Source organism: Prolixibacteraceae bacterium (assembly GCA_019720755.1).
Lineage (GTDB): Bacteria > Bacteroidota > Bacteroidia > Bacteroidales > Prolixibacteraceae > Halosquirtibacter > Halosquirtibacter laminarini.
Window position 1 is genome coordinate 634,386 of record CP081303.1, and the last position, 57,671, is coordinate 692,056.

General features: G+C 36.3%; 47 protein-coding genes (1 of these 47 only partly in view). 28 read left to right on the top strand and 19 right to left on the bottom strand.

Features of this window, described 5'->3' with window-relative positions; all coding sequences use genetic code 11:
* Positions 1-337: 337 nt before the first annotated feature.
* From K4L44_02590 to malQ, 7 genes are all read left to right on the top strand, one after another.
* Positions 338-937: a sigma-70 family RNA polymerase sigma factor gene (locus K4L44_02590; GenBank protein ID QZE14766.1), complete on the top strand. Its 600-nt coding sequence runs from the start codon at positions 338-340 to the stop codon at positions 935-937.
* Positions 938-1,075: 138 nt separating this feature from the next.
* Entirely contained in the window at positions 1,076-2,068 is a 993-nt protein-coding gene (locus tag K4L44_02595; GenBank protein ID QZE14767.1) for a FecR domain-containing protein, read from the top strand.
* Positions 2,069-2,139: 71 nt separating this feature from the next.
* Positions 2,140-5,523: a SusC/RagA family TonB-linked outer membrane protein gene (locus K4L44_02600; protein QZE14768.1), complete on the top strand. Its 3,384-nt coding sequence runs from the start codon at positions 2,140-2,142 to the stop codon at positions 5,521-5,523.
* 19 nt (positions 5,524-5,542) lie between these two features.
* Positions 5,543-7,207 (top strand): SusD/RagB family nutrient-binding outer membrane lipoprotein, encoded by a 1,665-nt coding sequence (locus K4L44_02605; GenBank protein QZE14769.1) that lies wholly within the window; start codon positions 5,543-5,545, stop codon positions 7,205-7,207.
* A 255-nt stretch (positions 7,208-7,462) separates the two neighbouring features.
* Positions 7,463-11,806 carry a discoidin domain-containing protein gene (locus tag K4L44_02610; protein ID QZE14770.1) on the top strand — a complete coding sequence of 1,448 codons (4,344 nt, stop codon included), beginning with the start codon at positions 7,463-7,465 and terminating at the stop codon, positions 11,804-11,806.
* A 761-nt stretch (positions 11,807-12,567) separates the two neighbouring features.
* A complete protein-coding gene (locus K4L44_02615) occupies positions 12,568-13,746 on the top strand; it encodes an MFS transporter (GenBank protein ID QZE14771.1) in 1,179 nt (392 codons plus the stop codon).
* A gap of 52 nt (positions 13,747-13,798) precedes the next feature.
* Entirely contained in the window at positions 13,799-15,292 is a 1,494-nt protein-coding gene (malQ, locus tag K4L44_02620; protein ID QZE14772.1) for a 4-alpha-glucanotransferase, read from the top strand.
* Positions 15,293-15,563: 271 nt separating this feature from the next.
* On the opposite strand, the gene K4L44_02625 is transcribed toward malQ, so the two are convergent.
* A complete protein-coding gene (locus K4L44_02625) occupies positions 15,564-16,394 on the bottom strand; it encodes an alpha/beta fold hydrolase (GenBank protein ID QZE14773.1) in 831 nt (276 codons plus the stop codon).
* A 58-nt stretch (positions 16,395-16,452) separates the two neighbouring features.
* On the bottom strand, positions 16,453-17,169 hold the full coding sequence (locus K4L44_02630; GenBank protein ID QZE14774.1) for a pyridoxine 5'-phosphate synthase: 717 nt from the start codon (positions 17,167-17,169) through the stop codon (positions 16,453-16,455).
* A gap of 103 nt (positions 17,170-17,272) precedes the next feature.
* On the opposite strand from K4L44_02630, the gene K4L44_02635 reads away from it, so the two are divergent.
* The 8 genes from K4L44_02635 (at position 17,273) to murI (ending at position 25,227) form a co-directional block, all read left to right on the top strand.
* Positions 17,273-17,941 (top strand): CBS domain-containing protein, encoded by a 669-nt coding sequence (locus K4L44_02635; GenBank protein QZE14775.1) that lies wholly within the window; start codon positions 17,273-17,275, stop codon positions 17,939-17,941.
* A gap of 15 nt (positions 17,942-17,956) precedes the next feature.
* Positions 17,957-18,850: an NAD kinase gene (locus K4L44_02640; GenBank protein QZE14776.1), complete on the top strand. Its 894-nt coding sequence runs from the start codon at positions 17,957-17,959 to the stop codon at positions 18,848-18,850.
* A gap of 165 nt (positions 18,851-19,015) precedes the next feature.
* The gene (locus tag K4L44_02645) at positions 19,016-19,780 is read left to right on the top strand and encodes a hypothetical protein (GenBank protein ID QZE14777.1); all 765 of its coding nucleotides are present in this window, start codon (positions 19,016-19,018) and stop codon (positions 19,778-19,780) included.
* Positions 19,781-19,786: 6 nt separating this feature from the next.
* Positions 19,787-20,530 carry an isoprenyl transferase gene (locus K4L44_02650; protein ID QZE14778.1) on the top strand — a complete coding sequence of 248 codons (744 nt, stop codon included), beginning with the start codon at positions 19,787-19,789 and terminating at the stop codon, positions 20,528-20,530.
* A gap of 3 nt (positions 20,531-20,533) precedes the next feature.
* Complete coding sequence (gene bamA, locus K4L44_02655; protein ID QZE14779.1) at positions 20,534-23,119, top strand: outer membrane protein assembly factor BamA; 2,586 nt, start codon at positions 20,534-20,536, stop codon at positions 23,117-23,119.
* 133 nt (positions 23,120-23,252) lie between these two features.
* Positions 23,253-23,768: an OmpH family outer membrane protein gene (locus tag K4L44_02660; protein ID QZE14780.1), complete on the top strand. Its 516-nt coding sequence runs from the start codon at positions 23,253-23,255 to the stop codon at positions 23,766-23,768.
* Positions 23,769-23,807: 39 nt separating this feature from the next.
* Positions 23,808-24,317, top strand: a complete 510-nt coding sequence (locus K4L44_02665; protein ID QZE14781.1) for an OmpH family outer membrane protein — start codon at positions 23,808-23,810, stop codon at positions 24,315-24,317.
* Positions 24,318-24,402: 85 nt separating this feature from the next.
* Entirely contained in the window at positions 24,403-25,227 is an 825-nt protein-coding gene (gene murI / locus K4L44_02670; GenBank protein ID QZE14782.1) for a glutamate racemase, read from the top strand.
* On the opposite strand, the gene K4L44_02675 is transcribed toward murI, so the two are convergent.
* Positions 25,224-27,284 carry a tetratricopeptide repeat protein gene (locus K4L44_02675; GenBank protein QZE14783.1) on the bottom strand — a complete coding sequence of 687 codons (2,061 nt, stop codon included), beginning with the start codon at positions 27,282-27,284 and terminating at the stop codon, positions 25,224-25,226. The two genes, murI and K4L44_02675, sit on opposite strands and share 4 nt — an antisense overlap.
* Positions 27,285-27,488: 204 nt before the next feature.
* Between K4L44_02675 and K4L44_02680 the strand changes: the two genes are divergently transcribed.
* The gene (locus K4L44_02680; GenBank protein ID QZE14784.1) at positions 27,489-28,265 is read left to right on the top strand and encodes a hypothetical protein; all 777 of its coding nucleotides are present in this window, start codon (positions 27,489-27,491) and stop codon (positions 28,263-28,265) included.
* Positions 28,266-28,318: 53 nt separating this feature from the next.
* Here K4L44_02680 and K4L44_02685 read toward each other — a convergent pair whose 3' ends face one another.
* The 3 genes from K4L44_02685 to K4L44_02695 all read right to left on the bottom strand — a co-directional run bounded on the left by K4L44_02685 (position 28,319) and on the right by K4L44_02695 (position 30,064).
* Entirely contained in the window at positions 28,319-28,960 is a 642-nt protein-coding gene (locus K4L44_02685) for a hypothetical protein (protein ID QZE14785.1), read from the bottom strand.
* A gap of 73 nt (positions 28,961-29,033) precedes the next feature.
* The gene (locus tag K4L44_02690; protein QZE14786.1) at positions 29,034-29,390 is read right to left on the bottom strand and encodes a hypothetical protein; all 357 of its coding nucleotides are present in this window, start codon (positions 29,388-29,390) and stop codon (positions 29,034-29,036) included.
* 11 nt (positions 29,391-29,401) lie between these two features.
* Positions 29,402-30,064 carry a Crp/Fnr family transcriptional regulator gene (locus K4L44_02695; GenBank protein ID QZE14787.1) on the bottom strand — a complete coding sequence of 221 codons (663 nt, stop codon included), beginning with the start codon at positions 30,062-30,064 and terminating at the stop codon, positions 29,402-29,404.
* A 467-nt stretch (positions 30,065-30,531) separates the two neighbouring features.
* On the opposite strand from K4L44_02695, the gene K4L44_02700 reads away from it, so the two are divergent.
* From K4L44_02700 to K4L44_02710, 3 genes are all read left to right on the top strand, one after another.
* Positions 30,532-31,473 carry a 4Fe-4S binding protein gene (locus tag K4L44_02700; GenBank protein ID QZE15940.1) on the top strand — a complete coding sequence of 314 codons (942 nt, stop codon included), beginning with the start codon at positions 30,532-30,534 and terminating at the stop codon, positions 31,471-31,473.
* Positions 31,474-31,601: 128 nt separating this feature from the next.
* Positions 31,602-33,248 carry a hydroxylamine reductase gene (gene hcp / locus K4L44_02705; GenBank protein ID QZE14788.1) on the top strand — a complete coding sequence of 549 codons (1,647 nt, stop codon included), beginning with the start codon at positions 31,602-31,604 and terminating at the stop codon, positions 33,246-33,248.
* A 69-nt stretch (positions 33,249-33,317) separates the two neighbouring features.
* Positions 33,318-33,632, top strand: coding sequence for a nitrous oxide-stimulated promoter family protein (locus K4L44_02710; protein ID QZE14789.1), 315 nt, complete (start codon positions 33,318-33,320; stop codon positions 33,630-33,632).
* Positions 33,633-33,656: 24 nt separating this feature from the next.
* On the opposite strand, the gene K4L44_02715 is transcribed toward K4L44_02710, so the two are convergent.
* A complete protein-coding gene (locus tag K4L44_02715) occupies positions 33,657-33,989 on the bottom strand; it encodes a hypothetical protein (protein QZE14790.1) in 333 nt (110 codons plus the stop codon).
* Between the two features lie 274 nt (positions 33,990-34,263).
* Here K4L44_02715 and K4L44_02720 point away from each other — a divergent pair, with 274 nt between their 5' ends.
* Positions 34,264-34,509 carry a hypothetical protein gene (locus tag K4L44_02720; GenBank protein ID QZE14791.1) on the top strand — a complete coding sequence of 82 codons (246 nt, stop codon included), beginning with the start codon at positions 34,264-34,266 and terminating at the stop codon, positions 34,507-34,509.
* 71 nt (positions 34,510-34,580) lie between these two features.
* On the opposite strand, the gene thrC is transcribed toward K4L44_02720, so the two are convergent.
* The 5 genes from thrC to bcp form a co-directional block, all read right to left on the bottom strand.
* Complete coding sequence (gene thrC, locus K4L44_02725; protein ID QZE14792.1) at positions 34,581-35,882, bottom strand: threonine synthase; 1,302 nt, start codon at positions 35,880-35,882, stop codon at positions 34,581-34,583.
* 12 nt (positions 35,883-35,894) lie between these two features.
* Positions 35,895-37,100: a cofactor-independent phosphoglycerate mutase gene (locus tag K4L44_02730; GenBank protein ID QZE14793.1), complete on the bottom strand. Its 1,206-nt coding sequence runs from the start codon at positions 37,098-37,100 to the stop codon at positions 35,895-35,897.
* Between the two features lie 61 nt (positions 37,101-37,161).
* The gene (thrA, locus tag K4L44_02735) at positions 37,162-39,582 is read right to left on the bottom strand and encodes a bifunctional aspartate kinase/homoserine dehydrogenase I (GenBank protein QZE14794.1); all 2,421 of its coding nucleotides are present in this window, start codon (positions 39,580-39,582) and stop codon (positions 37,162-37,164) included.
* A 99-nt stretch (positions 39,583-39,681) separates the two neighbouring features.
* Positions 39,682-40,707, bottom strand: coding sequence for a recombinase RecA (gene recA / locus K4L44_02740; GenBank protein ID QZE14795.1), 1,026 nt, complete (start codon positions 40,705-40,707; stop codon positions 39,682-39,684).
* Positions 40,708-40,754: 47 nt separating this feature from the next.
* Positions 40,755-41,228 (bottom strand): thioredoxin-dependent thiol peroxidase, encoded by a 474-nt coding sequence (gene bcp, locus K4L44_02745; protein QZE14796.1) that lies wholly within the window; start codon positions 41,226-41,228, stop codon positions 40,755-40,757.
* 536 nt (positions 41,229-41,764) lie between these two features.
* On the opposite strand from bcp, the gene K4L44_02750 reads away from it, so the two are divergent.
* The 3 genes from K4L44_02750 (at position 41,765) to floA (ending at position 45,247) form a co-directional block, all read left to right on the top strand.
* Positions 41,765-43,684, top strand: coding sequence for a hypothetical protein (locus tag K4L44_02750; GenBank protein QZE14797.1), 1,920 nt, complete (start codon positions 41,765-41,767; stop codon positions 43,682-43,684).
* 61 nt (positions 43,685-43,745) lie between these two features.
* Positions 43,746-44,213: an NfeD family protein gene (locus tag K4L44_02755; GenBank protein ID QZE14798.1), complete on the top strand. Its 468-nt coding sequence runs from the start codon at positions 43,746-43,748 to the stop codon at positions 44,211-44,213.
* Positions 44,214-44,254: 41 nt separating this feature from the next.
* A complete protein-coding gene (gene floA, locus K4L44_02760; protein QZE14799.1) occupies positions 44,255-45,247 on the top strand; it encodes a flotillin-like protein FloA in 993 nt (330 codons plus the stop codon).
* 61 nt (positions 45,248-45,308) lie between these two features.
* Here the strand turns inward: floA and K4L44_02765 are convergent, their stop codons facing one another.
* The 6 genes from K4L44_02765 to pheT form a co-directional block, all read right to left on the bottom strand.
* Positions 45,309-46,724, bottom strand: coding sequence for an alkyl/aryl-sulfatase (locus K4L44_02765; protein ID QZE14800.1), 1,416 nt, complete (start codon positions 46,722-46,724; stop codon positions 45,309-45,311).
* Positions 46,725-46,760: 36 nt separating this feature from the next.
* Positions 46,761-47,069 (bottom strand): 4Fe-4S binding protein, encoded by a 309-nt coding sequence (locus K4L44_02770; protein ID QZE14801.1) that lies wholly within the window; start codon positions 47,067-47,069, stop codon positions 46,761-46,763.
* Positions 47,070-47,265: 196 nt separating this feature from the next.
* The gene (locus tag K4L44_02775) at positions 47,266-48,117 is read right to left on the bottom strand and encodes an AraC family transcriptional regulator (protein QZE14802.1); all 852 of its coding nucleotides are present in this window, start codon (positions 48,115-48,117) and stop codon (positions 47,266-47,268) included.
* Between the two features lie 123 nt (positions 48,118-48,240).
* On the bottom strand, positions 48,241-48,930 hold the full coding sequence (locus tag K4L44_02780) for a helix-turn-helix domain-containing protein (protein ID QZE14803.1): 690 nt from the start codon (positions 48,928-48,930) through the stop codon (positions 48,241-48,243).
* Between the two features lie 5 nt (positions 48,931-48,935).
* Positions 48,936-49,841, bottom strand: coding sequence for a DMT family transporter (locus K4L44_02785; GenBank protein ID QZE14804.1), 906 nt, complete (start codon positions 49,839-49,841; stop codon positions 48,936-48,938).
* 108 nt (positions 49,842-49,949) lie between these two features.
* Entirely contained in the window at positions 49,950-52,406 is a 2,457-nt protein-coding gene (pheT, locus tag K4L44_02790; GenBank protein QZE14805.1) for a phenylalanine--tRNA ligase subunit beta, read from the bottom strand.
* 408 nt (positions 52,407-52,814) lie between these two features.
* Between pheT and K4L44_02795 the strand changes: the two genes are divergently transcribed.
* The 5 genes from K4L44_02795 to K4L44_02815 all read left to right on the top strand — a co-directional run bounded on the left by K4L44_02795 (position 52,815) and on the right by K4L44_02815 (position 57,117).
* On the top strand, positions 52,815-53,294 hold the full coding sequence (locus tag K4L44_02795) for a glutathione peroxidase (protein QZE14806.1): 480 nt from the start codon (positions 52,815-52,817) through the stop codon (positions 53,292-53,294).
* 8 nt (positions 53,295-53,302) lie between these two features.
* Positions 53,303-53,734 carry a MarR family transcriptional regulator gene (locus tag K4L44_02800; protein QZE14807.1) on the top strand — a complete coding sequence of 144 codons (432 nt, stop codon included), beginning with the start codon at positions 53,303-53,305 and terminating at the stop codon, positions 53,732-53,734.
* A 446-nt stretch (positions 53,735-54,180) separates the two neighbouring features.
* Positions 54,181-54,771, top strand: coding sequence for a Crp/Fnr family transcriptional regulator (locus K4L44_02805; protein QZE14808.1), 591 nt, complete (start codon positions 54,181-54,183; stop codon positions 54,769-54,771).
* Between the two features lie 87 nt (positions 54,772-54,858).
* Positions 54,859-55,962, top strand: coding sequence for an acyltransferase family protein (locus tag K4L44_02810; protein QZE14809.1), 1,104 nt, complete (start codon positions 54,859-54,861; stop codon positions 55,960-55,962).
* An 18-nt stretch (positions 55,963-55,980) separates the two neighbouring features.
* The gene (locus tag K4L44_02815; GenBank protein ID QZE14810.1) at positions 55,981-57,117 is read left to right on the top strand and encodes a DUF418 domain-containing protein; all 1,137 of its coding nucleotides are present in this window, start codon (positions 55,981-55,983) and stop codon (positions 57,115-57,117) included.
* 55 nt (positions 57,118-57,172) lie between these two features.
* Here K4L44_02815 and miaA read toward each other — a convergent pair whose 3' ends face one another.
* Positions 57,173-57,671, bottom strand: the 3' portion of a protein-coding gene (miaA, locus tag K4L44_02820; protein QZE14811.1) for a tRNA (adenosine(37)-N6)-dimethylallyltransferase MiaA. Its footprint extends 413 nt past the window's final position; 499 of the gene's 912 nt are visible here — the last part of the coding sequence; the start codon falls outside the window, past its right edge; the stop codon is at positions 57,173-57,175.

The following is a 57,671-nucleotide window of genomic DNA, read 5'->3' on the forward strand; positions in this document are numbered from 1 at the left end:
ATAACTCATCGAAATAATAACAAATTAGATCGTATATTTTTATTAAATTGAAGTTCTTATCCTTGATTATCATATTTTAAAGTCGCTTTGAAAACAACTATAAGATACTGATTTTCAAGGATAAAAACAATATAAATGTCTATTATATAGGTAATTAAACCACTTGGTTAGATATGAAATCCAACTCTTGATTCGCATTTATAATATCTGTTTATAAACACGTTGTTGTAGATTCAAACGTGGATTCAAGCGACAAATGCAATTATTTTATTTGATATTTTTCATCTGAAAACTAAATTAATTATAATTTAACACTTTTGTTAGATTATAGTTAGTTATGGTAGACGATAAAAAAAATTGGAATTCTCTCTGTAGTGGTTCAATGAATGGCTTGGAGGTACTGTTTAAGAGGTACTATGATGATCTTTTTAATTATGGATTAAAGATTAGCATGGACTCCAACTTAGTAGATGATGTGATCCAAGATCTGTTTGTCTACTTATGGGAAAAGCATGAATCCTTATCCAATGTGGAGAAAGTGAAGAGTTATCTCTTCATTGCTTTTAAGCGTCGATTAATAAAATCGCTTGCAATGAGTCAATGTATTTGTGATGAAGAAGTCGTGGAAAAGTATGGCTTTTCATTGTCAATGGAGGATATGCTTATGGATGAAGAGCATGATAATGAGAAAATGATGCACATTAAAAAGGCTCTTTTAACATTAGGAGATAAACAAAAAGAGGCTATATTTTTAAAGTTTCATGTAGGCTTATCTATTGCAGAAATGGCAGATCAATTGGATATGAATTCTCAAAGTGTTAAAAATTTACTTCATCGTGCTTACAAGAAGATGCGGCATGTTGTCTCTAAAGATCTTATACTCTTTTTTATTAATCTTATTTACTTCGGGAAGACCAAAAGCAAAACACCTACATAAAAAATGTAGGTGTTTTTTTTGAAAGTGAGTACCAATTTGAAGAAATGGACTCTTATAGTTGAATGAGCAATTTCAAATTCTCAAATATAGAAATTAAATATGACCAAAATACATTCTGAATTATATAATAAGTTGTTGATGGATAGGAGATTTGTCTCCTATGTAAAGGGGGATGGACCTTATCAAGATTATTGGAATCAGTGGAAAAAAGAGAGTGACGATCCAGATAAGGATTTTCAAGATGCATTAGATGTGGTAAAAGTATTGCAGTTTAAAAAAGAAAAAACAAACCCTTTTGTTTTGAATGCCAAATGGCAAACTTTAAAACAGTCAATAGAAAAAATAGATCACAAAAAGATACATCGTCAATTAAAATGGATGAAATATGCTTCGGTGGCACTTTTGCTTATTTCTGTCAGCTCCATCCTACTCAATTTTGTATTGGATTATCGATATGACCAAATAAGTTCTATTGCGACACAACAGGTTGCTTTGACAACTTCTACTGGAGCACCTTCAAAAGTGATACTCTCTGATGGGACTGAAGTATGGATCAATTCGAGCTCAAAATTAACCTATCCATCTGTTTTTGCTGGAGATGTACGTGAGGTTCAGCTTGAGGGAGAAGCTTTTTTCCATGTGACAAAAAATAAAGTCCCTTTCATTGTGCATGCACCACGTTGTGAAGTGAAAGTTTACGGTACACGATTTAATGTGGATGCTTACCCAGGTCAAGACAACTCTATTGTTGCCTTAAAAGAGGGAAGTGTATCCGTTTTAGATGGAAAAAACAAGGAACATTTTCTAAAGCCAGGTATGGTTGCTGAAATATCTAACACAAAAGAGATCCTGGTTAAAGAAAAAGTGGAGTTTCATAGATATGATGATTGGAAGAGTGGAATACTAACCTTTAAAAATAGATCTCTTAAGGAAATTAGCGATCGATTAGGACGGAAGTTTGGTGTTCATTTTCATTTCGTTGACCCGTCTATTGCATCCTATAAATATGATTTAAGTGTTTCAACGGAGTCATTAAAAGAGATTTTTAAACTTCTCGAATACACCGCACCTATCTCTTTTGAAGTCGACCCAATGCATGAAAAACAGATTAATATAAGAGTAAAAAAGTAAACTAACTATCCTACACCATCCTCTTGTGTTTGGTGTAGAATCAATGATTAAAATTAACTAAATTTCAGAATATGAGTAAATTATGTCTTTCTTGTCGCGGCTTTAATATGCTAGGCAAAGGAGTATGGAGACACATGGTAATGTTTCTATCGATTATCATGTTGTTGACGGCTAGCCCAGTGATGGCAGCTACATACGATTTAGAATCTGATATCATAATTCAGATGAAGCAGACTTCTCTCTCCTCGGTTCTTTCTAAAATTGAGGAGTTAACGCCATACACTTTTGTTTACAACAAGGATCTTGTGGATCCGAAGATGGGTATTTCGGTTAATGTGAAAGAGAATAATATCATTAACTTATTAGATAAGGTATTTAAAGGAACTGAAATAGAGTATCGTATTTCAGGCAAACAGGTTGCTTTGAAAAAAAGTGATAAGAAGCAAAAAGACAAAGAGGTTACTGTCTCTGCGAAAGTTGTTGATGTTTCGGGTTTACCATTACCTGGTGTAAATATTGTTGTAAAAGGCACTACTATCGGTGCTATTAGTTCCATGGATGGTATCTTTACTTTAAAATGTAGCTCTTTGGCAACTTTGAGTGTTACTTTTATTGGTTATGAAAAGAAAGAGTTTGATCTTTCGAGCCCTCTTCCTAAAACAATTTTACTAAACGAAGAACAACATAATATTGATGAAGTAATCGTTACTGCGCTTGGTATTAAACGTGAAAAGAAAGTGCTAGGATACTCTGTTCAAGAGATTTCTGGGGATGCTTTGAATGAGACTTCTAATTCAAATGTTACTTCAGCACTTCAAGGGAAAGTTGCAGGTGTTCAAATATCTCAATCTAGTACTGGTTTGGGAGGTTCTTCTAAGATTACTATTCGTGGAAATAGCTCTATTGGTAGAAACAATGAGCCATTATGGATTGTTGATGGGGTTCCTTTTAACAACAATTCGGACTCAGGTGCATCATTATATGGTGGTTATGATAGAGGTGGTGCTTCTGCTGATATTAACCCAGAAGATATTGCTTCAATTTCTGTTTTGAAAGGACCAAATGCTGCTGCACTGTATGGTTCTAGAGCTGGTAACGGTGTTATCTTGGTAACAACGAAAAAAGGGGTTAAAAAACAGGGTTTAGGCGTTGTCTATAATGGTAGCTTTACTTGGTCTGAAATGACTAATCAGATGGAAATTCAAAGTCGTTATGGACAAGGTAGCAATGGGGTATATGATAGCAAATCTAGATATAGTTGGGGTGCTCCTCTTGACGGACAAGAAGTAACTGCTTGGAATGGAGAGAAGAGATCATACTCCGCATTGAGTAATCCAGTAAAAGATTACTTCTCTAATGGCTTTGCTCAAAACCACAATGTTTCATTAGGAAAACAGACTGAAGAAGGACATTATAGAGCAAGCTTTGGTTATGTAAAAAAAGAAGGAATATTCTCAAGCAATAGCCAAGAGAAGATGTCTATGGATGTGAATAGCGGAATGAAATTGGCTTCATGGTTAGCTGTAAACTCTAAAGTATCTTTGGTAAATACCAAAAATAAGAATAGACCTATTTTTGGTAACCGTAGTGAGATGTATCAACTACTAAATATCCCATCTAGTGTGGATATGAATGATCTAAAACAGTTTTCTGCTCCTAATAAGGTTCATCAGAATTGGTATGGTCCTGATACCCAAATTAGAAACCCGTACTATACTCGTGATGCTTTGATGAACGAAGACGATAGGTTAAGAGCCTTTGGTTTCTTTGGAATAAATATGGACTTAACCAAAGGTATTAAATTTTCTATTAAACAATCTTTTGATGTTCATAAGACACAAACGCAAGAGAAAGATCGTGGCGATGGTATTGGTAAAACAGATATTAAAGAGATAATCAACGACTCATTTTCTATGAGAGAGTCTACATATCGTGAATTTAACAGCCAGTTTTTATTGACAGGAGACTTTGAAGCAAATAAACTACAGTATGGATTCACATTTGGTGGAAATAGAATGTATTACCTTATGGAAGGGTTAAATGCAAGAACTGCCAATCTTTTTAAAGGGTATTGGTTGCTTCAAGGAGCCAATGATCTTCTTCAATCGACTTCATCCAATTCGCGTAAAGAAAAAGAGGTACAGTCCTTATATGGATCTGCTCATTTCACATACAATAACTACTTTACAGTAGATGTGACTGCTAGAAATGACTGGTCTTCTGCACTTCCTGTTAAGAATAACTCCTATTTCTATCCTTCGGTAAACGTGAGTTATATTTTAAGTGACTTTTTAAACAAAAACAATGTAATCCTTCCAGGAATGATCGATTTTGTGAAGATACGTGGGTCGGTTGCTTCTGCTGGTAAAGATTGTGATCCTTATGAGATTCATAGCTTGGTGGATATTGTAGAAAAAAATGGTAAAATGGAATTTCTTGTACCTGATACAAGACCAAATGGAGACCTAAAGCCAGAGATTAGTACCTCTTACGAGCTAGGTGGTGAAATCAAGATGTTCAATAATCGTTTGGGAGTAGATGTTACCTATTATAATACAGACACTAAAAACCAAGTGATGGTTGTGGATGATGGAGTGGACTATAAATATAAAACGATTAATGCTGGTAATATCTCCAACAAAGGATTGGAATTAATGGTTTATACAACACCAATTAGAACAAATGATTTTAGTTTAGATTTTGACTTCAACTATGCACATAACACTACAGATGTAGAGAGTCTTTATGATGGATGTCCTAAGGTTTATTTAGGTAGTACAGATGAGTATATGGTGAAAGTGGCTGCCACCGAAGGAGGTAAGCTTGGAGATATCGAAGCCGTAAACACATACCTACGCAACGATCAAGGACAAGTAGTGGTGGATGCAAATGGGGTTCCTGTGAAAGACTCTAAAAGTACTGTGATTGGAAACATTCAACCTGACTGGATTGGTTCTGTAAGAATGGGTATTCGATATAAAAAATTGTCGATATCTACATTGGTGGATATGCAAAAAGGTGGTGACATCGTTTCTATTAGTGAAGCCATCGCTGCGAATGCTGGTGTAGCTGAAGTAACTGCGGATCGTAGTAATTTTGTCTACCCTGGGGTAAATCGTGATGGTTCTCCAAACACCAAAGAGATCACTAAAGAACAATTTTATCATACTATTGGGGGAGAGCATGGTATTGCTGAAGAGTTTATTTATGATGCTTCTTTTGTTCGACTTAAAGAGTTGGCACTTTCGTATACTCTTGGAAACAATTTCTTGAAGAAGACTCCATTTAACTCCGTTAAATTCTCATTGATTGGACGAAATTTAGCTTTCTTAAGCAAGAATACTCCTGGCTCTCCTGTGGGAGGATTTAATAGTAGTATCTTCTCAAGTGCTATTGATTACTCTTCTATCCCTAATACTCGTACGTTAGGATTCTCTGTAAAACTGGGATTTTAACCTAAAAAATTGAAAGAATATGTTCAAATCAAATAATAGAAAAATATTAATATCTGCATCTCTTATCATTGCGGGAATGATGGGAGGATGTACCGATAAATTTGAAGAGATAAACACCTCAATCATGCCTGAGTATACCTCAGATAAAGCAATCATTTTTGATGGGGAACACTATGATGAGGATATCAATAAAATGATCTCTCCTTTTATCTTTGAGGGACCATATGCAGATTATCAGAGAGCAACAAATCTTTTTCATGATATCTATGCTCACTATTTTGCACATAATAAAGCGGATTTCTCTGGCTCTTCTCCAAACTATGTTTATAACGAAGGTTGGATTGGAAAGAGATGGGAACACTTCTATTATGAAAGAGTAAAAGAGTACAGAACACTGCTTAAATATATGAAAGCAGCTCCTGTTTGGAATGCCAAAGCAAAAGCGGTGGCAGATATCAACTTCTCTTTCTTGACTAGCATGATGGTGGATACTTATGGATATATTCCTTATAAATATGTTTTTGATACAGATATCTCTGACAATAAAACATTAAAGTATAACTCAGAGAAGGAGGTATATACAGACCTGTTCTTAAAATTAAAGACAGCATCTCAAGTTTTATCAAAATCATCAGAAACAGAATATTTTCAGATCGATGCTACCTCAGATAACTTTTATCAAGGCGATTATGACAAGTGGCGTAAGTTTGCCAATACTCTAAGACTTCGTTTGGCGCTTCGTATTAGTAATGTCGATCCACAAATGGCTAAGAAGGAAGGGGAAAGTGCTATTCGTGATGGTGTTTTTGCATCCAATGCCGATAATTTGGCAACACACTCTCAAACCCAGGAAAATATATATTACTTATGTAGTCATGCATGGCTTGATGCTGTGATGACTAAAGACCTAGAAGTAGCTTATAAAACATGGAGTAACGATTTGGATCCTCGTTGTCCTGTATTGTGGTATAAGACTGGTCCTGAGGATGCTTTAAGACATGGTGTGGAGATTGGACAGAAACCAGGAACTACTTTTGGACAATATATGGGACATAAGATTGGTCAAATTGATGGAATAAAGCATAGCACTGAAAATGCTTCAATTCTTAAAGCAGATGCAAGAAAAGATCCTAAAGGATGGTTCTCAATTCATCAAGAAGCAGTTTGGATGGGATATGCCGAAAGCTGTTTCCTTATGTCAGAAGCAAGCTTGAGAGGTTGGTCTGGTGCAGCGTCATCTCCTAAACAGTTCTATAAGATGGGTGTCGAAGCGTCGATGAACTATTATGGAGTTGCAGAGGAGCAATCTGCTAAATATATTAGTGAATTGCATGATGTCGCAGATGGTATCTTCGAATCGGGGGATAAAGAAAAGGTCTTAGAAGCAATTCAAAAGCAAAAATGGCTTGCTGTTTTCCCTAATGGTAATGAAGGCTGGGCTGAATTTAGAAGAACAGGTTATCCTCGACTTCTAAACAATGAGAACAACATGTCTGCAACTGTGAAACAGGGGCTTTTCATCAAACGTATCCGATATACTGTAGAACAACATGACTATAATGCAGCAAATATACCTAGTGCTGTTTATGGTCCTGACGATCGTATGGATGTTCGCATATGGTGGGATGTGGATAACTCGAATGATGACAGTGGTAAACCTAAACCACAAAATAATTTTAGGTAGTACTTCATCTAAAAATATAAAGGCTGTTTCATTTAGATTCAGCCTTTTTTATACCCCGACAAATGACAAAAAGCTTATGATTTTCTTTCTTCTTATGAAAATCTTTAAAAAAAAGATAAAGTGTGAGTACCAAATCAAAAACAAGGACTCTTATAAATGTAATTAGATGATCACCCAATTATAGAATTACAAATCAAATGAAGAAGGGCTTTTCTCTTATCCTTCTTAACTAATAAAAATAAAACATAACGATTTATGAAAAGACATCTATTTTGTACATTACTGTTTGTCTTTGCAACAATTTTTGAAGTTGCGGCACAACAGCCAATGGGAGGATGCTGGCATCCTGAAGATATTAAAGATTGGTCTCCAGAAAACGATCCTGAAGCAAAGTTTAATCGAAGTGTTGTAGCACTAAAAGAACGTTTTGTTGATAAGACTGTAAAAGCCGGACCAAATAGCTTCTTTGACTCTAAAATTACTGCTTGTTTGACGATGAATCCAATGTGTAGCCAAACGCCTTCTCAAGGAGCAAACTCATTTACTGGATATACTTTTAACTTCTGGCAGTATGTTGACATCCTTGTATGGTGGGGTGGTTCTGCTAGCGAAGGGGTTATTATTCCTCCTTCTGCTCCAGTGGTCGATGCTGCTCACAAAAATGGGGTTCAGGTTTATGGTAACGTTTTCTTCCCTCCTGGAGCTTTTGGTGGACAAAGTAGCTGGGTACGTGAGATGATGACACAAGAAAATGGGGAGTTCCCATATGCTAAAAGGTTGGCAGAGATTGCAAACTACTATGGATTTGATGGTTGGTTTATTAATGAAGAGACTTATGCTAGTTCAAAAGCGGAATGGGCTGGTTTCGCAAAGACTTTTAATAAATATAAAGGGTCTGATCATATGGGACTTCAGTGGTATGATGCTTCTACCTCTATCCCAGAATCACTTTTCAAAGGAAAAGAGATGTTCTCATCGATGTTCCTAAACTATGGTTCTGCTTCTTCTTCTTCAATTAGTAGAAATAATAAAAGTGTTGAGTCTTGGGGAATGGATCCTTTTAGTGTTAACTATTATGGACTAGAAATAGGTGGGGGAGGATTCTCTCACAAAAGAGAATTTACTTCTCTTTTTAGCAAAGATAAAAATAATGGATCTGTTGCTCTTTTCTGTCCTGAAGAGAAAACATGGAAGGATCATACCAAACGCAATGATCTGAACCAATACGAGCAGATGGCAGAGTTCTATAAAACAGCTGGACGTTTTTGGGTAAACATCAACCATGATGTGACTTCTAAAACTGCTTATGACGATTCAAACTGGCCTGGTATCTCTGTTGGTGTGGCTGCTCGTAGTGTGATCAACACTTTCCCTTTTGTGACTAATTTCAATACCGGAATGGGTAAAAAGAGATTTGTAAAAGGAACTGTAAAAGGAACTGGCGATTGGTATCATAGAGGAATTCAAGATATTCTCCCTACTTGGAGATGGTGGATCGAAGGATCTCGTAAGACTGTGGAGCCTACATTTACTTGGGACGATTCTTATAATAGTGGTGCAAGTTTGATGTTTACCGGAAACTTAGATGCAAATATTTCAAATAATATTCGTCTATTTAAAACACAACTAGAAGTGGTTGGGTCTGAGCAAGCTCAAATCGTAGTGAAAGGCGCAAAAACTGGTTATTCTTGTTCTCTTGGTCTTGCTTTTAAAGAAGATAATAACGCTTTCACATACCTTCCTCTTGAGAATTTTGCTGATGGAAGTTGGAAGACTATTACGTTACCATTAAGTGCTTATGCTGGTAAAACAATCTCAATGATCTCTATTAAACTTGAGTCAAAATCAAATGTTCAAGATATCGATTTGAAAGTGGGGCAATTGTTCTTAGGGTCTAATGTGACTGCTGCAGGTGAAGTTTCAAACTTGAAGATCATCGATGACAAAAATGTAGAGAAAGTGGATCTTGGTGACACCAAAGGTAGTGCTCGTATTATTTGGGATGCTGCCAAAGGAGATGTAAACCACTACAATATCTATATGGAACAGAATGGAACCCAAAGTTTGGTTGGACAAACAATGGATGAAGCATTCTATATAGGTGATATTATCAGAACCAATAGTAGAGAACTTTCTGTGAAATTCACCGTGAAAAGCGTGGATCTTAAAGGAAATGAGTCTACAGGAGTAGAGAAGAGCATTGATTGGTTGAAGCCATCTGTTCCTGAAGTGAAAATTGTTGGCGATAAATCATATATCGAAGTAGGAGAGACTGTATTGTTTACTGCGAGAGCAACACAATATCCTGAAACATATAATTGGACCCTTCCAAAAGGTGCTGTAAAAGCAGAAGTAAAATGCGAAAAGAATCAAATCGCGGTGACTTTCAACACAAAAGGTAATTTTGATATCTCTGTTAAAGTGACGAACTCTTTGGGTTCTACTGAACAAAAGTTAGAGACGGCTGCAACAGTTGTTGAGATGAGCTTATTAGAGGTGGTTAGTGTTGGAAAAACAATCGACAGCTATAGCGACTGTATCGCAAAACACAATCCTAAATATTTAATAGATGGACAGAATATTCCTTCTAGTTTAGACTACAAATGGTGTGTTGGTGGATCAAAATCACAATGGGTTATTATCGATCTAGAAGAGCCATTTGATATATATGGTTTCAAAGCTTATGATACTGGACACAAAGAGAGTGCTGATGGAAACTATGATTGTTGGAAAGTGGAAATTAGTAACGACAAAAAACAGTGGACTGAAGTAGTTAATGAGAAAGGCCGCAAAGCGGAGAATACAAAAGTGGATGCTATTCCTGGTAAAGTAGGCCGTTATGTACGTTTTACTCCTTATGATAAAGATTTGAATATCACAATCCGTATTTGGGAGTTCCAAGTATTGGGTGTTTCTATGGGAATGAACTTTGTGGGTGGTCAGAATCTAGTAATGAGTGAGAAAGGTACCAAAACCGTGAAGTTTGCTTACGATCTTGGACTACTTGAAAAAGCGAAAGACTTTGGTTTCTCTGCAGCCTCTGCAAATGGAAATATAAAGGTTTCTAATGAAGTAATTGACGAAGCAAATAAAACATACCAGTTTGATATTCAATCAAAAGATGGATTCTTTGGTGCTGAAAAAGTGAAAGTGACTTTTGTCAATGGAGGTTTGTCTAAAGATATATCTTTTGTAGTGACTGTGGAGAACTCGAAATGGGCCAATGTATTAAAAGGCAAGAAAGTTCAGGCTTATACTGCTAATTGGTATTGGAATGGAATTGATGCTAAAATAACAGGAGGTGAGAAGCTGATTGATGGCGACCTAAATACTGGTATCAAAACAAACTATAATAAAATTGTTCTTGAAGCAGATCTTGAAGAGGTAACTTCTCTTTCATGTTTCCGTTATAACGGTTCTCAAGATGGGAAAAAATTGAAGTTAAAGGTGACTACTTCTGAAGATGGGAAGTCATTCACAGAAGCATTCTCAACTCAGTATGTTGGAGGTTCTCTTTATATTCTAAATGAACCTATTAATGCTCGTTATATCCAAGTTTGGACCTCTAGAACAGGTTGGAGTACTGTAACAATCCAAGAAGTGGTGGTACTAGGAACTGTAAATAACTTCTCTTTTGGTGAGGTTGCTTCACAGAATCTTAAGCTTGATGAAACTAAAGTAGTAAAGGTCCCTTTTACCAATAAAGTAGATGTGACAAAAGATATGGTTACTGCTTCTGTTGCCAATGAGAACCTAGTAGAAGTTGCTAACATAGAGTTGGATGCTCCTAATAATATGCTTAATGTTACACTTACAGGTAAGCATGCAATTGGAAATACAACTGTTACACTTACAACTAAGATTGGTGAGGACCGCTTTACTAAGTCTTTCGATGTAAGTGTGACTCCTGCTGCTTCAACAAACTTGGCTCTGAACAAATCAGCTGTGGATTTTTCTGGATCTACTACCAATGAACTTCCAAGTTATCTATTTGATGGAGAAACTGTTCCAACTGATAACTCTCATAAATGGTGTGAAACTGGTAATGGTCCACACTATGTGGTGGTTGACTTAGAGAAAGTGTATACTGTGTTCGAATTTAAAATGTTTGATTGTGGTAATGTGGAGGATGCTGATTGGAACTCTCAAGGTTATACAATTGAAGTGAGTGAAGACAATATTAACTGGACTGTAGTTGCTGAGGATGTTAAAGATAATTCTACGACCAAAGATATCGTTACCAATGGTATTAATGCACGTTATGTGAAGTATACAACTGGTGGTGATGATGGACACGGTACGATTCGTTTGTTTGAATTTGAAGTATATGGTGTGGATGATTTAAGCCTTTCTTCTAAGAATACTGAAGGAGTTGAATTGAAGGTATATCCGAACCCTGCTACAGATTTTATTGAAGTGAAAGGTATTTCTAACCGTAAGGTATCAGTGAAAGTGTTTGATATCTTGGGTAACGAGGAGCTATTTATTCCAAATTATGATGGACAAAAAATCAATGTGAAAGCACTTCCTAATGGAGTTCATGCTGTTAGAATCGATGATGGTGAGAAAGTGACTTATACTAAGATAATGAAGTTATAAGCGTTATAATATTAGAGAAGAGTTGTTCTTGAACAATCTCTTCTCTATAATCAAAGAAAAATACTAGTCTTTTGATTTTTTAAGCAATTGTAGAAAGATCGATAGTATTTTTTTATAAAGATATTTCGATGAGTTAGTGTGATATGACTATTGATTTGTCTATTTCCTAATAATAGTAGAGAGTGTCTTTCTTTTATGATTGACACTCTTTTTTTTTGACTTCTTGTCATTTCTTTTTGGTGGTTCTGTTTCAAAATTAACGACTCCCGTCATATTCGTCGTTATATTTCGATCAGATCTTTTATTCGCTGTTTGCAGAAGATGACCCCTCTTTTTTGAAACCCATAGGACAATTTCTAAAATCCGTTTTTGTGTAGAAACTCTATTGGATCACTCCGTACTTCCTCCGTACTTCAGTTACCCTTTCCTTACCCTTTCCTTACCCTTCAGTTACCCCTAGAGTAACCAAAGGGTATAGAAGCCATAACGTAATTCTATGGAATGTAGCCCTGTTGACACATACTTGTATTTTCAATGAAGCCTATTTTCTTAAGCTTAATGGTGCTTATTGCACTTTTGGAACTTTTTTGAGATAAAAAGAATCTTGGAAAAATAGTTTCGTGATCATTGATTGAACACAATAAATAGAAGCTCCAGATACATTGTTTTTTATCATATCAAAATGTGTTGTATAATAGATCGATTTATCAAACAAAAATAGGTTCTAAATGTTCCAATTGAAAACAGAAAGAACCTTGCTTATGAAGACAAATAGAAATATTATACGCTTTATGTATAGCATCAGTGTCATCACTTTTATGACCTGTGTCGTACTGACGCCTGATCTTCTCTCTCTCTCACGTCTTTTCGAAAGTCCTGATGCGATATTTAGAAGTCAGCTGCTCGTCATTGCCCCTGCGATATCTGCACTTGTGGTATCTGTATTTTGGACTACCATTCGTATTCCTCATCAGTATTGGGGAAAACTTCTTTTTTTAATCTCACTCATCGTTTATGGGGTGACTGGCATACTTTGTTATTGGGAAACTTCGTTTCAATCCATGTTTTTGACTCGACTACTATTAGGGTTTGCGATGGGGTTGATCTCTATGCTTCTAGTTCAGCGAGGACATCTCTACTTGACAGAAGTGAAGGAGAGAGTGTTTGTGCGTACTCAAGGTGTCGTTGTTGGAGTCTCAACGATGTTCCTACTATTGTTGTCAGGATGGTTAGGTACTTATGGGTGGAAGTATCCATTCTTAATTTATCTTCTTGCATTCTATCCAGTACTCTATGGGATGTGGTTGTATATTCAAGGTATTGGACTTGACCCTCGCTCTATCTCGAGACCACAGAAGTATTTTATGAATAGAAAGTTTTGGATGATTATAATTGCAGCATTTGTTTTCGTGCTTTTTTTAACGCTGTATTTCTTACAAATACCATTCTTAATTGATCGATTGCCTTTAACGGATCAAATGCAAACAGCAGGGCTATTAGGTCTTTTGGTTATCCTATTTATCTTAGGAGGGACTTTTTATGCTCCTGTATATCATTTTGCAAGTCGAGAGGTAATCTATTTCATTACACTTGGAATGATTGCGACAGGAACTTTTATTCTAGGTGCTGCTTTTGATATAAATAAAGTGTTCTTGTCTTTGTTATTTATTGGTGTTGGTTCTGGACTTCTATTTGCAACAGCCTATAACTCCGTACGACATCATATTCCTAATGATGTATATGGCTTATGGAAGTATAAATTAGTTACAGTGGTATTGCTAGCTCAGGTCGTTTCTCCTTTTTTAATATACTTATGCAACGGGGGGCAATTTGTAAGACTTTTCTTTGTTGGCATGGCTGCATTTGTCGTATTTATATTGATCGTTGTTTTAGTGATCTCTATGTGGATAAAAAATAGGGTGAGCACAAGTAAAGCATAGGTTGTAGTTTCGCTAAAAAGTTTGTTTCTTAGGGTGTATAAATGTTATGGCAATGAATAAGAAACAGAGATATAGTGGCATTTTAATGCCTATAAGTTCCCTTAATGGTGCCGATGATGTAGGCACTATTGGAGTTGAAGCTTTTCGTTTTGTAGATTATTTGTGTGATTTAGGAGTTGGTGTGTGGCAGATACTACCTCTGGGACGTACAGATGGTTTTAATTCTCCATATCAGTGCTACTCTTCGTATGCTGGAAATGAATTCTATATTGATTTGGCTTTTCTTCATGGGCGAGGTTGGTTGAATGAGTGTCCATTAAAACAGGATTATTTTGCCTCGAATGGAGAGATAGATTGGGATGGAGTAAAGTGTAACAAAAGTGTTTTTTTACAACAAGCATTTGAAGGGTTTCGCTATCAGAATCAATTTGCTAGTGATGGGTATTTGGCCTTTTGGCAGGAGCATCAACTTTGGTTAGAGGACTATTCTCTATTCATGGCTTTGACCCAAAAATACGAAGGTGTAACTTGGAGTGAGTGGCCCGAGGAAATAAGAGATAGAGTTCCGAATGCTCTTGCTCAAGCTTATAATGAACTGGAAGAGGTGGTTCTTTATCATCGATTTGTACAGTATGTTTTTTTCTTGGAGTGGGAGTTGTTACATCAATATGCAATGCAAAGAGGTGTAAAGATTATGGGAGATCTTCCTTTATATGTTGCATTTCATAGTTCGGATGTGTGGGTTCATCCAAATCAATTTCAATTGAACTCAGAATATCAGATGACCGAAGTGGGAGGGGTACCTCCAGATGATTTTAATGAGAATGGTCAACATTGGGGTAGTCCTCTTTTTGATTGGGATGTGATGGCTGCAGATCAATATCAATGGTGGAGATCACGGCTATCGTTTCAGCTTAAGTTATATGATCTTTTGCGTATTGATCATTTTAGAGGGTTGGAGTCGTATTATTCGATAAAGTCGATCTATCTTGATGGAAAGGTTGGTGTATGGAATGATGCAAGAGGAGATGAGATGTTGTCTTTATTGCCTTCTGTGATGCATGAAAAGATTATTGCTGAAGATTTAGGGCTGATTGATGAAAAGGTAAGGAGTCTTAGAGATAAGTACCATTTCGATGGGATGGGAGTTTTCCAATTTGCTTTTGATGGGAATGTTCATAATGTTCACCTTCCTATGCATTATAGCGATACTTGCTGTGCTTACATAGGAACGCACGACAATGCCACACTTATCTCTTGGTATGATGAACTAGAAATAGAGCAGAAGAAGCTGATGTTAGAGTATATTGGGGTTGAGAGATTATCTTTTCGAGCTGTTGCTCGTAATATGATGCAGTCTCATGCTCGAGGTGTGATCTTTCAGATGCAAGATATTTTAGCCCTGGGTGACGAAGGACGTATGAATACCCCTGGCACCATTGATGGGAATTGGATTTGGAGAGCGAAGGATAAAACGCTACCCATTCATGATTGGTTGAAAAAGGATATAATACGATTTGCAAGAAGTAAAGAGGTATTATCATAACCTATTATAGTTACTTATATCGGTAAAAATATAGACCAATCGAGGAATCTTCCCTAGGTTGGTCTTTCTTTTGGGAAGCGAACGGGGTTTCTGTATTCTGCAAAAAAATACTTTTTATTCTATTGTTTTTCTCTGTAGTAAGTCTGAAAGCAGAAGGTTGTCAACTTGTTTGTTCAAAATATTGAAAACCTAGTTTTCTAAAAATGGAGGATTTAAAAGAACAGTTTACAAAGAGCCTTATGATAAACATTGGGCTCTTTGTATTCAAACTTTATTTTTTTCTTGTGGTATCAAGAACTGCATTGATCACGAGTTGTGGCTGTTGAGAATGCAACCAATGGCCTGCATCTGGAATATCGTAGATGCGAAGTGATGGGAAGATACTTTTCATCTTTACAATATCTTCTTCTGCTATATACCCAGAACGAAGTCCACGTATCAGTGTGGTATCTAAAGCAGGAATATGATCCATTGCCTCTAAGTCTGCATAGTTAACACTAGACATAAGAACGCCTAAAGAGTTGTAAAGAACTTCTAGATTCAGCTTCCATGTTAATTTTCCTGCTGTAGTATCGTTTTTTAGATTCTTCAGAAGGAAATCTCTTAACGCTTCGTTACTAATTAGAGGTTCTAAAAACTTATCTACCTCTTTTCTCGTTTTATATTTGTCTAGATCGACAGAAAGTAGTCCACCAAGAATCTCTTTGTGTTGATCTGCTTGGTTTGCTTTCGCTGGATTATCACGATAGTTACGAGCAACGATATCAGCCATAATTAGATGCTCTACTTTTTCGGGATATTTTAATGCAAAGTGTAGGGCGACTTTACCACCCATACTATGACCTAGGATGGAGCTCTTCGTAAGATTCACCTCATTCATGAAATGGAACAAGTCGTTTGTCATATCCTCAAATGTATGCGTCGGCATATGTTGACTTTTACCATGGTTTCGAATATCTAAAAGGTAGATAGTGAAATCGTTTTCTAGTGCTTTTGCTATGGAAAACCAATTGTCGGAAGAACCATATAACCCATGAAGAATAATAAGAGGTTCTCCTGTCCCTATCTTTCTATAATGAAGTTTTGCTATGCTGGTGTTCATTGTAACTTTATTTAAATCAACAAAGGAGAGTAAAAACTCTCCTTTGTTCTATCATTCATTAGTGTCTAAGACACTCTTTGTATTTTAATATTGTCAATTCCATGCCTAAATATATCGCATCGGAGATTAGTGCATGTCCAATAGAAACTTCCGCTAAATTAGGTATGTTTTGAGCGAAGAATGCCAAATTATCCAAATTGAGATCGTGACCAGCATTGACCGCAAGTCCATTCATATAGGCTACATCTGCTGCATCGATATAACTTTTGATTGCTTGATCTCTATCTTGATGATAGTTCGTTGCATAGGGTTCAGTATATAACTCAACTCTACTGGCCTTAATCGCAGCAGCAGCTTCTACCATTTTGGTATCAGGATCTACGAAAATAGAGGTTCTAATCCCTGCATTTCGAAGTTCGTGAACAATTTCAGTAAGAAACGACTTGTTATTAATGGTATTCCATCCTGCATTGGATGTAATTGCGTCTGGAGCATCAGGAACTAGGGTTACTTGTGTTGGTTTATATTTCAATACAAGCTCCATGAAGCGTTTATTGGGATATCCCTCAATGTTGAATTCTGTTGTAACAACCTTAGACAGGTCTTCAACATCTTGATAGGTGATATGTCGTTCGTCAGGACGAGGATGAACCGTGATCCCTTCTGCCCCAAATTTTTCAGCATTAATGGCTGCGTTTGCCACATTGGGCATATCTGCTCCACGAGAGTTTCTAAGCGTGGCAATTTTATTTATATTTACACTAAGTCTTGTCATCTTGGATTGAGATTTAATGTTAGAAGAAAAACAGAGAGGATCATTAACCTTTCTTGTTCTACAAAGGTAATTATTTTAATTATTTGAAAAACTGAATATTATTGTGATTGCAAAAGATTTAATAGAAGGGAGCATTCCTACCTTATCTGAAGTGGATAATGGTCTTAAAGCATTGTCTATTATGGAGTGTGTTGGTTTGCGAGAACTTCCTGTAATTCAAGGGAGTGAATATATAGGTTTGATGAGTGAAGATTTACTTCTAGAATTAGAGGATTTAGAACTTCCTTTTGATAGTTTTACGATAAAATATCTTCGTCCTCATGTTCATCTAAATCAACATCTGTTTGAAATTATTGGGTTAATGATTCGACTACGAACGTCAGTGATCCCAGTGTTAGATGATCAACATCAGTATGTCGGTGCTGTGGGGAAACATCATATTATGGAGAGGATGTGTGATGTGTCTGTCGTAAAAGATCCAGGGGCAATAATTGTTTTTGAGATGCCATCTGTCGATTATTCTAGTAGTGAAATCGCCCAGATCATCGAAGAAAATAATGCAAGAATTCTCTCTCTCTTTGTGACCAGGGTGGAAGGAAATCCTTCTCATATTCTAGTGACCATTAAGGTGAATGTGGTGGATGTTACTTCTATTGTTGCTACCTTTGAGCGTTACACGTATAAAATAAAAGGAATATATAATGACGATTCACGTGTCGATGATTTGTATCATGATCGTTATGAGGAGTTTATGAAATATATGGATCTGTAAACTGTTAAAAGTCACATGGGTAAAAAACTTAAAATTGCCGTTTTTGGAAAAACTGTTGAGGAAAATTTCATTCGAGAGTTAGAGAGAATAGCCAATTTTCTTCAACATGAACAGGTTGAGGTCGTTGGATACGGTCCTTTTTGTGAATATTTGGAGAAAGAGAAGGGGACCAGTTTCCATCCTGACAAGGTCTTTACAACCCCTAGTGATCTAGACCCTGATTGCGATTTCTTCTTTTCAATAGGAGGCGATGGTACATTTCTAGATGGGGTCTCTTTGGTTCGAAATACAGGGATTCCCATGGTGGGAATCAATCATGGTAGGTTAGGATTTCTTGCAGATATTCCCAAAGAAGAACTGAAAGGTGCTTTGCAGGCAATTTTGGATGGAGATTATCGGATTGAGGAGCGTACTTTGTTGAGAGTTAAGTGTGATTCGGGATGTTTTAGAACATTCCCCTTCGGATTAAATGACTTTACGGTTCATAAACAAGATACTTCACAAGTGATTCAAGTGGAGACTTATGTGGATGATGAGTTTTTAACTACGTTTTGGTCGGACGGTTTAATTGTTTCTACAGCTACAGGATCCACTGCTTACTCTTTGAGTGTTGGAGGTCCTGTCTTGGCCCCGAATACCAATAGTTTAGTACTAACAGCAATAGCACCGCATCATCTTACGGTAAGACCATTAGTTGTGAGCGATAGCGCGAAAATAAAGTTAAAGATCACAGGACGTGGAGAACGAATAATGGCTTCGATAGATGCAAGATCTTTTCCAGTGGATATGGGTAGTGAATTTGTTATAGATAAGGCTCCATTTGTTATCAAAGTGTTAAAGTTGTCTAATGTAACCTTCTATGATACACTTAGAAATAAGCTTATGTGGGGAGCAGACAAAAGAAATTAATAAATCTGTTTTTACGTTTCATTTATAATCCCCATCTTAGAGTCGAAATATTAAAAAATGTTGTATTGTAGCGTTAAGAATCGTTTTGCGTCATACGATAAAGCCATAAAATTCGTTAGCCTATTGGATGAACAAAGTGATATTTTTTATAATAAAACAACCTACATGAGGAAGATCTGTGTATTACTATTTTTAATGTTGGGATGGTTTGTACAGTTGGGCTATGGACAGAATAAATATACCTTGGATGTTGGTGCTTACTTATCGACAAACTACTTGTTAGGAGAGGTGTTTTCGAATTCTATTGTGGCTAGTCAAAGACCAAAGTTCGGAGCAGCAGTTCGTTATAATATGAGAGATCGATACTGTTTTCAGTCTCATTTTGGTTTTGGATTTCTTTACGATGAAGGAGTAGTTGACCAAAATATTGCGAATCTTGGTTTAGATGACAATATCACAAATCAGTATAATTACGATCGTCTCTATTTTGAACTTGGTGGTTCTTGGGATTTCAATTGGAAACCATTTGCCGTTGAAAATAGGTTCATGAATTTTACATTTTTTTCAGGAATAGGATTAAATTTATTATATTTTCCGGATAATGGTCATGGAGTGCAAAACTCTGGATACATTTTTTCTCCATCGGTAGATGGAGAGAGATCATTTATCACTTTGGGAGTTCCTCTTCAATTTGGTGGTAAATGGAATTTGTCAGGGTATCGAAGTTTGAGTGTCGCTTTTATAGCTCAAAAGTTATTTAGTGATGCAGCAGATAACTTAGATGACCCATATTCGGTCTTGGCCGAAACGAATAAGACATCGTTTCATGCAAATGATCTAATGCATAATAACGATTGGATTTTTGAGTTGAAAGTTTCACTCTATTTTCAAGTATACCATGGGTGCAGAGCGTGCCCTGATTTTAATTAAAATTTGATGAGTTTAAAAAGCCAGTTAGATGAAAATAATATCCCGAGACATGTAGCCATCATCATGGATGGCAATGGTCGTTGGGCAAAGAAACAAGGTAATGATCGTTCTTTTGGTCATGAGCAAGGAGTTGAATCTGTTCGAGTTACTTTAGAGGCTGGAGTAGAGTTAGGTCTTGACTTTATTACACTATATGCTTTTTCAACAGAGAATTGGAATCGACCAAAAGAGGAGGTAGAGGCATTAATGCAACTTCTTGTCCAAGCTATCGTGAATGAGACGCCTACTTTGATGAAGCAACACATTCGACTTACCACCATTGGAGATATTGATAGTCTACCACAAGAGACACGAGGGAAACTAGATGATTGTGTGGATAAAACAGCAGGCAACGATGGAATGACTCTTGTTTTGGCTTTAAGCTACAGTGGACGATGGGAAATTGTAGATGCTGCAAAGAAAATTGCTTCAGAAGTGAAGAATGGAACTATTCAAATCGATGATATTGATGATTCACTTTTCTCTTCTAATCTAAATACTATTGGAATCCCAGATCCTGAATTGTTAATTCGTACGAGTGGAGAGTTTCGTTTGAGCAACTTTTTATTATGGCAATTAGCTTATAGTGAATTTTACTTTACAGATACGCTATGGCCAGACTTTAAAAAACAGGATTTGGTTGATGCCCTGAAAGATTATCAATCAAGAGAGAGACGTTTTGGAAAGATTAGCGAACAAATCAATAAATAACATATGCAAAAGAAGCTTTTAGTTTTTGTAATTGCCTTTATGGGGTGCTTGTCGACATTCGCACAGTTGGCTGATAGCACCAACTTTTCGATATACTATGATACCCCTAAAGAGTATGAAATTGGAGGTATTCAAATCTCAGGTATTAAATATTTAGATACAGAAACTTTACTACAACTTTCAGGTTTGGAAGTTGGTGAGACAGTAATGGTTCCGGGCGAAAAAGTGACCGCTGCGATAAAAAAATATTGGAAGCAGGGGCTATTCTCAGATGTTAAAATTACTGCTACTAAAATCGTAAAGGGAAAAATATATCTAGATATATTTCTTCAGGAACGTCCTCGCCTTTCAACGGTGAACTTTACTGGAGTCTCTAAAGGAGAGCGTGAAGATATTGAAGAGAAGGTATTACTCCTGAAAGGAAGTCAGGTGACCGATAATAGTGTGAATACAGCCAAACGTATTATTCAATCTATGATGCGTGAAAAAGGGTTTCTAAATACGGAGGTTACCATTGTCCAAAGAGATGATCCTGAGATGAAAAACTATCTTATCTTGGATATCAATGTGGATAAAAAAGAGAAGGTTAAGATTCAAAATATCTATTTCGAAGGAAACAAAGCGCTCGAAACAGGAGTCCTTGAAAGAGCAATGAAAAAGACTAAGGCTAAGAAGCTTAAGAACTTCTTCAGTACAAAGAAATTTCTAGAGGATAAATATAAAGAAGATAAAGTACATCTGATTGAGAAGTATAATGAAAAAGGTTATCGTGATGCTGTCATCGTTTCAGATACAGTAGTACCTAATCTAGAACATTCCAATCGTGTAGATATTAAGATCAAAATTCAAGAAGGAAAAAAATACTTTTTTAGAGATATACGTTGGATTGGAAACACTGTTTATACTTCGGAGCAATTGAGTAATGTGCTTGGTATTAAGGCGGGAGATGTGTTTGACCAAAAGTTATTAGAGGACCGTTTGAGAGTAGACGACGATGCGATTGCAAACCAATATATGAATAATGGTTACCTATTCTTTAATGTCTCTCCAGTGGAGGTCAATGTACAATCGGATTCAATTGATTTTGAAATGCGCGTTTTTGAAGGTCGCCAAGCTACCATTAGCAAAGTGATCATTAAAGGAAATGATAAGACAAACGAACATGTTGCACGTCGTGAAATACGTACGCGTCCAGGAATGCTTTTTAGTCGTGAAGATATTATCCGTTCTGTTCGAGAGTTAGCGCAACTACAACACTTTAATCCAGAGAAAATTGTCCCTACTCCTGTTCCTCACCCAGAAGAGGGGACTGTGGATATTGAATATTCTTTGGAAGAACAATCAAATAGTAAAGTGGAACTTTCTGGTGGTTGGGGAGCTGGTATGTTTGTTGGATCTCTTGGTTTGACATTTAATAACTTCTCTTTAAGACGTCTTTTTAGCAATGATGGCTGGGGCGGGTCTATTCTTCCTTCTGGAGACGGACAGACTTTAAGTGTCCGAGCACAAACTAATGGATCGTATTATCAAAACTATAATTTCTCATTTGTTGAGCCTTGGTTAGGTGGTAAGAAACCGAACTCTTTCTCATTCAATATATACTATTCTAAGCAGACGAGTGGAGATTCAAACTACTCTTACTATTCGAATCCTTATGGTAGTTATGGAGGAGGTTATAATAGTGGTTATGGTGGATATAATGGTTCTCAATATGATTATGAGATTACGAAGTCGATGCAGGTATTTGGAACTTCTATCGGTTTGGGACATCGTTTGAAATGGCCTGATGACTACTTTACTTTATATCACGAAATCTCTTATCAACGTTATGTCCTAAATAATTGGCCATATTTCTTGATGGCTGATGGGGTGTCTAATAACTTGTCATTTAAAAATATATTGAGTCGTAACTCTGTGGATAATCCTCTATATCCTCGTCGTGGATCAAACTTCAAATTGTTGTTAGAGCTAACACTCCCTTATTCTGTGTTTAGTGATAAAGATTGGAGTGATAAAGACATGAAAGATAGTGAGAAGTATAAGTGGATTGAGTATTATAAGACAGAGTTTTCAGGAGATATCTATACCACTCTTTCGAAGAATAACAAGCTGGTCCTTCGTACCAAATTTGAGTATGGTTTCTTAGGTTATTATAACGAGGACCTTCGTTCTCCTTTCGGTACTTACCAAGTCGGTGGTGATGGAATGTCAGGATATAACTATTATGGTTCAAGTGTGATTGGATTGAGAGGATATGCGAACAACTCATTAACTCCATATAATCCTGAAGGTAACCGTTCAGCTTATATTTATAATAAATACCTGATGGAGCTTCGTTATCCATTAACTCTTTCTCAAAGTGCAACCATTTATGGTTTGGCTTTCGTAGAGGCTGGTAATTCATGGTATGACTCATCGACATATGATCCTTTTAACCTAAAACGATCAGCAGGTGCAGGTATTCGTATTTTCTTACCAATGATTGGACAGATTGGTTTTGATTGGGGGTATGGATTTGATACTGCTAATACAGGACGAGCATCCGATTCTGGAAGCCAGTTCCACTTCGTATTTGGACAATCATTCTAATGATGTAATATATATAAAGAAAAGGCTTGGAGAGATCTAAGCCTTTTTTTATGCCTACTATACTATTATTGTCTATCTATACGTTCTATGATTTAGTAGAAAGTGAATTCAAATATATTTTAAGAAGTGTGTCATGAAGAAGGTGTTTTTATCTTTAGTTCTTTTTTTGTTTTGCTCTTTGAGTTTATGTGCACAAAAGGTTGCATATATTGATAGCCGTTATATTCTCGACAATATTCCTGCATATCATTCTGCACAAGAACAACTAAATAAGGCTTCAAGATCTTATCAAGAAGAGTTGGAGAAGGTGCATAAAGAGATTGAAAAGATGCAGTCTGACCTGAAGACAGAGTCGATATTAATGACTGCTGACATGGTCAAAAGAAGAAAGGATATGATTCTAACGAAACAGAAAAGTTATGAAACACTTCAAAAAAAGTATTTCGGTAAAGATGGATCTATATTTAAGAAGAGAAAATCATTGATAAAACCAATTCAAGATGATATCTTTAATGCTCTGCAAAGGATTGCCGAGGAGGGCAGTTTTGCAATTATAATGGATAAAGCTTTGAAAGGAAATATTATTTTCTCAGATCCAAAGTATGATTTGAGTGATGTAGTTCTTGAAAGACTTGGATATAAGAATTAATAAACTATATTTGTTGAAAACATCACAAATAAGATAACTATGAAAAACGCATTGAGAACGTTCGTTCTATTTTTTGTTCTTTTCGCTGGATCAGTTTCAGCGCAAACAAAGATTGGTCATATCAATTTCCAGCAGTTGCTAAGTGTGATGCCTGAGAGAGCAGCAGCTACGAAACAGATGGAAGCTCATGGTAAAGAGCTAGAAACTCAATTGGCCGAACTTCAAAAAGATTTCCAAACAAAAGTCGGAGAATATCAAAAAAATAGTGGTTCTATGACTGATATTGTACGTTCCACTAAAGAGGGGGAGTTGAGAGATCTTCAACAACGTATTGAAAGTTTCCGCGTTGCAGCTCAACAAGATGTTCAGAAGAAACAGAAAAATCTGTTTCAACCAATCTTAGAGAAAGCACAAGGAGCAGTGAAGAAAGTGGCTAAAGAGCAAGGGTTAACTTATGTATTGGATACTAGTACAGGGGTTGTTCTTTACCAATCTAATGAAAGTATTGATATTCTACCTCTAGTTAAAGTTGCTTTAGGTATTAAATAAGCTTATTTTCACTTTTAAAGTGATTTATAAAGGTATTCATGAACGATGGATACCTTTATTTGTTTTTGTTAAAAAACTATCTTATATGACTCCTATTGGCGTTTTCGATTCTGGTTATGGAGGACTGACTGTTTTAAAAGAAATGGTTCAACTTCTTCCGCAATATGATTATCTATATTTAGGGGATAATGCGAGAAATCCTTATGGTTCTCGTTCCTTTGAGGTTATCTATCAGTACACGAAAGAGGCTGTAGATTTTCTTTTTTCTCAAGGGTGTGAATTGATTATTTTGGCATGTAACACAGCAAGTGCAAAAGCCTTAAGATCGATTCAGCAAAACGATCTTTATAAATGGGGCCCTAATAAGCGTGTTCTAGGTGTAATTCGCCCGAGTGTGGAGTATTTGATTGAGAATAGTATTTCAGGTAAAATAGGTGTATTAGGAACAGAAGGGACTGTTAAGTCAAACTCTTATCCGTTAGAAATTGCCAAGTTTTCGTTAAAACGAAGTATGGAAGTTTTTCAGCAGGCTTGTCCTATGTGGGTTCCTATCATTGAAAATAATAATATAGATACCGATGGTGCAAAGTTCTTTATTCATAAAGATGTCACCTCTCTTCTTTCACAATCTAACGATATAGATACACTTCTTCTTGGTTGTACCCATTATCCTTTGATAAAAAGTATAATAGAACAGTATGTACCAGATGGAGTTCATGTGCTTTCCCAAGGAGAGATTGTTGCGAAGAGTTTAATGGATTATCTCTCTCGACATCTTGATCTTGAAAGACGTTGTAGTAAAAGAGGAACGACTGAATTCTTAACAACTGAGTCGATCGCTCTTTTTAATGCTCGTGCTTCTATGTTTTATGGAGAGGAGATCTCTGCAAAACAGATTGAGTTTCATTAATCACAATAACGTTTAATGATGTTGTAGGCTTGCACCATTCCTAGCTCGCCTGCTTTACTAAGGTCTAAAGCACCTCCTTCAATATCTTTTAAATAGATCTTTGTTAGTCCTCGGTTAAAGTATGCTTCTGCAAATGCAGGGAATACTTCGACTGCTTTGTTATAGTATTCGATGGCATTATTATAATCTTCCATCTTAATATAAGTGTTTCCAATATTAAACCAAGCAAAGTGAAATTTGGGATTCATCTGCACTACCTTTTGATAGTCGATTAGTGCTTCTTTGTAGTTACTGAAGTCTACTTCATCCTTCTCCTCTAAATCCCCTAGAAGTGCTTTTTGAGTTTCAGAGATTGAACGCAGATAGTCGGCCATATCTACCATATTGTTAGCCGATCCAAAGTATGTAAGTATGTTTTTAGGTGCATACTTTTTGGACAACGTAAAGTCTTTCTTTGCAGATTCGAATTCGAAAGATAGATTTTTCAGAATAGCACGATCTAAATAGAATAGTTCTGGCTGTTCTCCTGTCGCAACTAATGCATCAAAGAGTGCAATATGTTCTTTATATTTCTGCATCTCATCATAACGATAAACTGAGGTTTGAATATGATTGGTCAATGCAAGAAATGGATTTTGATCATTAAGTTCGTTCAGTTTATCTACCTCCATGCTAAAGTATTGCATTTTTGAGTAATCTAAATGATGTTGATTGAAATAGGTAAAGTCAAAGTTCGGACTAAGTTCAATAATTACATTAATATTCTGAACAAGCCCTTCTGTTGGCTGTTCTGTAGTGAGTGTAACCTTTCCATTATCTCCAACGATTAGTGGCGGTTGACTTCCTGTACGATCCTCTTGTCGACGTAGCTTTCCTCTTTCAAGCTTTTGAGCTAGATTGAGGTTTTTAGCCGAGACTTTTTCAGTATCTGTTTTCTTCTCTTTTTTATGAATGTCTACCGGTTTGATACTTGGAGCCGAGGTGTTTGGATTTTTTGTTTTTTTTGTTCCTTTCTTCTTCGCTTTATGACTTATAGCATAATACCAAGGGTTGGCTCTTTTTTGTTGCTCTTGCCTAAGGCGTCTTTGAAACTTTGCTATTCTGGGATCTAAAGTACATGCTGTTTGGATATCCATTTCGGCACTGGATTGCTTCTTTTCTCTTTTAATTAATCCTCTATTGAGGTATGCAGATGCCATGGATGGATCTAACTGGATGGACATCGTATAGTCTGTTGATGCACCATCAAGATCTCCTAATTTCTGCTTCGCTAATCCTCTAACAAAAAAGGAATTTGATGACCTTGAGTTTAGTCGTATTGCTTCATTTAGATCCATAATTGCTCCAGCAAAGTCATCTTTCTCTAACTTAATTCTCCCTCTAATAAGATACGCACGATCGTAGTGTGGTCTTATTTTAATTGCCGAGGTACAATCTTTAATTGCTAAATCAAGACTGTCGGTAATTTGATATGCTATACTACGATTTAAGTAGGTGTTAATGGCACGGTTGTTAAGTTTCAGAGCTCGGCTATAGGATTTAATGGCTTCCTTATAGTCTTTTAGTGCCATCTCTGTAATCCCTTTGTTGTTATAGATAGAGTAATTATTAATATCTAATTCCATTGCTTTTTTGTAATCATCTAAAGCAATCTCATAGTTTTTTAGGGAGTGATTTACCATCCCTCTTTGCATAAATGCCAAAGGGTAGTAGGGCTTAATTTCTATTGCTTTGTCCAAATCCTCTTTCGCTCCATAGTAGTCTTCTAAGTACTGTTTTGCAACTGCTCTAAAGAATAATGCTTCGTAATTGTTTGGTTCTAGGCGAATTACGATATTGAAATCTTTAATGGCTCCTACATAGTTTTCAAAGTGAAGTTTACTACGTCCATGATAGAAATATTGTTGCGTATTAAATTGTGCAAAAATAGCCAATGTATGGAGGCTGAAAATGATAGAAAATATGATGCGGAAAGTATATTTTTTCAAAAGAATTTTATTTAATGCCAATGTTACTTGTTTTTTGATAATTACTTGTACAAGATAGTATTCTTTCAATAATTATACCATTTTTGCTCTTCTTTTTGTCTTTCTTTTAGTTTTTAATGATTCCTATTATATTTCAACTCTTTTTATCTCTACCATTCTCTTTTTTTATTCTTAAAAAGAACATAAATATTTATATATTTGAATTATTATCAATGATATTATTATCTACATATTGTTGTCCTCTTGAGTCGTTTTGTATTTAAAAAATTTAAAATGAAAAAGATATCTATATTCGTAGTTCTCTTTGTCTTTGCATTTCAGTTGGCTTATGCAGAAGAAGATGAGAATATTTCAAAAGAATTATGTAAAGAGATTGTCTCTTCTCCAATAAATCAGGACCCATATGAGAAGCCTAGAAGGCGAAAAATCCGTTCGGAGTATTATAAGCGGTCTATATGGGAGAATCGAATTAATATTCAGGGGGGAGTTAATTGGAATAAATTTTCTGGTATGCTTACGAATACCAGTCAACAAGGTTATAGTGGAGAGGCTAGCTTTTACCATTTTATTTTTGAATCGTTAGGGGTTGGTGTTGAAACAAGTTATACAAGTGTGTTGCTTGATCAGGGTAAAATTAGTTATGAAGATAAAGCAACGGAACACTTGATTGATCAAAATTTTAACCATCAAACGAGTGTTTTATTTGTTGCTCCAGGTGTGATTACTAGAACTACAGCATTTTCTAATCGAATGGTTTTTTATGCTGGTCTTGGTGTAGGGTATGCCATGATTGACATGAAAGATAATAATAAGACAGAAAAACTCTATGATATCAACTTTAGAGGAATCGCGACCAAATGGAGAGCCGGTTTTGATATCTCCCTTGCTGAAAAAGTATATTTGAATGTAGAAGGTTATTACTTTCGTGTAAGTAGTAGCTCTTTTTATAGCCTCTTGGATGGAAAGAATCATAAGTTTGACCTGAAAGATGGCCAATATACTCGTCTTGAGAACTATGGGGTGAATATGGGTCTCGTGTTTTGCTTTTAAGCCATTGTATAACGAATACTCCTTGTTTAACAAAGAGTATTCGTTATGTTGTATTACTTTATGTTTAGGTCTCCAAAGAACTCTGGACGGTGATAGTCTGGTTGTTCTGTTTTAATAGGATTCCATGTTACAAAGTGCATCTCTGGAGTTTTATCTCCACATTTAAAGAAGTTTCCTTTATACTGTTCCTTATTCAATTGGAAGTTTGGATGATTTACAAATGCATCAAAAGGAAGCTTTGCTGTTAAGGTATATTCAGTAACATTCTCAGTGTGTTCAACAGGAGTCGTTCCAAGAGAACTAAATACTTTAATACCTGATAACTTCTCTGCATCAATTCTCACACGATCTCTACCAGCTCCATAACCAAAAAGGAATGTACCAATAGCATTCATCTCTAGATTGTAGTATCCCTGATCATCCGGAGCAAAAAAGAATTCACAACAACTATCTTCATATACTTCGCCATTTGTTTCTGTGGTTAAAGCACTTACCTTCTCTTTTTTCACTTGGAAATGAAGGTAAAAAGCAGTGTCGTCATGAGCTATATGAAATGTTACATCCGGTTGTACTGGATAGTCAGTCCAATTTACAGTGTCCACTTTGTGTAAAGTAAGTTTTTCTAAAGCCGAGGCTGCCTCAATCATGTTTTTGGGAGCAGCAATCTTCTCGATATTTAATGCTTTTGATGTCATGTGTATTTTGTTAATGTTACTCTATATTGAGTTGGTTAATATAATGAAATTATTAAGCCAATCGAGAAGAATGTTAAGATATTTGTTCTAAATATATCTTTAAAGATTCAACTGTTTTTTTCTGATTTCCAATAAAAATGTTTTCGTGATCAATGAATACAGGACGTTTTAAGAAAGTATAGTCACCGAGTATGTACTCCTTGATTTGCTCTTCTGAAAGATTTTTATCCTTAAGTCCTAGTTGTTTATATTTTTGAGCCCTTTTATTGAAAAGTGCTTCGTAACTACCTGTCAAAGCTCTCATCTCTTCTAGTTGTTCTTTGCTATACATCTCCTTCTTAATATCTTGAAGTGCTGTGTTCGAAGGCAATGCGACCTCATTCATGATTCTCTTGCATGTGGTGCATGTAGATAGAAAATAAAAAGTCATAGTATATAATTTTAGTCCATTAATATATTTTGTAAAGCTGTTACATTGTGAATGGTCACCTGTTTTCTTTCCCATGAGATAATACCAAGAGATGAAAGTTCTCCAATTGTTCTTGCTAAAGAGGGCCTTGTTACTCCAAAGAGCTCAGCTAAGGCAGACTGTGATTCTTGTATTGTCACGGTTTCTTGTCCTTTCTTGAGAAGGAAAAAGGCTAATTTCTGACGTATTGTTTTGAAAGAAAGGAAGGTGATTTTTTCTGAGAGGAATTGCGCTTTGTTGGAAATGATATTAAGGTAATTTATAAGGAGCTTATCGTATGAGGTTAATAGTTTTGTAAATGATCTCTTCTCAATACGAAATAGCTCCCCATCGGTTTTTGCCATTAAATTCACTGGGAATTTATTTTTCTTACCGTAAACAAAAGCTGCAGCAATGAGCATAGGTGCATTTAGTTGCTCTATTTTTAGCTTATTTCCTGCAAGATCTAACATTGCTCCCTCTAGACTACCATCCAAAATAATGATAAGATCTTCAATTGAATCGCCCGCATGGGCAATGAGGCTTCCTTTCGTAAATTTTGTCCTTTTGTGTCTAGACTGTTCTAATATACATGTTATATCCGTGTTATCTATTCCTTTAAATAGTACTGTTTGTTGTAATATATTCTCCAACATAATTATAAGTTCTCATTTATCTGTGAAATCGTCACAGGTTGTGAATATAGCTATTTTTGAGATATAGAATATTCGCAACTTCTTTATGTGTCTGTTTGTCTATACTGTAACATCTTTCTTAGTAATATGTTGTGATTCATAATATACAAAAAATGATAATTCTAAGACAATACTCTTGTGCATTGATTCAGAAAAGTTTTCGTGACAAAAGAACGGTAAATGTGATTCTTCATTCTTAGATGTCTGAATGTTTTTTTTTAAAATATCTCAATGTTGTAACAACTGTTACAATTCTTGCTGCTAGAGTTCCATAGATTTGCATTAGAAAATAAGAGATCATCTCAATTAAATAATTATTTGAGATTGTAACAAGAGTTACAGTTTGTGTTGTTAGTGAACTCTAGTTTTGTAATGTAATAAAAACGAATTTCCTCCGGGATCAAAAATAAAATATCATGAGTAGTAATATGAGAGAGATAATTAAAATTGATGAAGACTTATGTAATGGTTGTGGTCTGTGTATTCCAAACTGTCATGAAGGCGCATTAAGAATTATTGACAATAAGGCTCGATTGATAAGCGATTTGATGTGTGATGGTCTTGGTGCATGTATAGGGCACTGTCCAAAAGGAGCTATTCAGATTGAAAAGCGTGAGGCTGCACCTTATGATGAGATTTTAGTAATTAAAGATATGGTGAAGAAGGGTTTAAATACAGTAGTCGCTCACCTATGTCATTTGAAAGATTATAATGAAATGGAATTTGTCCGTCAAGGAGTTTCGTGGATGTCTCAAAATCAAGATGCTTTTGAGTTTGATCTTCAGGAGGTAAAAAAAGTTGTTCACAACCATAAAGGGGGAACGAAACAAGCAGAAAAACCAGAAGAGAAAAAAATAAATATGAAGTCATCACTTTTAATGGATAATGCATCGTCAGGAGGTTGTGGATCTGGATGCCCTGGGTCTCAAAATATAGCTTTTGATGCTCCTGCTGAAATGAATACTCCACAAATGTCTACTGCAACTCCTAGTGCATTGCGCCAATGGCCTGTTCAAATGCACTTGTTAAATCCGAATGCCCCATTCCTTAGAAATGCTGATTTACTTGTTGCTGCTGATTGTGTCGCATTTACTCTTGGTAACTTTCATTCAGAGTATTTGCAAGGTAAAGCTTTAGCAATTGCGTGTCCAAAGTTAGATTCACAACAGCAGGCTTATGTGGATAAGTTGATTATGATGATCAATGAAGCACGCATCAATACGATTACTGTAATGTTGATGGAAGTGCCATGTTGTGGTGGCTTATTGAGATTGGTACAAGAGGCTTGTTTGGAGGCTTCAAGAAAAGTGCCGGTTAAAACCATCACTGTTAGTGTTCAAGGTGAAATTTTAGATGAATCCTGGGTTTAACCTTTTTGCCTATTGATTGTTAGGTAATATAGGAATTGTTTTTTAATAAAATCTGTTTAATCATCTATCTTAAGTTGTGGTTACTTAGGATGGAGACTTCATTTCGATGAAGAAAAAAATCTAATATTATGAGTATGTTCTGTTTTCAATGTCAAGAAGCTTCTAAGGGAGTTGGATGTACAATTAAAGGTGTTTGTGGTAAGAATGAAGATGTGGCAAACTTGCAGGACCTTTTGATGTATGTTGTGAAAGGTATCGCAACTTATGCGCACCATGGTAGAGCTCTAGGAATGGAGGACGATGCTGCGAATAAGTTTATTATTGATGCGCTATTTACAACAATCACTAATGCAAACTTTGATCAAGAAAAAATTACTGAGGTAATTACTGAAGGTTTAATGATTCGTGATCGCTTGAAGAAAGAGTTCATCGCTAAAGGTGGAGATGCTAATATCTCTGATTTTGGTGCAACATCTTGGAACCCTGAATCTACTGCTGGTTATGTTGCTAAAGGTTCTGTTGTTGGTGTTCTTGCAATAGAAAATGAAGATGTTAGATCATTGAAGGAGTTAATTACTTATGGTCTTAAGGGAGCTGCTGCTTATGCTGAGCATGCATGGAATCTAGGTTTCGAAAATAAAGATTTTAATGCTTTTATTCAAAGAGCACTTTTCGAAATTACGAGAAATGATATTTCTGCAGACGAATTGATTGCTTTGACTTTAGAGACAGGAAAATATGGTGTGGATGTAATGGCACTTCTTGATGAAGCAAACACTTCTACCTATGGTAATCCTGAGATCACTGAAGTAAATATTGGCGTTAGCGATAAGCCTGGTATTCTTATTTCTGGTCACGACCTTAAAGATATGGAAGAGTTGTTGAAGCAAACAGAAGGAACTGGTGTGGATGTTTATACTCACAGTGAAATGCTTCCTGCAAACTATTATCCTGAATTTAAAAAATATAGCCATTTTGTTGGTAACTATGGTAATGCATGGTGGAAACAAGATAAAGAGTTTGCTAGTTTCAATGGTCCTGTTTTGATGACAACAAACTGTATTACTCCTCCTAAAGCATCTTATAAAGATCGTGTATATACTACTGGTGCAGCAGGATTTGAAGGGGTAAAACATATTCCTAATAGAGCCAAAGATGGAGCCAAGGATTTCTCTCAAATTATTGAGCATGCTAAGCAATGTGAAGCTCCTATAGAGATTGAAAAAGGTAAAATTGTTGGAGGTTTTGCTCACAATCAAGTTATGCAGCTTGCTGATAAAGTAGTAGATGCTGTTAAAACGGGTGCAATTCGTAAATTCTTTGTAATGGCAGGATGTGATGGTCGTATGAAGAGCCGTGACTACTATACAGAATTTGCAGAGAAACTTCCTAAAGATACTGTTATTCTTACAGCAGGATGTGCTAAATATCGTTACAATAAGTTGCCTTTGGGTGATATAGGTGGTATCCCTCGTGTTTTGGATGCTGGGCAGTGTAACGACTCATACTCTTTGGCTGTAATCGCATTGAAATTGAAAGAGGTTTTCGAACTAAATGATATTAATGATCTTCCTATCGCTTATAACATCGCATGGTATGAGCAAAAGGCTGTAATCGTTCTTCTTGCTCTTCTACACTTAGGTGTGAAGAATATTCACTTAGGACCTACATTGCCAGCTTTCCTTTCTCCTAATGTAGCAAAAGTACTTATTGATACTTTTGGTATTGGTGGAATTGGAACAGTAGATGAAGACATGAAAATGTTCATGAACTAAGATATAATATTGGTAATTTCGAGAAGGGGGACTGTTATAAGTCCCCTTTTTTGGTTATTTTCAAAAAATATGAAAGAAAATTGTATTAATCAGAGAGATAAGGAGATGATGGCAAAAATGATTCAGATCTACTGTAAGCACCATCACCAGCCTAGAGAGAAAGGAAAGTGCGATGAGTGTGAATCTCTTAAAGATTATGCAATGAAACGCCTTGAAAACTGCCCTTTCGGTGAGGAAAAGCCAATTTGTAAACGTTGTACAATTCATTGCTATTCAAAAGACAGGAGAGAAGAGATAAAGAAAGTTATGCGTTTTTCTGGTCCACGAATGTTATTTTACGAACCACTATTTCTTGTGGAACATATCCTACGAGTTTTTCGATAACATAGAACCTTTATGTATTAGTCCTCAGCTACATCGATTTTCATAAAGATAATGTTCAATACAAAGTGGTTCAATAGTAGATGGAATGTCAAAAATATGACGTTTGCATAATAATTTAGCATCATCAGGATTTAAAGTATTACCACATTGACAGATTGATGTAGGGTTATATGACTCTATGTTTGTTGGGAGATCGCTATGTTGTAATGTAGCTCCTTTATGTTTGGGCTGACCTCCATATCTTTTATTTGATCTCTTTCGAAGTGATTGATTTTTCTCTACTGTAAATAAATCTCTTAAAATTGGAGAACTACTATTCCTCGCTGTTTTTATGATTGTTGGATAGTTTATCTTCAAGACCTTTTATTTTTTCATAAAGCATAGCATTCTCTTTTAATGAAGCTCTGACTTATAACATAACTCAGTTTAGCTCTTTCGATAAGGACTCTACCTGCTTCTTTAATAATCGATTCTCTTGTTCTAAACAATCAACTGTTCTCGTGATTACAGAGATTTATTTATCTTGCTAACTTAGGAAATATGAGTACAAAAAGTAATCAATAATACAGCCTATTATTGTTAACAATAATCACTAAAACAACGTGTTGGGTTTTTTCCACTCAAAAAGAACATGAATAGTTACAGTGACTTTGATTCAGGTAAAGAGCGAAAGGGACATCTTTATGATATTAAACCACGTAAATTGGTAAGTGTGAATGTCGATTATAAGCAGACTGGTGTTGGTGGATATGATAGCTGGGGTGCTTGGCCTAGAGCATGCTATCGTTTGACAAAGAAACATTATGAGTATAGTTTCTACTTATGCCCTATACGTTCAGGGGAAGACCCTTTTGATAAGTCCTCTTATCGATTTTAGTGAACCTTTATAACAAAAAAACCAAAGAATATATTCTTTGGTTTTTTTGTATCTTGTAATTGAATTATCAATTAATAGGCACTCTCTTCAATATAAGTTTTGAAGTCGTCATAACTATTCGAAAGAGATATGGATACTTTCTCTTTGTCTAGAAATGCCTTAAGCTTTTCAGGAATCTCAATCTCTCCTAGAATATCTTCCATTGACTCATGGAATTTTGCTGGATGTGCAGTCTCAAGAAAGATACCAAGTTCATTATTAGATAAACCGTCTTTTAGTGCAGCATAACCTGTAGCACCATGAGGATCACAAATATAATTGTGCTCCGTTGCAACCTCTCGGATTGTTTCACGAATCTCTTCATCACTGTATCTAGCTCCACTTAGGTTTTTACATACAGTAGAGTGATCATGATGATAGATATCAAGAATACGTGCAAAATTACTTGGTGCTCCTACATCCATCGCATTGGCGATCGTCTGAATAGATTTACGCGGTTTATAATCCCCTGTGTTTAAATATTCAAACACCACATCATTACGATTATTGGCTGCGATAAACCTAGATATAGGCAATCCCATCTCTTTAGCAATAATACCTGCTGTTATATTTCCAAGGTTTCCACTTGGAACTGAAACTACAATATCTTTTTGTCTCTCCTCTTCAGACAATTGTGACCAAGCATGAAAATAGTAGAATGCTTGTGGTAAGAAGCGAGCAACATTGATTGAGTTTGCTGATGTCAATTTATGAGCTGATTTTAACCCAGTGTCCATAAATGCTTTTTTTACCAGACTTTGGCAATCATCAAAAGTTCCGTCAATCTCTAGTGCTGTAATATTATGTCCCAATGTGGCAAATTGTTTTTCTTGTAGATTACTTACTTTGCCTTTGGGATAAAGAACAAATACTTTGATTCCATCTACTTTATAGAAACCATTCGCAACAGCACTCCCAGTATCTCCTGATGTTGCAACAAGAACATTGACATTCTCTTTCTCCTCTTGAAGTAGATACCTTAATGTTCGGGCCATAAAACGACCTCCAACATCTTTGAATGCTAGTGTTGGTCCATGAAAGAGTTCTAAGCTATATATATCTTTTGTTACAGGTATTAGTGGTGTATCAAAATTAAGAGTATCATATACGATATCACGAAGTGCTTGTTCCGGAATATCCTCTCCGAAGAAATTCTTTGCAACTTCAAATGCTATCTCTTGAAAAGTCAGACTTGAGATATTGTCAAAGAATGATTTTGGTAGTGGCTTTATATCATTAGGCATAAAAAGACCATTATCATTAGCAAGACCTTCTATCACTGCTTGTCTTAGACTAGTTGTGTTTTTTTTGTTCTCTGTACTGTAGAATATCATATCCCTTTGTATTTATCTATTTAGCAACAAGTTCATAAACTCCTCCTTATATATCTCTCCATATGCTCCTTTGGCTGCATCACTTTCTGTATACTCTGTAACACTGTCTGCATTGTTTTTAGGATGATAGATCGTAAATGGAACAGCATCTCTCGTGTGTGTTTTCAACTCCCAAGGAGTTGGGTGGTCAGGTAGAAGTGCAACTGCAACATCCTTCTGACCTAAGGCATACTCTACAATTGGTCCAACAACATGATGGTCTATGTCTTCAATAGCTTTTATTTTAATATATGGATCTCCTTCGTGTCCAGCTTCATCTGGAGCTTCGATATGTAGATATACATATTCACAAGTTTCAAGCGCTTTTATAGCAGCGTCTCTTTTTCCTATATAATTGGTGTCCCACAAGCCTGTAGCACCAGGAACTTTAATAACTTTCATCCCTGCATAGATTCCAATACCATGGATTAAGTCCACCGCTGATATGACTGCACTATTCTCTATTTTATAAGCTTCTTTTAAGGTTGGCATCTCTGGTTTATTTCCAGGAGACCAAGGCCATATAGAAGAGGCTATAGCTTTCCCTTTTTTCTCTCTATCCTTATTGATAGGATGTTGAGAGAGTAACTCTTGAGATCTCTTTATTAGATCAATAATCTCCTTTGTAGTAGCAGAAGCAGAACTATCTTTTGCCTGAGGTAGATGATCGTCCTCTTTAGAGTCAGGAACGTCATGAGGTGGAGTACATGAGACCCTTTTATCACCACCTTTAATTACCAACAAATGTCTATAGGATACGCCTTTATGAAAAGTGATACGATCATTTCCTAGATGTTCGTTCAAATAATCAATCAAGATACTAGACTCTTCTGTTGCGATATGCCCTGCAGAATGATTCTTTATAACCCCATTTTCAATGGTGATAAGATTACAACGGAAAGCCAAATCTTCAGGAGATAGTGTCACCCCAATACTTGCAGCTTCCAATACACCACGACCTTCATAAAGAGCTTCTACATCGTATCCCATTACAGCCATATTTGCGACTTCACTTCCTGGATGTAGTGATTCTGGTACCGTATGGAAAAGTCCAGATTTCCCCATTGTTGCAAGTCTATCCATGTTTGGAGTACTTGCTTTTTGTAGTGGCGTAAGGGTGTTCAATTCTAGAGATGGAAGGTCTGCCATTCCATCTCCTAATATTACAATATGTTTCATATGAACTATGTTTCGCTTATGTGATATAAGTTTAAGTTAGACTTGGGGGAGAGCCTACTGCTTAAATATTTGCAATTTTAATAATATCGGCAAAGACACCTGCCGCAGTTACTGCAGCTCCAGCACCGTATCCTTTGATTAACATTGGATACTCTTTGTATCTTTCTGTTGTGAGTAGCACGATATTGTTACTTCCTTCAAGGTCATAAAAAGGGTGTTGACTGTCTACTTCGACTAAAGAACAAGATCCTTTTCCGTTTTCGAATGTCCCAACGAATCTCCATTTTTTATTTTCCTTCTCTAGAATCTTACGTCTGTTCTCAAAGTCAATATCTACACCTGGAAGTGCTTTCCAAAAGGAGTCTACATCCCCATTAAAGAGTGTTTTTGGTATAAATGGTTCTACTGTGATATCCGTGTCTTCACATCTATATCCCGACTCTCTAGCTAGAATAACTACTTTCCTTTGCACATCTTTACCACTTAGGTCAATACGTGGGTCTGGTTCAGCGTATCCTTCCTCTTTAGCCAAACGTACTGTTTTGCTGAATGGAATATCCTTAGAAATAGTATTAAAAATATAATTCAGTGTTCCAGATAATACTGCTTGAACTTTTAGAATTTTATCCCCCGATTTTCTTAGATCATTAATGGTTGAAATCAATGGAAGACCAGCACCAACATTGGTTTCAAATAGAAATTTTGCTCCTTTATTTAGAGCGATACTTTTCAGCGTTTCATAGTTCTCATATGAAGAAGATGCAGCTACTTTATTCGCAGCCACTACTGAAACGTGATTCTCTAAGAATGTCTTATATAAAGATGCTACTTGATCATTTGCTGTGCAGTCTACAAATACAGAGTTGTATAAATTTAGTCCTATGACATTTTCTGCAAAACTTGGTAATGATGAAGCTTCTCCATCTCTATCTAAAAGAGTCATATATTCATCAAATGGAATACCATTTGAATCGAACAACATCTTTCTTGAATTAGCGATCCCGGCAAGACGTATTTTCAGTCTATGCTCTTTCTTAAGCTTCTCTTGCTGCTGGTTTAGTTGATCTAAAAGATCTTTACCAACGGTTCCCATCCCTATTAAGAACAGGTTTAATTGTTTGTATTCAGAAAGGAAAAATGCCTCATGAACCACATTCAGTGTCTTTCTCAACTGAGGAGTACGAACTACCCATGAAATGTTTTGCTCACCTGCCCCTTGGGCTATGGCTACAGTATTAATACCCCCACGGCCAAGTGCTTCAAATAACTTGCCTGCAATGCCTGTAGTCTGTTTCATCTGTTCTCCTACAATAGCTACAACAGACATATCATCTTCAAAAAGTATTTTATGAATACTCCCAGAAGCAATCTCTTGATTAAATTCCTTATGTATTGCTCTCTTTACTTCCTCTTTTTTATTCTTGTCAAAAGCGAAACTGATACTGTTCTCTGAAGATGCTTGAGAGATCATGATGACGCTAGTATTTTCTTCTGCCATGGCACTGAAAAGTCGCATGGATACCCCTGAAACTCCTACCATTCCCAATCCTCTTATGGTTGCTAACGAAATGTTGGAGATAGAAGATATTCCTTTTACAGGAGAAATATTTTTAGAATGATCTCCTCTGTCTACACGTGTTCCTTCCCCTTTTGTATTATGAATATTCCTTAAATGTAGAGGAATTCCCATCTGATAAACTGGAAGAAGTGATGGTGGATACACTACTTGTGCTCCAAAATGAGAAAGTTCCATCGCTTCGGTATAAGTCATCGAAGGAATAGCATATGCCTTGTTAATTATGTTGGGATCTGCTGACATAAAACCATCTTGATTGGTCCATACCTCCAACTCTCTTGCTCCTAGTGCTGCAGCAAATAGTGCTGCTGAGAAGTCTGCCCCACCTCTTCCTAAAGTAGTCAAAGTATCTTTCTTGGTAGATGCAATATAACCGGGAGCTATGGCTTTTCCCGAAAAATGAACAAATGCCTCTCTTATCAGTCGATAGCTACTTTCAAAATCAACATTTGCCTTTCCAAAATTATTATCTGTCTTGATTAACTTTTCCGATGCAATATGTGGAATATTAAGATAAGCAGATAAAATTATTGAAGATAGTTGCTCCCCAAAAACCATAAGCCTGTCAAGAGTCTTTTGAGTTAATTCTCCTATAAGAGATACTCCCTGAAGAATGCTTTTCAACTCCTCCATTTTCTGTCCTACCTCCTCTTTGATCTCTACTTTTACTATTTCAAGATCTGAAATAAAACCAAGATGAATCTCCGTAATCGTATTTAAGGTTTCCATGAAGGTGTTGGGCGTGGTTACTGCATTTTGGCCTGCTTCAATGATTAGATCTGTGACCTTATCAAAAGCGGATACTACAACCAAAAGATCCCCTGAATTATTCTCAACAATATGTTTTACCTCTTTGATCTGCTCTGTTGTCTTCAGAGCAACTCCTCCAAACTTAATTACTTTCATCTTAACTTTACTATTTTAAAGATTAAAAAAAAGACTGAAAGGTTTTCCTCTCAGTCTTTCTTAAAGGTTTTTTTATACCTCTAGAATGCTTTGGGCAAACTATTCATTTTCTTTCGACTTATTTTGAATGGCTTCAATAATTCTTGTCTCAAGCTCTTCTGCAAGTTCCGTATTATCTTCGATAAGGGATTTTACAGATTCTCTACCTTGACCTAGTTTGGTGTCTCCATAACTAAACCAAGAGCCACTCTTCTTAATGATACCATATTCTACACCAAGATCGATAATTTCTCCCGTTTTAGAGATCCCTTTACCATACATGATGTCAAATTCAGCTTTTCTAAATGGAGGAGCTACTTTGTTTTTAACCACTTTTACTTTTGTGTGGTTACCCATCACCTCATCTCCATCTTTTATTTGTGTACTTCTACGAATGTCAATACGTACCGAAGCATAGAACTTTAAAGCATTACCCCCTGTGGTCGTCTCTGGATTACCGAACATCACACCAATCTTCTCACGAAGCTGATTAATAAAGATACAGCAAGTCTTCGTCTTGCTAATTGTACCAGTAAGCTTACGAAGCGCCTGTGACATCAAGCGAGCTTGAAGTCCCATACGTGAATCCCCCATATCCCCTTCAATTTCTGCTTTTGGGGTCAATGCTGCTACTGAGTCAATTACTACAATATCTAAAGCACCACTTCTAATTAGGTTGTCTGCAATCTCTAATGCCTCTTCTCCATTATCTGGTTGAGAGATTAATAGATTGTCAATATCTACACCTAAATTTTTTGCATAATATGGATCAAAAGCATGCTCTGCATCGACAATTGCAGCAATTCCTCCTGCTTTTTGTGCTTCAGCAATTGCATGAATGGCCAATGTTGTTTTACCAGAAGATTCTGGTCCATAAATCTCTATAATACGACCCTTAGGCAATCCACCTATTCCTAAAGCCACATCTAGTCCTAGTGATCCTGTTGAGATCGCAGGAATATTCTCTTCTGCTCTATCTCCAAGTTTCATTACCGATCCTTTACCATAAGATTTTTCAATCTTATCCATGGTCATCTTAAGTGCCTTTAACTTCTCTTGTTTGATCTTATCTAATTCTTCGCTCATAATCGTTTAAGTGCGTAGTTAATTATTACTTTCTATCTCGTATAACTCTATTCTAACTCTAATTCAAAATGGTCTGCAAGCTGCTTGCTATGAGTTTTTGTTTTAACTTTCTCGAAGATAGCCACAATTTTACCTGCTTCATCAATGACAAAAGTTTTACGAATCACTCCCATATACTCTCTACCATAAAGTTTCTTTAACCCCCATGATCCATAGGCCTCAAGAATTACTTTTTCAGTATCTGCGATTAATGTAAATGGCAGACCATGTTTCTGTTCAAACTTTTTATGACTAGCTATTGTGTCAGGACTGACCCCAATTACTTCATAACCATGTTTTTGCCAGAATTTATAGTTGTCACTAAGATTACATGCCTCTGCTGTACATCCTGGAGTATTGTCCTTGGGATAAAAGTAAAGAATTACCTTTTTTCCACGAAGCGACTCCGAATTAATTATACGATTATTTTGATCTACACCTTCAAATGATGGTGCCACATCACCTATTGATATTGTTGTCATAGCATTTAGTAAAATAATGTCATTAATTTAAATCGCTCTATCTTTAAAATTACGAAAATAAAGCGAAATCACTATAGTTTCATAATATGAACCTATATTATTTGATAATGTTTACTTCTAAATACTATGATTTAATTAACTATGTTTTGTTATGATTATGTTTATTGTTATGATTACGTGTTGTAATATATTAAATTAATTGATAAAGTTGACGAAAATCATGTTTTTGATAGTAAACTGGTGTTGTTTCTTAAAAATATTTTAACATTGGGAGTGGTTAATTTCTCTATCTTAACAATTATTACTTTTAATTTATATGAACGAACCTAGTGTGATTGAATACCCATCTGTCTTGATTATTTTCTTGTGTTTTTTAGGATATAATAACATTTAAGTATGTTCATCATCTTTTGTGTTTGTAAGGTTTAACCGTTATATTAGCATAAAAATAGTTAGATATAACACATAAAAATCTAATCTCTAGATTGTTTCATGTTGGACAGTCTTGTTTGTTAGATGAAAAACTTCAAGGATCTATGATTAAGCTAAAAATCAATCGAGTGTTCTTTGTAGCATTTTTGCTACAGTTAAGCTTCGTGTTTACTACTCAAGGGCAGACCACTGGAGCGAAAGACGAGGCAATATCTTATTTCAATAAAGAAGCCTATAATAAAGCATTTCCTTTATTTGTTCAACTTCATGACCTTTATGGATCTGATCCTTTGATGAACTACTACTATGGGGTAACAAAGGTGAAGATTAAGCGTTTTGACCAAGACATCATTACCTCTTTACGTCAATCTTTACAAAGTAAGGAGACCCCTTCCAATGCACTTTTCTATTTGGGACAGGCTTATCATGCTTTTGGTCAATATGAAAAAGCGTTAGATTCGTATGCTCGTTTTCAAGATAGTTCAAAACGTAAAGAGCAGAAGAAACTGCAAGTAAAGGAGTACAAAGAGATGGCTTATGAGAAAAATAATCCTTTTTCGCTGGATGTCGGAAGAAGTAGAGTTGCTCGAATAAAAGAAGAAAAACATCAAAAAGAACTTGAGACTGTAAACAATTCAGCACTTCCCAATAAGAGTGTCTCTGATATTGAAGATGAGAAGAGCTCATCCAAGTCTATTGACCTCTCTACGTATGAGATTCAATTTAATATTAATGGTTTACTTACTTATCATCGTGTGGATGATTTTAAAGAGAATGCTTCAAAAAGTCTCTTTCTTAAAGGATTAGAGCTTCAGGTGAAACGGTTGGGTTTATCTGAAAAGATTGAGGAGTTGCGTAATGTGTTTAAGAGTATTGAAACCAATGAAGATAAATATTCTAAATCGGAAGTGGAAGAGAAACGTAATGGTCTAACGAATCAGATCATTAAGTTAGAAAAGGAGTTGTATCCACTTTTAAAGCAAGAACAACAACGATTTGCACAATCTAAAATGGTGGAACAGACTTATTGGAAAGACTATTCACAAGATGATCAAAAAAAGTATGCCATTGCTTTAAGTAAGAAGTATAATACCAAACAAGTTTTTATTGAAGACAAATTAGTGGTTCCGACTCCTAAAGAAGACAAGAAATCTGTTGATACAAATAATACTAATGTAGAACAGCCTAATGTAGTTCCAGCGATTGCGATTCAGAAAGCAGCAACCACGCCAGAGTCTACAAAAAGCAATATAAAAACAAACTCACAAGAGAAAGCTGCTGTCGTGGAGAGTAATGCTGCCGTTGTCAAACAAGAACCAGCTTCAAGTGCAACTTTGGTCCCTTCTAATAGTCGTGTAGATGATTCGAAAATGAAGTCGTCAAAAGAGGAGGCTGTAACTCCTAAACCCAATACTCCTAAGACTATCGAAGTAACAACTGTGGAGAAAAAGAAAGAGGTTGCTGCGATCATTCCTGCACAAACAACCAAGAATGTTCAAGAGACCAAAGCTGCAATTCCAAATGAGAAGGTGGAAGAGAAAGTGGTGACTAAAGCAGAAGAAACTCCTGCTATTGTAAATGATGTTGATGTACCTTCCGTTACGTTTGATGAGGATATGACATTTGATGTAGGAACGACTGCTACCACATCTAAAGCTGCATCCAAAGCCCTAACAACTACTGTATCAGAAAATAAACAAGCAGAGACTCCGAAGAGTATTACAACAGTAACCGATTCAAAATCCCCGGATGCTTACTATGCTATTCAGATTAAAGCATTGAAAGGAGATCTTCCTGCTACGATTAAAAATCAAGTTGAAGATGTAACGAAAAATGTGCCTATTCATTTCTATTCAAAAGGCGATACTCGCTATTACGTCGTTGGATATTTTACCTCTTTAAAAGATGCTGCAATTGCAAAAAAAGCATTGAGAGCTGGAGGTTTTTCTGATGCTTTTACTGTGGCATTGGATAAAAAAGGTAACAGAATCTCTTTTGATGCTGCAAAAAAGATAATAGGATAATGCTTTTTATGCTCGTTTTTTGTTAAATTGTGCAAAATGTTCAACTAAAAATAATTGATTTATGATTACAGCTTTGTATCTTTTTGTTCTGATGATCATCATAACCATGTTAATCATTGTGGAGCTTGGAATCCTTCCGGGCTTATCTATTTCAGGTATCTTTGCAATCTTAATCACTGGTTTTTCTATCTATTATGCATATACTTCTTATGGTGTTTGGGGAGCTGTAATCACATTAGTCATATACGGAATATCGATTCCTATCATCGTGAATTTAATTTTAAAACGAGCCCAACATCTTTTCCCTAAACTGAATACCTCCATTGATAGTACGGTGGATCCTTTAAGTGACATCTCTGTGGAAGTAGGTGATGAGGGAGTTGTTGAGTCTAGAATGGCACCTGTTGGTTATATTATAGTGAACGAACAACGTTTTCAATCCTACTCTGTTGAGGGGGTTATTGACAAGAATCAGAAGGTGGTTGTCGTAAAGATTGAAAACAAAAAAGTGTATGTTTCCCCGATTTAGATTTTAGTAGATAATCATTAATTAATAATAATTATATAGTTATGGGTCAATTATCCTTGGCAGTATTATTGCCGATCATCATCATATTGGTGTTGATATTCTTCTATCTAGTTCCTGTGGGACTTTGGATTACTGCGATTGCCTCTGGCGTGCATGTTTCTTTGATGCAGCTTTTTGCAATGCGTTTTCGTAAAGTACCTCCGGGAGTAATTGTGAGAGCTATGGTAGAAGCGCACAAAGCTGGTTTAGCTGAAATCAAAAGAGACGATTTAGAAGCCCACCTTTTAGCGGGTGGTCGTATAGAACTAGTGGTTCACGCTTTAGTTTCTGCATCAAAAGCAGGTATCGAACTACCTTTTAAAGAGGCTACTGCTATTGACTTGGCTGGTCGTGATGTTTTCGAAGCAGTACAAATGTCCGTTAACCCTAAGGTGATTAATACTCCTCCTGTGACTGCTGTTGCAAAGGATGGTATTCAGTTAATCTGTAAAGCACGTGTTACTGTTCGTGCAAGTATCCGTCAGTTGGTTGGTGGTGCTGGCGAAGATACTGTTCTTGCTCGTGTTGGAGAAGGTATCGTATCTTCTATTGGTTCTTCTGCTTCTCATAAAGAGGTGCTTGAGAATCCAGACTCAATCTCTAGAGTAGTATTAGAGAAAGGTTTGGATGCTGGAACTGCATTCGAGATCTTGTCTATTGATATTGCAGATATCGACATAGGTAAAAACATTGGCGCATACCTTCAGATGGATCAAGCGGAAGCAGATAAAAATATTGCACAAGCAAAAGCGGAAGAGAGACGTGCAATGGCGGTTGCTTTAGAGCAAGAGATGATTGCTAAAGCTCAAGAGGCGAAAGCAAAAGTGATTGAAGCGGAAGCGGAAGTGCCATTGGCACTAGCAGAAGCTTTCAGAACTGGTAATATTGGTGTGATGGACTATATGAAGTATCAAAATATTCAAGCAGATACGAATATGAGAAGTTCAATCTCCGAAGGTCCAAATGATCATGGATCTATTTCAGAAGATTCTTAAGAAAATTCTTATAAAATAAATATAAAAGGTGTCGTTTTACGACACCTTTTTTTTACTCCTGTTATTGCTTTGTGTTTAACTCTTCTGCACAAGAAAGGTAGTAGTTTCTAGCAGGAGCATTTAATTGTTGTGAAGCCAATGCTCTTAGGCACTTTATTTGGATCTTTGTAACTTCAGCGACTTTGTATTTTGTAATGATTAAATAGTCTGATAGTTGAAGGGCCCATTGGTACTCCTCTTGTTGGTAAGCTTTATCAAATTTATCGAATGTTTTCGATGCCCCACCAGCTAAAGAGATCATCTTTTGTGCCTCTTTCTTCTCTGTTAATGGATAAAGATTGGTTGGATTTCCATCAAACCATCCAACATAATGGGTATAAATAGAACGTACCCCCCATGCTACAGAACCATAAAACTCTTGTAGATTAGACTGTTCTTTTAGTGAGTCTGCCAATTGGACACGATCTACTGTTTCTTGTAGTGTATATCCCTCATTCATTGCATCAATTGTTTGATGATATACCGATAATATTGCTGTAGCATAGTTTGTGAGATTCTTATGAATGTTCTCTTTCCCTTTCAGTGGACGGGTATGACCAGGGATTAATGAGGTTGAGGGGAAAGTACTCATCTTCAACACCATATTTCCCCATGATTCTATATCTCTATATCTAGAACCTCTGATTGCATATAGATTAGGAAATGCTTTATAGTAATTATCCCCAGTGAAAAGGGATTTGTATTTCGGGCACCATACAAAAAGGGCATCATTTGTCTCTCCATTGGCTGCATACAAGTGAATGGGAATGCCTGCTATCTGAATAGTCAAGGAATCTTTAAATACACGTGTAGGTTTGATATATCCTTTCCCTACTCGGTCTTTAGATGTATATCCAGGAGCAACTCCTCTATTGATAATTTGTTCTTTAGGAAGTACTCTACCAAATTGTCGTTCGTTTCTTTTTTGCAATATACGACGAACTGGTGATTTCTCTTGTAGCTCTTTTTTAAACCCTTCTCTTGCTATAACTGGTATTTTGTTATTGCCTTGTGTGAATGCAGAAGTTCCTCCTGTATGATCTTCATGACCATGGGTATAGATCACAGCTTTTACTGGTTTCGGACATATCTTTCTAAACGCTTCTGCCACTTTCTCTGCTGCTCCTAACGATCTCAACGCATCGATAATGATGACCCCATCCTCTCCAATAATCATAGAAGTGTTTGAACCATCAAATCCAACAGCAACATAGACATTGGGATTGAGTTTGATGATTTCTTGACGAAACTCCTTGGTATGATTCTTCAGTTTAACAAGATTCACATGATCTTCTTTTTTTACTGAATTCATTGCCTCTTTTTGTTGACAAGCACCGAAGAGTAGCAATCCCGCAACGAATATAAAATATCTCCATAGGATAGTCATTCTACGAACCTTTTTTGTAATACTAAAAGTCTTGTTTCGAACTATTGACATCTCTTTAAGTTTTGATTTATTTATTATTATGAATATCTATTCATGTGGGTATTTATGAATAGCATATTCATGACATTGTTCCATACAAATTCCACAAACGATACATCTTGTCGTATCAATGAATGCCTTGTTTGGCCCTTTTATTTTGACTTTTATACGTCCTTTAAGAGGAAGATCTTTTTTCTCTTCTGTAGTAATCTCTCTTATGGATATCGCATCCTTTGGACAATATGTAATACAATTTCTACACCCATCACATGATGCTATGTTCACGGCGATATAACCATCTTTTACTGATAGTTTCTCCTTGATTTTTTTTGCAAAAAGCTTCTGTTTTAATCCCATCTATTCAAGTATCTTTAATTTAAAACAACTCTCTATCTTTGAATATTGATCCTTTGATTATATGTCCAATCTGATCACTCTTCGAATAGCTCCATGTTATAGTCGTGGGAACTATCCATGATGTAGTTGCAAAAATATAGCTTAGAAGGTTTCTTGTAAAGGTGAATAAAGGTCATTTAATGGTAGAATTAGGCCATTATATTTTATTACGATAGTCTGAAGGGTTCATACCAAATTTCGATTTAAAGTATTTAGTGAAGTTTGTAGGATCGGTAAAACCTATTGTATAGGCAATCTCTTTGATGCTTAGTGAGGAGTGGGTGAGTAGTCTTCGTGACTCTAGTAATACTCTTTGATCTATATACTTTTTGGCCGTCATACCTAGGTAATGTTTCACCACTCTATTCAGTTGTTTCGAAGTTACTCCTAGTTGCTCTGATATTTGATGTATTTTCAATTTATAACTTAGAGAGGTTTCCACCTCTTGTCTAAAGCGAAGATAGAGGTCGAGCTTTTGCTTGTTATCAATATTTTGTGTTTTCCTTTTGTCTCTTTCAAGATGAATTAGAAAGTTTCTTATTAAGTTTCTTTGAAGCGCTTCTGATTCAAAGAGATCACTCTCTTGCTGTTCTCGGATTAGGGTATTTAGAATGTTTTTTACGGATTGGGTTGCTTCACATAGAAGGTCCTCCGTGTTGTTCATAAAGATCGTAAACTGAAAAAGATAGTTGTAGTCGAATGACTCTTTGATAAGAAAATCTGGAGTAAAAACAATCGCATACCCCTCCAACTCATTATTAGGGAAGAACCTTTGAACCTGTCCCATAGCAACAGGAATTACTGTGTTTGCTTGATAGTGGTATTGAGTGAAATCCACTTCATGTATTCCAACCCCTTTGGTGATAATAAGTATCTGAAAAAAATCTAAGCGATGTGCCACATGGGATTTCGATTTCATAGAGAGAATTTTCTGTATATCGATAATCTCTAACTTGATTCCTTGTTTGTCTCCTCTGAATGGATGTGTCTTTATGTCTGTTGTATTCATGATGGTGGGTTTTGGACATCCATTTTATATCTCTACCATGAAGATACGAAATTTTATTCTAGGGATTTTGTTGGGGGAAGCACATTTCCCCCTTTGTGTTTTTGGTCGTTTGCTAGACAGACTCTAGTGGATATCGAAATCAATCACTCCTTTGGCAATCCAAATCTCTTTGATGTCTGCCATATGAATTTCATAGGGGTGAAAGCTTGGGTTATCCGATGTGAGTTTTAGTCTATTTTCTACCTCACTTTTCTCTATTCGCTTAAATACAATACCATCTTCTTGTGTCAGGATAATATAACATTTGCCATAGGCAATATGGTTCCAATCTTGAAGATAACTGCTAATAATATAGGATCTATCTTTTATTGGAAGCATCGATTCTCCTGCTATTTGGAAAACGCGATAGGTCTGCTCTCTCTGTAGCTCAGGAAAAGGAAGGTCGAAGTTGATTAAGTTCGATATAAATTGTGGCTCTGCATAACCTTCTGTATACCCCGCAACCGCTTTGGCTGGAACGATAGATGCCTTCTCTTTGTTGTCATTCTCCACGACAATAGGAAGTATTCGAATACTTTTCCCTTCTTTACCAACTTCTATCTTCTCTACCGATAGATCTACATGCAACATTGCATCAATGTCAACGTGAAATGTAGTAGCTAATTTCTGTATGTTCTTTAACGTCGGTATGGTACGACCATTTTCATAACTCCCGATGGAAGAAGGAGATATTTCTACTCTTAGGCCCAACTTCTTCTGAGAGAGTCCAAACTGAGTTCTTAAATATTTTATATTAGATGCAAGATGTTTCATATACTTTACGAATTATTTTTTCCTCCAATGATCATAATCGCTCCACCTAATACTCCTGTTGCTCCAACGATGGATAGAAGTGTAAGATGTTCTGGCGCGACCCAATTGAGTCCTATCTCTCCCATAATACCTAATAATATAAAGGTTAGGACAGGATTTAAGGTAATAATGATACTTACGTTATTGGCTTTGGTGTATTTTAGTGCCTCTGCCAAAGCACCATAAGCTAGAAGCGTATTCAACCCTAAGAATATCACGATAGCCCATTGAAGTACCGAAAGATCAACTAGTTTGCTTAGATCTGCTTGAGCTAAGAAGATAAGGGTGGCTGCTCCATAGATAAATAGGTTAAGCTGTGTGGTGTTGTATTTCTGTACCAACTTCTTTTGAAGTATCGCATAGATTGCCCACATGGTTCCTCCAAAAAGAGTCCATAAGTTCCCAGCAATATACTGTCCACTAGTGCCTAGTAGATGTACCAGCTTCTCTCTAAAGAATAGTGTGAATCCAGCCAATGCAACTACAAAGCCCATCTTCTGTAGACTACTTAACTTCTCTTTAAAGATAAAAACTCCTGACAATGCCAATAATATAGGCCCCCACTGTATGAGTATCTGGGCATTTCCAGGAGACGTTAGATGGATTCCTTGCATGTAACCTAGATAGTTTGCAGAGAGGCAAATCGTTGCGATTACTAGCATTATAGGTGGGCGCTTAAAGATCGAGAAATATTCTCTCTTTCCTCGAGCTAGTACGATAATCATCAAGCATATAAATGCCACCGAGAATCGAGCAAAAACAATGGTTTGCGAGTCTAGGAATTGGGAGGCCATTTTTAATATTATGGCAAGAAATCCCCACAAAAGGGCTGTGAAACATGCGTAAAGAATCCCTCTCTTATTGTCGCTCATGCGCTTTGTTTTATTCGAAGTGGATATATAATCTTATAAAAGAAAGGTCAATCGTATTCGATTGACCTTTCTGTAATCTATTATTGAACGTGATATTTCAAATCAATACTAACGAAGTGTTGCTCCTACTTGGTGTTCAAATGATTTAATCATCTTATTCATGATCTTATCAATCTGTTTGTCTTTCAACGTTGCTTTGTCATCGCGTAAGATAAAACTTAATGCATAAGACTTTTTGCCATCAGGAAGATGCTCTCCTTCGTATACATCAAAGATATCTACTTTACGAAGCAAGTTCTTCTCTCCTTTAAGCGCAATGGCTTTTAGTTGATCGAAAGAGACTGATTTGTCTACCAATAGTGCAAGGTCACGACGCACTTCCGGATATTTAGGAAGTGGTGTGTATTGTACTTTTTGCTTTTTCAATGCCTTCAACACTGTCGACCAGTGGATGTCTGCATAGAATGCGGTATTTTTGATGCCGTTCTTCTTGAGTAGTGATGGTGCTACATAACCTAAAGTGGCCAATACTTTTGGTCCTTGACAAATCATGATCGCATCGCTATAGATATCTTCTGTGCAGCTCTTTATTTGAGTCTTATCCTCTGTAATACCTAACTTCTCGAAGATATTAAGAACATACGATTTCAATGTAAAGAATGATGCAGCAGCTGGTTCACCATGCCATCCTTCAGACTCTTTGTTTCCAACAAGCCATAAGCCTAGATGCTCCTCTTCATGATATCTTTTTACTGGATTGTCTGTTTCGATGGTCTCATCGTAACGATATACATTCCCAAATTCATATAGAGATAGATCTCCATTTCTGAAGTTTGTGTTACGCTCTATTGATTCTAATCCACCGAAAAGAAGGTTCTGACGCATCACGTTTAGATCTTGTGATAGTGGATTGAATAATTTTACCAAATTATCCGCAGGATAAGTTGTTAGTCCTTCATAGTTGGACGCTTTTCCTAGTGAGTTACACCAGATTTCATTGAAACCACAAGCTGAAAGTGAATCAGAAACCATATTCTGTAACTTATGCTTATTCGGTTTATGTGAATATTGAATAGTCGATTTAACGGCTGTTCCTGGCTGTACATTATTGTATCCATAGATACGTAGAATATCCTCGATCACATCTGCTTCTCTTTGAACATCTACACGATATGCAGGAACTTTAAGATCCCAATTCTCTTCGTCTACTTTGTGGATCTCTACTTCAAGAGCTGTAAGGATCTTTTCAATTGTAGTATCACAAATCTCTTTCCCAATCAATCTACGTGCGTTCGCAGGCTTGAATGCAATCTCAAATGGTGCTGTTGGAGCATCTGCTGAGGCAACACGTTGTATGTCTCCTGCAATGATACCACCCGCAATGGTTTGAATCAACAATGCAGCACGCTTTAGTGCATACTCATTGCCATTTGGATCTACACCTCTTTCGAAACGGAATGAAGAGTCCGTGCTTATTGCATGTCTACGTGCAGTCTTACGTACATATACAGGATTGAAATAAGCACTCTCTAGGAAGATATCGGTAGTTGCGTTTTGAACGCCTGATTCAAGACCCCCGAAAACTCCTGCAATACACATGCCTTCGCTTTCGTTACAGATCATCAAATCTTTCTCATCCAATTCTCTCTCTACCTCGTCTAGTGTAGTGAACTTCGTCCCTTGGGCTAAGGTATCTACAATGATTTTGTTCCCTTTGATCTTTGCCATGTCAAATGCATGAAGTGGCTGACCTGTTTCGAATAGAACAAAGTTGGTGATATCCACAATATTATTGATCGGAGTCAATCCAATAGCGATAAGTCGTTTTTGTAACCACTCTGGTGAACTCTCCACTTTTACTCCTTTGATGCTTACTCCTGTATAGATTGGGCAAGCCTCTTGATTACGAACATCAATAGTAATAGGTGCTGTCGCTTCATTCACAACAAACGAATCTACAGGTTCCACTCTGTAGCTTACATCCTCTTGTTGTTTTAGATATGCAGCAAGGTCTCTGGCAACCCCAATGTGAGATGCACCATCTACACGGTTTGGTGTAAGATCGATCTCAATGATATATTCGTTTTCTACGTTGAAGTACTCTGATGCAGGTTGACCAACGGGTGCATCTGCAGGTAGTACCATGATACCATCATGACTCTCTCCTAGGCCGATCTCGTCTTCTGCGCAGATCATACCCATAGATACCTCTCCACGAATCTTCGACTTCTTGATCTTAAATTCGCTGTCTCCATCGTATAGTATTGTTCCTACTACTGCCACAACCACTTTCTGTCCAGCAGCAACATTGGGCGCTCCACAAACAATAGGTAAGAGTTCCTCTTCTCCAACATTTACAGTCGTCTTTGACAAATGGTCTGAGTCAGGATGTGGCCCACAGGTTACTACTTCTCCAATAACCAATCCTTTTAAACCACCTTTGATGGTTTCCACTTCCTCAATACCGCCAACTTCCAATCCTGTCTGTGTGAGGATGGACGAAAGCTCTGCAGGAGATAGATCTGTATCTATATATTCCTTTAACCAACTATACGAAATATTCATTTTATATAAGGTATTTTTAACTTGCTTTTGATCACTTTTTTATCTCTAATATACGAGACCCACAAAGGTAACCAAAACGGATTGATTCGACAAATTGTGTTTTCTTTATTTCATCGCCATAATTGCTTTTCATTTTTGCCTTTTATCGTGAAATGATGGCTTCTCTCTTCATTTTATACGAACATCTTACTCCCTTGCTTTATGCGAAATATTCTATCTTGACTCTTCGTTAATTTTTTTGTAGTATGTCTGTTTGGTGTAATAGTATATTATTATTTTGTTTAATCGATTGTTGTTTAGGGGTATAGGTTGTTTTGTTTGAAAGTAGTGTACAAAAAAGTCCTTTAAATATTTGGATATTTATATCGTAAGCGATATAATTGTATAAGATTTAAAAATATACATGTTATGAGATTCTATGATTTTAATGCAAAGAGCCTACAAGGCAAAGACCTATCGATGTCTGATTTTCAAGGAAAAGTGGTGATTGTGGTAAACACTGCTAGTAAATGTGGATTGACACCTCAATACGAAGGGCTAGAAGCTTTGTATCAAAAATATAAGTCAGAGGGCTTGGTGATTTTAGGTTTTCCATGTAATCAATTTGGGAATCAAGAGCCAGGGGGAGCAAAGGAGATAAGTGAAGGTTGTTTGATTAATTATGGAGTCTCTTTCCCAATGTTTTCAAAAGTAGATGTAAATGGAGAGCATGCGCATCCTATATTTAAATATTTACGTTCTCAATTAGGTGGCTGGTTTGGTTCAAAAGTAAAATGGAATTTTACTAAGTTTGTTGTGGATAAAGAAGGAACACCAGTAAAACGCTTTGGACCGATGGATAAACCAGAGAAGATGGATTCTTATATCCAGAAATTACTACAAAAATAGATGTTGTTATGGAACAATTAAAGCTGTCAAACCAATTTTGCTTTCCCTTTTATGTGGCCAATAGGATGATTACCAAGTTGTATCAGCCAATATTAGAAAATCATGGATTAACGTATCCACAGTATTTGGTCTTGATGGTGTTATGGGAAAATGATGCTTTGCCTGTAAAAGAGATAGGCAAAGCATTGTATCTCAATACCAATACTTTGACCCCACTCCTGAAGAGAATGGAAGCAATGGAGCTGATTACTCGAAAACGGGATACTGTGGATGAGAGAAAGGTATACATTAAACTTACCCAAAAAGCCAACGATATCCAACAGGATATGGCATGTGTTCCCATGGAACTATTTACCAAGTTGGGGATGCCGTTAGATCAAATGAAGAGAATCAAATCGGACCTTCAAACGGTTATCGAAGCACTCGAAAATACCAAATAGTTTTATTCTAAAGGTTATACAACGCAATTAAAAATATATAATAATTTATTGATAATAGTTTAGGAGATTATATTGCCGATGTTGGCCTTTTATCTTTGAATTTACTTTTCGCAATGGTTATAATTTCCCTCTATTTTTATCTCAAATAAGAGGAGAAAGACTACAGGGAATCATCCCCAAATCATTGGAAAATAACCCATGTTTCCTTCGTACTTCCTTTACCCTTCAGTTACCCTTCCTTTACCCTTTGGTTACTCCCAGAGTAACCAAAGGGTAAAGAAAACCTATCTAATGGGTAGTAAATGGTAGGCTTTTCTCTAATTCTTGTTTTTTTGAAGTGTTGCTTTCCCATAATATTTTTAGCATCCTTGATCGATGTAATTCAAAGAATTGTGAAACGTGTCAAAAATTATTATTTTGTACATGATTTTTACTGAGATAAATTCATGCATAACATAATAGATAGTATACGAAAGTTTTACCCTGTGTCCGAGGACTCTTTGATGGCATTGACATCGAAGTATGTTAAGAAAGAGGTGGCAGCCAATGAACTGGTCATAAGAGGAGGACATATGAATAGATATGTCTATTTCATAGAAAAAGGCTTATGTCGATCTTATTGTAATGTGGATGGGGAAGAGGTTACTTCTTGGTTTAGCCGTGAAGGCGATATTACTTTTGCATTGCTGTCACTATATCGAAATGAACCAGGATTTGAGTTTGTTGAGACGGTAGAACCTACTACTTTTTATTTAATAGAGATTGAGGAACTCAATAAACTATATACTACCCATATTGATATTGCAAATTGGTCGAGAGTGGTTCATCAAGAGTGTGTCTTAGGTTTGCAAACCCGACGTATTGAGAGACTTCGAAAAGGAGCAAAAGAGCGTTATGAGCTATTGATGAGAGAGCAACCCGATCTTTTTACTAGAGTGAAGATGAGCCATCTTGCTTCCTTTCTTGGAATGACCCCACAGCATTTAAGTAAGGTGAGGGGAGATCGCAACCAAGAAGATATCAGTCCAATATATTAAATCGATAAGTTCGCTTTTTAATATAGATTAATGGAAGTCACTTTTTTATGAGATAAGTTTGTTTGTTTAATTGCTAATATCAATAAAATGGAACAAACTTTATCTTCACAGAAACGAATAGGTTATATGGACCTGGTCAGAGTAATCGCATGTTTTATGGTTATGATGATCCATGTTCGTTTTGCTTTTGACTTGAAAACAGAAACTGCCACACAGTTCTATGTCGCTTTTCTTCGTCCTTGTGTGCCCTTCTTTATTATGATCTCGGGAGCACTACTCTTGCCTCTTAAAAATGATTCTTATACGTTCTTCAAGAAACGGTTTTCTCGTGTTTTAATCCCATTTCTCTTTTGGTCTGTTGTTTATGTTTTTCTTCCTGCCCCTACAAAAATAAATTTTGGGGGTATCGAAAATGCGCTTACCACTAGTGACTTGTCCCCAATAGTAAAGAGTTTGTTGATGATTCCAATCAATTTTACTTGGGTGAATGTGCATTTTTGGTTTATGTATACCATCCTTGGTCTCTATCTCTTTATGCCTGTGATCTCTCCGTGGATAGAAAAAACGAGCAAAAGAGGGGTGGAGGCTTTTTTATGTGTATGGGGCTTCACCACCATTTTGTTTTATGCAGAAATATGGTTTCCCGAGATGCTTGGTGTTTGTGATTGGAATGAGTTTGGGATGTTCTATAATTTTGGAGGGTATCTAGGATATTTGATTTTAGGTTACTATTTAAGACGATATAACACCCTCTCTAGAATGTTGTCGATATCTATCGGGTTGATTCTGTTTTCTGTAGGTGGTTATTTTACTTTGAAGGGGCTTCTCTACTCTTTAGAACATGCAGATAAGATGTATTGGATAGCAGTGGAGTCGCAGAAAGTGGAGTTCTTTATCAACAACCTCTCTATCAATGTGGTGATGATGACTGCTGGCTTGTTTATGGTTCTTCAAAAGATTTCAATTGGAGGCATTCCTGCCAAGATCGTACAAGAACTCTCTAAATATAGTTATGGAATCTTCTTGGTACACTATTTTATCAATATTTGGTTACTCTCTTTGGTTGGACAATGGGATGGTTTGAATGCTTGGATTGGTCAACCACTATTTGCTGTGATTGTATTTGTTGCCTCATATCTATTTGTAAAGGCTCTATCTTTTATTCCGAATTCAAAGTATCTGTTAGGCTAATTGATTTAATAGAGATAGATGGAAAAAAATAGACGAATAGAGGTTGTCGATGCTTTGAGAGGCATGGCAATATTTAGTATTCTTTTACTGCATTGCTCTAATCATTTTCTTTATGGGGTTATGCCAACAAGTACGACACATTGGGGACAAGTTTGTGATCAAATTGTGAAGCAGTTTTTGTATTTTCTTTTTGAAGGAAAGATGTACGGTGTTTTTGCTGTACTTTTTGGATTTACCTTTGGCCTTCAATACTATAAAGCGGTAAGCTGTCATGTTGATTTTCGTTGGACCTTTTTGTGGCGTATTCTTCTGTTGTCTCTCTTTGGAGTTTTGAATGCTGCGTTTTTTTCGGGAGGTGATCCGTTGGTATTTATGGCTATCGTGGCTGTTTTTTTACCTTTTATTGCAAAACTAAATACTCGAACTTTATTATGTATTGCGCTCTTTTTTCTACTGCAGCCATTCGAGCTATTTCAAGGGATAAACCATTATATTGGTTTGGGATATACTTTTCCTAAGAATACTGGGAAGTTATATGAAACACTAGGGATGGCTGTGGAGAATAGTAGCTTTATGTCAATGGCTAAGGTGAATATGACGCTCGGGTTGAAGGCTTGTCTTACTTGGGCAGTCGAGTATGGAAGGGCAGCACAAACTGCCTCATTATATATAGTAGGTTTTCTGTTTTGTAGATATTCTCTTTTTGAGAATTTAAAATCCCGTTTTTGGAATAGGTTGTTTTTATTCTCTTTGGTATCTGTTGCGATTTTATTTTGTGTGAAGGGTGCTACTTCATTATACGATTCGATTGCGACTGCTTTGGGGATGTGGTATAACTACGCTTTTATCTTATTATGGATATCTACTTTTGTTATTCTATATAGAGGCAAATGGTTTAGACAATTGACTGGCTTATTTCAAATTTATGGTAGAATGTCATTAACCAATTTTGTTTCTCAGTCGATGATTGGAACCTTTTTATTCTACCCTTATGGTTTAAATTTGGCTTCCCAGTGTGGACTGTCTTGTAGCGTAGTTCTTGGAGCCTGCATTGCACTCGTACAGATGTTTGTTAGTTATTGGGTGCTACGAAGGTTCAAACAGGGACCTTTAGAATATGTATGGCATCGAGCGACATACTTCTTGTCTTCATAAAACAATTTAAGGCAGATCTATGGATCTGCCTTAAATTATTCTGAAATTTTATTTTTCAATTGGATTCACTATCTCGACAATGATCAATATAATGAACTATTTTTTCTTCCTCTGATGGGTGAAACCATTCATAGGATTTGTCTCTACGAAACCATGTAAGTTGTTTGCGAGCATATTTTCTTGTGTTCGCCTGAACTCTTTCAATGGCATGATCTAGGTCCTTCTCTCCACTAAAATAGTTAAAAAACTCTTTGTAGCCTACCGTGTTCAATGCTGGTAATTCTCTATAAGAGAAAAGCTTCTTAGCCTCTTGCTCTAAACCATCCTCTACCATTAGAAGAACTCTTCTATTGATTCGATCATAGACCTCTTCACGTTCTCTATTGATGCAGATTTTGACGATTTGAAAAGGACGCTCTTTTATCGTATTGGTACGCAAAGAAGAGTAAGTTACACCAGTCATTCGGATGATCTCTACAGCATGAAGAATACGTTTGTTGTTGTTTAGATCTACTTGATTATAGTAGATTGGATCATTTTCTAACAACTCTTGT

Bases quoted from the DNA above. Each gene is read 5' to 3' on its own strand.
- K4L44_02590 (QZE14766.1), top strand. From the start codon at position 338: ATGGTAGACGATAAAAAAAATTGGAATTCTCTCTGTAGTGGTTCAATG.
- K4L44_02595 (QZE14767.1), top strand. From the start codon at position 1,076: ATGGATAGGAGATTTGTCTCCTATGTAAAGGGGGATGGACCTTATCAA.
- K4L44_02600 (QZE14768.1), top strand. From the start codon at position 2,140: ATGAGTAAATTATGTCTTTCTTGTCGCGGCTTTAATATGCTAGGCAAA.
- K4L44_02605 (QZE14769.1), top strand. From the start codon at position 5,543: ATGTTCAAATCAAATAATAGAAAAATATTAATATCTGCATCTCTTATC.
- K4L44_02610 (QZE14770.1), top strand. From the start codon at position 7,463: ATGAAAAGACATCTATTTTGTACATTACTGTTTGTCTTTGCAACAATT.
- K4L44_02615 (QZE14771.1), top strand. From the start codon at position 12,568: ATGAAGACAAATAGAAATATTATACGCTTTATGTATAGCATCAGTGTC.
- malQ (QZE14772.1), top strand. From the start codon at position 13,799: ATGAATAAGAAACAGAGATATAGTGGCATTTTAATGCCTATAAGTTCC.
- K4L44_02625 (QZE14773.1), bottom strand. From the start codon at position 16,394: ATGAACACCAGCATAGCAAAACTTCATTATAGAAAGATAGGGACAGGA.
- K4L44_02630 (QZE14774.1), bottom strand. From the start codon at position 17,169: ATGACAAGACTTAGTGTAAATATAAATAAAATTGCCACGCTTAGAAAC.
- K4L44_02640 (QZE14776.1), top strand. From the start codon at position 17,957: ATGGGTAAAAAACTTAAAATTGCCGTTTTTGGAAAAACTGTTGAGGAA.
- K4L44_02645 (QZE14777.1), top strand. From the start codon at position 19,016: ATGAGGAAGATCTGTGTATTACTATTTTTAATGTTGGGATGGTTTGTA.
- K4L44_02650 (QZE14778.1), top strand. From the start codon at position 19,787: ATGAGTTTAAAAAGCCAGTTAGATGAAAATAATATCCCGAGACATGTA.
- bamA (QZE14779.1), top strand. From the start codon at position 20,534: ATGCAAAAGAAGCTTTTAGTTTTTGTAATTGCCTTTATGGGGTGCTTG.
- K4L44_02660 (QZE14780.1), top strand. From the start codon at position 23,253: ATGAAGAAGGTGTTTTTATCTTTAGTTCTTTTTTTGTTTTGCTCTTTG.
- K4L44_02665 (QZE14781.1), top strand. From the start codon at position 23,808: ATGAAAAACGCATTGAGAACGTTCGTTCTATTTTTTGTTCTTTTCGCT.
- murI (QZE14782.1), top strand. From the start codon at position 24,403: ATGACTCCTATTGGCGTTTTCGATTCTGGTTATGGAGGACTGACTGTT.
- K4L44_02680 (QZE14784.1), top strand. From the start codon at position 27,489: ATGAAAAAGATATCTATATTCGTAGTTCTCTTTGTCTTTGCATTTCAG.
- K4L44_02685 (QZE14785.1), bottom strand. From the start codon at position 28,960: ATGACATCAAAAGCATTAAATATCGAGAAGATTGCTGCTCCCAAAAAC.
- K4L44_02690 (QZE14786.1), bottom strand. From the start codon at position 29,390: ATGACTTTTTATTTTCTATCTACATGCACCACATGCAAGAGAATCATG.
- K4L44_02695 (QZE14787.1), bottom strand. From the start codon at position 30,064: ATGTTGGAGAATATATTACAACAAACAGTACTATTTAAAGGAATAGAT.
- K4L44_02700 (QZE15940.1), top strand. From the start codon at position 30,532: ATGAGAGAGATAATTAAAATTGATGAAGACTTATGTAATGGTTGTGGT.
- hcp (QZE14788.1), top strand. From the start codon at position 31,602: ATGAGTATGTTCTGTTTTCAATGTCAAGAAGCTTCTAAGGGAGTTGGA.
- K4L44_02710 (QZE14789.1), top strand. From the start codon at position 33,318: ATGAAAGAAAATTGTATTAATCAGAGAGATAAGGAGATGATGGCAAAA.
- K4L44_02720 (QZE14791.1), top strand. From the start codon at position 34,264: ATGAATAGTTACAGTGACTTTGATTCAGGTAAAGAGCGAAAGGGACAT.
- thrC (QZE14792.1), bottom strand. From the start codon at position 35,882: ATGATATTCTACAGTACAGAGAACAAAAAAAACACAACTAGTCTAAGA.
- K4L44_02730 (QZE14793.1), bottom strand. From the start codon at position 37,100: ATGAAACATATTGTAATATTAGGAGATGGAATGGCAGACCTTCCATCT.
- thrA (QZE14794.1), bottom strand. From the start codon at position 39,582: ATGAAAGTAATTAAGTTTGGAGGAGTTGCTCTGAAGACAACAGAGCAG.
- recA (QZE14795.1), bottom strand. From the start codon at position 40,707: ATGAGCGAAGAATTAGATAAGATCAAACAAGAGAAGTTAAAGGCACTT.
- bcp (QZE14796.1), bottom strand. From the start codon at position 41,228: ATGACAACAATATCAATAGGTGATGTGGCACCATCATTTGAAGGTGTA.
- K4L44_02750 (QZE14797.1), top strand. From the start codon at position 41,765: ATGATTAAGCTAAAAATCAATCGAGTGTTCTTTGTAGCATTTTTGCTA.
- K4L44_02755 (QZE14798.1), top strand. From the start codon at position 43,746: ATGATTACAGCTTTGTATCTTTTTGTTCTGATGATCATCATAACCATG.
- floA (QZE14799.1), top strand. From the start codon at position 44,255: ATGGGTCAATTATCCTTGGCAGTATTATTGCCGATCATCATCATATTG.
- K4L44_02765 (QZE14800.1), bottom strand. From the start codon at position 46,724: ATGTCAATAGTTCGAAACAAGACTTTTAGTATTACAAAAAAGGTTCGT.
- K4L44_02770 (QZE14801.1), bottom strand. From the start codon at position 47,069: ATGGGATTAAAACAGAAGCTTTTTGCAAAAAAAATCAAGGAGAAACTA.
- K4L44_02775 (QZE14802.1), bottom strand. From the start codon at position 48,117: ATGAATACAACAGACATAAAGACACATCCATTCAGAGGAGACAAACAA.
- K4L44_02780 (QZE14803.1), bottom strand. From the start codon at position 48,930: ATGAAACATCTTGCATCTAATATAAAATATTTAAGAACTCAGTTTGGA.
- K4L44_02785 (QZE14804.1), bottom strand. From the start codon at position 49,841: ATGAGCGACAATAAGAGAGGGATTCTTTACGCATGTTTCACAGCCCTT.
- pheT (QZE14805.1), bottom strand. From the start codon at position 52,406: ATGAATATTTCGTATAGTTGGTTAAAGGAATATATAGATACAGATCTA.
- K4L44_02795 (QZE14806.1), top strand. From the start codon at position 52,815: ATGAGATTCTATGATTTTAATGCAAAGAGCCTACAAGGCAAAGACCTA.
- K4L44_02800 (QZE14807.1), top strand. From the start codon at position 53,303: ATGGAACAATTAAAGCTGTCAAACCAATTTTGCTTTCCCTTTTATGTG.
- K4L44_02805 (QZE14808.1), top strand. From the start codon at position 54,181: ATGCATAACATAATAGATAGTATACGAAAGTTTTACCCTGTGTCCGAG.
- K4L44_02810 (QZE14809.1), top strand. From the start codon at position 54,859: ATGGAACAAACTTTATCTTCACAGAAACGAATAGGTTATATGGACCTG.
- K4L44_02815 (QZE14810.1), top strand. From the start codon at position 55,981: ATGGAAAAAAATAGACGAATAGAGGTTGTCGATGCTTTGAGAGGCATG.